Here is a 55111-nt window from a genome sequence, read left to right on the forward strand (position 1 = left end):
CGGGGCCGACAACCCCGAGCGGACAAGTCCTCACAAAGGCACGAAGCCAGTCAGTGCAAGAGTCACGCCCGCGGCTGCCAACCACAGCCCAGCACCATCAGGCTGCAGAGGGAAGCCTCACAGTCAGCGCAGCCAGGCCGCGACGGTCCGCGCGGTCCGGCGCAGCTGGTCGCGCGACACGACGGAGGGGACGTCGGCGGCGGAGTGGTACGCCGCGTAGGACGTGCTGCCCAGCCGCGCTCCCGGCAGGCCGGCCCGGACGAACGACCAGTGGTCGCTCGACCGCTGCTGGTTGTCCACGACCGTCGGCACGCCGGCGCGCTCGGCCGCCGCGAGCAGCTGCCGCTGGACCGGGTCGCCGTCCTCGGCGCTCCCCACCGGCAGCACCGACCCGACGCCGACCCGGTCGAGCGAGACCATGCCGTTGAGGCTGCCGCGCTCGGCGGTCGACAGCCCGGCGACGTACGCCCGTGAGCCGTAGTGGTGCTCGTCGTCGCTCGGCCCGCGCGGCTCCTCCGACCCGAACGCCACGAGCACGACCGGCATCCGTGCCTGCCGCCCGGCCAGCGCCTCGGCCACCGCCAGCAGGACGCCGACCCCCGAGGCGTTGTCCTCCGCGCCCGGCGCCTGGGGGACCGTGTCGAGGTGGGCCCCGACCAGCAGCCACGGCCGCCCGGGCCGGACCTCCCCGCGGGTCGCGACCACGTTGGTCGACCGCCCCGCCCGCACCGGCACGCCCCACGAGACGCCTGCCGGCGTCCGGAACGGCTGCTGCTCCACCGTCCAGCCGAGCTCCTCGAGGCGGCCCTGGACCCACCGCGCCGCACGGCGGTACGCCGGCGACGTGCCCGGCCGCGGGCCGATCCGGCCCGCGAGGTGCTCGACCGCGGCGACCGCCGTCGCTACCCGCACGTCGTCGGGGGAGACCCGCCGCACCGGCTCGGGCTCGGGCTCCGGGGTGCTGCTGGGCGTGGCCGACGCGGTCGGTGTGGTCGGCGCGGTCGGTGTGGTCGGCGTGGCCGGGGGAGCGCCGTCCGGCTCCGACCCCTCGCTGCAGGCGCCCAGCGCCAGGCACGCCACCAGCCCGACCGAGGCGATCGCGGACCGGCGCATGCCCCGATCGTGCCCTACGCGGGTGCGGGGTGGGGCCCGAGCGCGAGATCGACGAGCAGCGAGGCGTGGGCGACGGTGGAGTCGACGACGGGCAGGGGAGCGTCGTCCGGCCCGACGAGCAGGCCGATCTCGGTGCAGGCGAGCACCACCGCGTCGGCGCCGCGACCGCGCAGGTCGTCGATGACGGCGACGTACGCCGACCGCGACTCCGCCCGCACCACGCCGCGCGTCAGCTCGTCGAACACGACGCGGTCGACCATCGCCCGGTCGGGCTCGTCCGGCACGACGACCCCGATGCCGTGGGTGGCGAGGCGATCGGCGTAGAACGTCTCCTCCATCACCCACCGGGTGCCGAGCAGGCCGAGCGTCGTCCAGCCCTGGCGGGCGGCGACGGCCGCGACCGCGTCGGCGATGTGGACGGCCGGGACGGTGACGGCGTCGGCGAGTGCGGCGAAGTTCTTGTGCATGAGGTTCGTGCAGAGCCCGACGAGGTCGGCGCCGCCCGCCTCGCAGCGTCGGGCGGCGTCCGCGAGCAGGTCCCCGGAGGCGGCCCAGTCGCCGCGCTCCTGGCAGGCGCGGACCTCGGCGAAGTCCAGGGACTGCAGGGAGATCCGGGCCGAGGCGTGGCCGCCGAGCCGTGCGGCGACCTCCTCGTTGATGAGCCGGTAGTAGGTGGCGGTCGAGTGCCAGGACATGCCGCCGACGAGTCCGATGGTCTGCATGCGCACCAGCGTGGCGGCGCGACGCACCCAAGGGAATCCCCGTCCTCGTAGGGGTCGGCATAAGTTGTGCCTATGGCCCTCGATCCTCGCCGCCTGCTCCTCCTGCGCGACGTCGCGCGCGCCGGGTCGATCAGCGCCGCTGCCCGTGAGCTCGGCTGGACCCAGCCCGCGGTCAGCCAGCACCTCGCCCGCCTGGAGCGCGACGTGGGCGGGCCGCTCCTGCTGCGCGGACCGGCCGGCGTCGCCCCGACCGAGGCGGGCGAGGCGCTGCTGCGCCGGGCCGACGTGGTCGCGGCCGAGCTGCACGCGGCCGGGGAGGAGCTGGCCGCGCTGCACAGCCTGCGGGGCGGTCGGGTGCGGCTCGTGGCGTTCCCGTCGGCGGCCGCGACGCTCGTCCCCGACGCCGTCGGCGCGCTGGCCGCCGACCACCCGGGCGTCGAGGTCGGGTTGCAGGAGGGCGAGCCGCCAGAGGCGCTCGCCGCGGTCTCGGCGGGGGACGCCGACCTCGCGCTCGCCTTCGGGTACGACGGCCCGCCGGCCGGCCTCGGTGCGTTGGCCTGGCGACCGCTGCTCGAGGAGCCGGTGCACCTCGTGCTCCCGCCGGGCCGGCGCGGCCCCGGCCGTCGCGGACTGGCCGCGCTCGCCGACGCGGACTGGATCGGCGGCTGCGTGCGCTGCCGCACCCACCTGGTCGAGCGGTGTGCCGCGGCGGGCTTCGAGCCGGCGGTCCGGCACTCCAGCGACGACTACGTGGTCGTGCAGAACCTCGTCGCCCGCGGGCTCGGCGTGACGGTGCTCCCGGCGTCCGCGCTCGCGGCGTACCGTCATCCCGACGTCGCGGTCGTCGACCTCCCTGCCCTCGGTCGACGCCACGTCGGGCTCGTGCACCGACCCGGCGCCGACGCCGTGCCCGCGACCGCTGCGCTCGTCGCCCGGCTCGTGGCCCGGGCCTCCGCCGACGCCTGACGCCCTTGACGCCCTCCCCGCCCGCGGGACCGCTGCGGTCGTGTGCCCCACGACGCGGTCGGGCGCGCCCTCAGGCACACGACCCGCGCCCCGCCCGGCGACCCCGGGACCGCGACGACCGCAGGATCCAGCAGGAGTCGAAAGAAGTCGCTGGGCCCGGGAACAACTCCGCGAGACCTTCCGTTGAACCCAGCGAGCAAAGTTGAGTTGGACGGACTCAAGTTGTCTGCCAGACTCTGACCCAGACTTCCGGCGCCTCGCGTGCCGGTCCCCAGCACCACCCGAAGACATCCTCAGGCACACCCCAGACACACCCCAGACAGACAGCAGTTCACCCGAGCAAGCGGAGGTTGCATCCCATGGCACGTGCGGTCGGCATCGACCTCGGCACGACGAACAGCGTCGTGTCGGTCCTGGAGGGCGGCGAGCCCACCGTCATCGCGAACGCGGAAGGCGCCCGGACCACCCCGTCGGTCGTCGCGTTCGCCAAGTCCGGCGAGGTCCTCGTCGGTGAGGTCGCCAAGCGGCAGGCCGTCACCAACGTCGACCGCACCATCCGGTCGGTCAAGCGCCACATGGGCACCGACTGGAAGCAGAAGATCGACGACAAGGACTTCACCCCGCAGCAGATCAGCGCGTTCGTGCTGCAGAAGCTGAAGCGGGACGCGGAGGCCTACCTCGGCGAGCCGGTCACCGACGCGGTCATCACCGTGCCGGCGTACTTCTCCGACGCCCAGCGCCAGGCCACCAAGGAGGCCGGCGAGATCGCGGGCCTCAACGTCCAGCGCATCGTCAACGAGCCCACCGCGGCCGCGCTGGCCTACGGCCTCGACAAGGGCGACGACCAGCTGATCCTCGTCTTCGACCTCGGTGGCGGCACGTTCGACGTCTCGCTGCTGGAGATCGGCGAGGGCGTCGTCGAGGTCAAGGCGACCTCGGGCGACAACCACCTCGGCGGTGACGACTGGGACGCCCGCGTCGTCGAGTGGATGGTCACCAAGTTCAAGAACGCCAACGGCGTGGACCTGGCGGCCGACAAGATCGCCAAGCAGCGCCTCCAGGAGGCCGCGGAGAAGGCGAAGATCGAGCTCTCCTCCTCCTCGGAGACCACGATCCACCTGCCCTACATCACCCACGGCGAGTCCGGCCCGCTGCACTTCGAGGAGCGGCTGACCCGCAGCGAGTTCCAGAAGCTCACCGCCGACCTGCTCGAGCGCACGAAGAAGCCCTTCCAGCAGGTCCTCAAGGACGGCGGCGTCAGCGTCTCCACGATCGACCACGTGGTCCTCGTCGGCGGCTCGACCCGCATGCCGGCCGTGACCGAGGTCGTCAAGGAGCTGCTCGGCGGCAAGGAGCCCAACAAGGGCGTCAACCCCGACGAGGTCGTGGCGCTCGGCGCCGCGCTCCAGGCTGGTGTCCTCAAGGGCGAGGTCAAGGACGTCCTGCTGCTCGACGTCACCCCGCTGTCCCTCGGCATCGAGACCAAGGGCGGCGTGATGACCACGCTGATCGAGCGCAACACCACCATCCCGACCAAGCGCTCGGAGATCTTCACGACCGCCGACGACAACCAGCCGTCGGTCGAGATCAAGGTGGCCCAGGGCGAGCGCCAGATGTGGTCGCAGAACCAGCCGCTCGGCAACTTCGAGCTGACCGGGCTGCCCCCCGCTCCGCGAGGCGTGCCGAAGATCGAGGTCACCTTCGACATCGACGCCAACGGCATCGTCCACGTCACCGCGAAGGACCAGGCGTCGGGCAAGGAGCAGTCGATGACGATCTCCGGCGGCTCCGCGCTGAGCAAGGACGACATCGACCGGATGGTCCGTGAGGCCGAGCAGTACGCCGAGGAGGACGCCAAGCGTCGCGCCGCGGTCGAGGCCCGCAACCAGGCCGACCAGCTCGTCTACACGACCGAGAAGTTCCTCGCCGAGAACGGCGACAAGATCCCGGACGAGGTCAAGACCGAGGTCCAGGGCGACGTCGACGCGCTGAAGGCGATCCTGGAGAACTCCGAGGCCTCGGCCGAGGAGATCGAGGCCGGCGTCACCAAGCTCGGTGAGTCCAGCCAGAAGATGGGTGCGGCGATGTACGCCGCGGCCGAGGCCGACGCCTCCGCCGCCGGTGGCGCCGCGGGCGCGACCGGCGAGGCCGACGACGACATCGTCGACGCCGAGGTGGTCGACGAGACCGACGCCGGCGAGGGCGAGTCGAAGTGACCGACGCGCACAAGCAGCCCGAGCCCGAGGACATCAACGCCCCGCCGACGACCGACCCGATGACCGACGACCCGGTCGACCCGGTCACCGGCGACGCGGCCGGCCACGTGGACGAGGCGGGGGTCGCCGAGACCCCGACCGAGCCCGGGCCGGACCTGGCTCCCGAGGACGTCCACGACCAGCCCGCGGGGGAGACCCCCGGCGAGCCGGACCCGGCCCGGGACGAGCTGACCGTCACCCAGATGGAGCTCGCGGAGCGGACGGCCGACCTGCAGCGCCTGCAGGCCGAGTTCGTCAACTACAAGCGCCGCGTGGAGCGGGACCGCGAGCTGATCCGGGAGAACGCGACGTACGCCGCCCTCACCCCGATCATCGAGGTCCTCGACACCATCGACCGGGCCCGTGAGTCGGCGCAGCACTCCGGCGGCGAGCTCGAGGCCGGCTTCCAGGCGGTCGCCGACCAGCTCGAGCGGACCGTCGAGCGGCTGGGGCTGACCAAGTTCGGCACCCCCGGCGACGCGTTCGACCCGAGCCTGCACGAGGCGCTCAGCCACCTCGGCGAGGACGCCGAGGTCGAGGTGACCACGTGCAAGGTGGTCGCCAAGGCCGGCTACCGGATCGGCGACCGGGTGGTCCGCGCCGCCCAGGTCCTGGTCGTCGACCCGCCGCAGTAGCAGCAGCAACACCACGAGAACGGGAGGGAGGCGCGCGTGAGCACCGATGACGGCTTCCGGGCCGACTGGGCCCAGAAGGACTTCTACGCCGAGCTGGGCCTGAAGAAGGACGCGACGGCGGAGGAGATCAAGAAGGCCTACCGCAGGCTCGCGCGCGCCAACCACCCCGACTCCAACCCCGGTGACACCGCCAAGCACGAGAAGTTCAAGGCGGTGGCCGAGGCGTACGACGTCGTCGGCGACCCCGAGAAGCGCGCGAAGTACGACGAGATGCGGTCCCTCTACGGCTCCGGCGCCTTCCGCGGCGGGGGCGGCTTCGGCGGCGGTGGCTTCGGAGGCGGTGGCGCGGGCGGCTTCAACCTCGAGGACCTGCTGCGCGACCGGGCCGGCGGGGGCGGCGGGTTCGGCGACATGTTCGGCGACCTCTTCGGGGGCGGCGCCGGCGGACGCCGTACCCAGCAGGCGCGGCGCCCCGCGAAGGGCGCCGACGTCGAGACCACCGCGACGATCGGGTTCGTCGACGCGATCGAGGGCGTGACCGTCTCCCTGCGGATGTCCTCCGACGCGCCCTGCCCCGACTGCTCCGGCACCGGCGGCAAGCCCGGCACCAAGCCCAAGGTGTGCCCCGAGTGCGAGGGCGCTGGGTACGTCGTGGCATCGGCCGGCGGCGCGTTCGCCATCAACGAGACCTGCCCCCGCTGCGCCGGCCGGCAGCTGGTCTACGACGAGGCGTGCCCGACCTGCCACGGCAGCGGCCGCGGCACCTCGGCTCGCACGATCCAGGCCCGGATCCCCGCCGGCGTCAAGGACGGCCAGCGGATCCGGCTGCGCGGCAAGGGCGCGGCCGGCGAGAGCGGCGGCCCGGCCGGCGACCTCTACGTCACCGTCAAGGTCTCCCCGCACCGGATCTTCGGCCGCAAGGACGCCAACCTCACCCTCGACGTGCCGGTCTCCTTCGACGAGGCCGCGCTCGGGGCCGAGGTGAAGATTCCGACGCTGAACGGCGCCCCGGTCACCCTCCGGGTCCCGCCGGGCACCCCGAACGGCCGCACGTTCCGCGTGCGCGGCAAGGGCGCCCCGAAGCCGGACGGCACCAGGGGCGACCTGCTCGCGACCGTCGAGGTGCAGGTCCCGGCCGTGCTCGACGCGGCGGCGCGCGAGGCGGTCGAGGCCTACCGTGCGGCGATGGCGGGCAAGCCGCTGCGGGCCGGGTTGTTCGAGAGCGCCTGAGGGAGGCGGCCGTGGTTGACCGATTCTTCGCCCCGATCGACCCCGACTCCGCCGTGCAGTTCACCCCACGACGTTCTTCGCCTCCCCCGCTTCGCTCCTCCGTCGAACAACGCCGAGGGGGCCCCGATGTCTGAACGCATGTTCGCCCCGATCGACCCCGACTCCGCCGTGTATGTCATCAGCGTCGCGGCCGAGCTGACCGGCCTGCACCCGCAGACCCTGCGCACCTACGAGCGGCTCGGGCTGATCACCCCCGGCCGCACCGGCGGCGGCGGGCGGCGCTACTCCTCGCGCGACATCGAGCGGCTGCGCGAGATCGCCGCCCTGACCTCGGCCGGGATCGGTATCGAGGGGGTCCGGCGGATCATGGACCTGCAGAACCAGGTGCTCGCGCTGCAGTCGCGCAACGAGGAGCTCCACGCCGAGCTCGAGGCCACCCGCGACGCGCTGCGCCAGGCGCTGACCGCGCGGCGTACCGACGTCGTGGCCAACAAGCTGCCGGTCCTCCGCTCGCCGGACCCCACGGCCGCCGTCGTCGTCTGGCGCCGCGGTCGCTAGCCCGTCGACAGCTCTCCCGCCCGCCTCGTGCTGCTGAGCGTGCGCTGGGGCGCACAGGTGGCAGCACGAGGCGGGGGCCGGGAGGGTCTTGGAGCGGTCGGGGTCGGTCAGCAGGGGCGCAGGCTGATGGTGAAGACCGAGCCGCCGTAGGGGCCGGGGGCGTACGTCGCCCGGCCGCTCTGCGCCTCGGCGAGCGTGCGCACGACGTAGAGACCGAGGCCGGTGCCGGTCGCGACGGTGCCGTGTGCGCGGGTGAACTCGCGGAACAGCGAGCCGCGGAACTCCTCGGGCACCCCGTCGCCGGAGTCGACCACGTCGATGGAGACCAGGTCGCCGTCGGGCCGGACGTGGACGGTGTACGGCGCGGCGCCGTACTTGTGCGCGTTGCTCAGCAGGTTGGTGAGCATCTGCTCGAACCGCACCGGGTCGGCGCGCACCTGGCGGTCGTCGTCGATGCGGACCTCGACGTCGTAGCGGTCGGCGACCACCGACTCGACGACCGTGCGCGGGTCGACGGTCTGCAGGTCGATGCGCAGCGTGCCGCGCTGGATCTGCGCCGCGGTCAGGAGGTCGGCGGTGATGCTGTCGAGCATCCGTGCCTGCCGCGCGACCGAGGCCATCAGCCGGTCCCGCTGCTCGGCCTCGAGGTCGGCGCCGGACCAGCCGATGGTCTCCGCGATGCCGCAGATGACCGCGACCGGGCCACGGATCTCGTGGGCGGTGGTGGCGATCGCGCGGCGCAGCAGTCCCACGTCGTCGGAGGCGGAGTCGAGGTAGACCAGCACCGACCAGCCGGTGCGGCGCAGGGTCGCTCGGACCGCCCCGCCGGGCAGGACCACCTCGAAGGACGCGTCGTTGTCGAGGCGGTGGAAGGCGACCAGGCCGGCCAGCTGCGGCGCGGCCAGCGACAGCGGCGTGCCAGGCGCGCAGCGCTCGACGAGCAGCCGCTGGGCGACGGTGTTGGCGTAGACGACGCGGAAGAGCGGCTCGTCGGCCAGCTCGAGGACGCCGTACGGCGCCATCCCGAGCGCCTCCCACGACGACACGTGCGCGCCGACGGGCGGGTGCGCGGGCTCGCTGGTGTCGGCGGCGTGCACCGTCGGCCGTCGTGGCGGCTCCTCGTCGACGGTGAGCGTGTCCCCGCTCGGGTCGTCAGCGGTCATCTCGTCGGGCTCCTCGGAAGCGGTGCTCGGCGGTGCGGGGACCGCCGAGAGGGAGCGGGGCGCGCGCACCAGGCCTCCGGCCGCGACGTCGCGGACGTAGTCGAGGATCGAGGTGAGCGAGGCGCCCTTCTGCACGTAGCCGTCCGCGCCGGCGGCCATGGCGCGCGCGGACATCTGGGTGGCGCCGAAGCCCGAGAGCACCACGATCTTGGCCTGGGGGGCGAGGCGCCGGATGGTCGGCAGCGCCTCGAGGCCGTCCATGACGGGCATGGAGAGGTCGAGCAGGACGACGTCGGGGCGCTGCTCGCGGACGGCCTCGATGCCGGCGCGGCCGTCGCCGGCCTCGGCGACGACGTCGAAGCCGCCGCGGACGAGCGCGAGCCGGAGCAGCTCGCGCAGGTCGGCGGTGTCGTCGACGATCACCACCCGGCGCGGCTCGATCTCGGGTGCGGCGGTCATGGGGCGGGCCTCTCGGTGACAGGGGCGGTGACAGGGGCAGCGGCTGGGGCGGGTGCAGGCGCGGGTACAGGGGCGGGCGCGCTCACGTCGGCCGGCGCGCTGCGGGTCATGTCGACGTCGAAGTGCTGGCTGCCGAGCAGGTCGGTGATGATCCGGCTGGCGGAGTCGATCGAGGTGCTGAGTGCGTCGTGCGCCTTGGCGGTGTCGTCGAGGTCGAGCGCCATCTTCGCGACGACCATCCCCTGGAGGACGGTGTCGTTGAGCTCGAGCGCCTGCTGCTCGCGGCGGCGCAGGTCCTCGAAGAGCTGGGCGCCCTGCATGAGCGAGGCGTAGGTGCGGCGCAGCGACCAGTACCAGAGGCCGACGAGTGCGCCGACGACGTCGGAGATCGCGAGCGGCCAGCCCCAGGCGGTGCGCATCGCGTAGCCGGCGGCGACGTCGATGTCGAAGGTCGGCATCAGCATGTGCACCGAGTGCGCGCCGTGGTGGACCGCGCAGGACAGGAAGATCGCGGCGGTGGCCGCACCCAGGGGGTTGGACCGGAGCTGGTGGCTGCGCCACAGCGGCACGACGATCGCCACGCTGATGAACAGGTAGGCCACCATGATCACGGTGTTGCAGACCAGGCCGACGACCCAGGACTCGATCATGCGGGCACTCCGCTCGTGGACGTGAGGACGAGGAGCAGGACGGAGCCGACGAGGACGCCGCGGGCTGCGGGCCGCCAGGCCCGCCACGCGGCCGGCCGGGTCGCGGCGGAGCCGGTCGCCAGCAACGACGCGCAGGCCACGACGACCGCGACCTCCCAGCCGGCGGCGAGCACGTCCCACACCCCGAGCGGCTCGGAGCCGGCCCCGGGCAGCGGCAGCACCGGCAGCCGCGTGACCAGCCAGGCCGCCACGAGGCCGGCGTTGCCGACCAGCCCGAGCGTGACCACCGTGGTCGACGACGCCTGGAGCAGCCGGGCGGCCCAGGCCAGCTGGGCCAGCGAGCAGAGGGCGAACAGCGAGCCGAGCAGCGGCTGCCCGGACAGGTGGGCCGCGCCCACGGCCGCGTGCACCCCGGCGGCCGCCAGGCCGGCGGCCAGCGCGACGGGGACGGTGAGGGAGGCGGCGTACGACGGCCGCTCGGTCGACGTGCCCGGGTGCCCGGTGGTGCTGGGGAAGAACGGCGTGGCGGTGGGTACGCCGCTGGGCGCGCCGGCCAGCAGGTGCCACCGCACCTCGTGGACCCGCCGCTCGTGCTCGTCGCGCGGGCGCCGCGGCCCCGGGTCGACGAAGCGGGCCAGGCGCGGGGCGAACCTGTCGAGCAGCGACGGCAGCACCAGCGCCACCATCCCGGCGGTCCCGCCGAGGACGATGGTCCAGTGCACGCCGTGCGCGAGCAGGCTCGCCCCGCCGGCGGCCGTGTCGGCCGTCATCTGTTCCTCCCCCTGCCCCGGCCAGGCCGGGGTCCCCGCGACGCAATCTAGGACCGGGGTGCCGCCGCGCAGCCCCATCCGCGGCAAATGACCCGCCCGGACTAGGCAGCCCCCCGTTCGGCTGGGGTGGTTGGTCGCACCCACTCCGACCTGCGCAAAGAGATCGAAGTTGAGTGGAACAGACTCAACTCCTGGCGCGTTGTGCCCAGCGACGACCACACTGGTCCCCACTCAGGTCGCTAGACCACCGAGAAGCAGGAGATCCCACCCATGAGCCAGTTCGGTGCCGAGAAGTTCACGACCCGCAGCCGCGAGGCCATCGAGGCCGCGCAGCTCTCCGCCACCACCGCCGGCCACACGGCCACCGAGCCGATCCACCTGCTGGTCGCGCTGCTCCTCCAGGAGGGCGGCACCGCGGCGAACCTCGTCGGCAAGGCCGGCGTCGACGCGGCCGCCCTCGTGCGGACCGCGGCCACCGCGCGCGACCGGCTGCCTGCGGCCTCCGGCGCCACGGTCCAGCAGCCCGCGGCGTCCCCCGCGCTGACCCGGGTGCTGGCCGGCGCGCTCGACCTCGCCGCCTCGATGAAGGACGACTACGTCGCCTCCGAGCACCTGCTGATCTCGCTGGCCACCGTCGAGAGCAGCGCCCGCACCGTGCTGACCGAGGCGGGGCTGACCGCCGACGGGCTGCGCGAGTCGCTGACCGCCGTCCGCGGCAACCGGCGCGTGACGAGCCAGGACGCCGAGTCGACGTACGAGGCGCTCGAGAAGTACTCCGTCGACCTCACCCGGGCCGCCGAGGACGGCCGGCTCGACCCGGTCATCGGCCGCGACGCCGAGATCCGCCGTGTCGTGCAGGTGCTGTCCCGGCGCACCAAGAACAACCCCGTCCTCATCGGCGAGCCCGGCGTCGGCAAGACCGCCGTCGTCGAGGGCCTCGCCCAGCGTGTGGTCGCGGGCGACGTGCCGGACTCCCTCAAAGGCCGCCGCGTGCTGAGCCTCGACCTGGCTGCCATGGTGGCCGGCGCGAAGTACCGCGGCGAGTTCGAGGAGCGGCTCAAGGCCGTCCTCGAGGAGGTCAAGGACGCCGGCGGCCAGGTCATCACGTTCATCGACGAGCTGCACACGGTGGTCGGCGCGGGCGCCGGCGGCGACTCGGCGATGGACGCCGGCAACATGCTCAAGCCGATGCTGGCCCGCGGCGAGCTGCACATGATCGGCGCGACCACGCTCGACGAGTACCGCGAGCGGATCGAGAAGGACCCCGCCCTCGAGCGCCGCTTCCAGCAGGTCTTCGTCGGCGAGCCGAGCGTCGAGGACACCGTGCAGATCCTGCGCGGCATCCAGGAGAAGTACGAGGCGCACCACGGCGTCCGGATCACCGACGCCGCGCTCGTCGCCGCCGCCACCCTCAGCGACCGCTACATCCCCGGCCGCCAGCTGCCGGACAAGGCGATCGACCTCATCGACGAGGCCGCCAGCCGGCTGCGGATGGAGATCGAGTCCTCGCCCGAGGAGATCGACCAGCTCCGCCGCGCCGTCGAGCGGCTGAAGATGGAGGAGTTCGCGCTGGCGAAGGAGAGCGACGAGGCCTCCGCCGAGCGGCTCGAGCGGCTCCGCGCCGACCTCGCCGACCACGAGGAGGAGCTGCGCGCGCTCGAGGCCCGCTGGGAGGCCGAGAAGCAGTCGCTCGAGGGCGAGGGCGAGCTGCGCCGCCAGCTCGACCAGCTGCGGATCGAGGCCGAGCGGCTCCAGCGCGAGGGCGACCTCGGCAAGGCCAGCGAGATCCTCTACGGCCGGATCCCCGAGCTGGAGCGGCAGATCGAGTCCGCCGCTTCCGCGCAGACCTCGACCCTCGAGCCGCTCGTCGGCGAGGAGGTCGGCGCCGAGCAGGTCGCCGACGTCGTCGAGGCGTGGACCGGCATCCCGACCGGCCGGATGCTCGAGGGCGAGACCGCCAAGCTGCTGCGGATGGAGGAGGTCATCGGCGAGCGGCTGATCGGCCAGCGCGAGGCGGTGACCGCGGTGAGCGACGCCGTGCGCCGCTCCCGGGCCGGCATCGCCGACCCGAACCGGCCGACCGGCTCGTTCCTCTTCCTCGGCCCCACCGGCACGGGCAAGACCGAGCTGGCCAAGGCGCTCGCGGACTTCCTCTTCGACGACGACCGGGCGATCGTCCGCATCGACATGAGCGAGTACTCCGAGAAGCACGCGGTCTCGCGGCTGGTCGGAGCGCCTCCCGGCTACGTCGGCTACGACGAGGGCGGCCAGCTCACCGAGGCGGTCCGGCGCCGGCCGTACTCCGTCGTGCTGCTCGACGAGGTCGAGAAGGCGCACCCGGAGGTCTTCGACATCCTGCTCCAGGTGCTCGACGACGGCCGGCTCACCGACGGCCAGGGCCGCACGGTCGACTTCCGCAACACGCTGCTGATCCTCACCAGCAACCTCGGCTCGACCTACCTCGTCGACCCGACGCTGGACCCGGAGAAGAAGCGCGAGTCCGTGATGGCGGTCGTCCGCTCGTCGTTCAAGCCGGAGTTCCTCAACCGGCTCGACGAGATCGTCACCTTCGACGCACTGTCGCTCGCCGACCTGACCCGGATCGTCGACCTGCAGCTCGCGCTGCTCGAGCAGCGGCTGGCGGTGCGGCGCATCGCCGTCGAGGTCAGCCCGGCCGCCAAGTCCTGGCTGGCCGAGAAGGGCTGGGACCCGGCGTACGGCGCCCGTCCGCTGCGCCGGCTCATCCAGTCGGCCATCGGCGACCCGCTCGCGCGGATGCTCATCGGCGGCGAGGTCACCGACGGTGGCTCGGTCTCGGTCGACGTCGGCGGCGAGGGCCTGGAGCTGCGCGCGGGCTGACCTGGGAGACTGATCGGCATGAGCACGCAGCCGGTCCGTCCCCGCCAGGCGACGCTGTCGGCCTGGATGATCATGGTCGGCTCGGTGTTCGTCGTGCTCTCGGCCTTCGAGCGGGTCTCGGGGCTCACCAGCCTCGAGACCCGCGAGTCCGTCGAGGGCTTCCTCGCCGTCCCGCCCGGCGACGGGCTCGGGCTCGGCACCGCCGAGGTCCTGGACGCGCTGCGGGTGCTGACGATGACGGCCGCCGCCTGCGCGACGGCCGCCGCCGTGCTCGGCTACTACGTCCTCCAGCGCTCCCGCGGCGCGCGGCTGGCGCTGTCGGTGCTGGCGGTGCCGCTGTTCCTGACCGGCATGGCCGTCGGCGGGTTCGTCTCCGCGGTCGTGTCCGCCGCCGTGGTCGTGCTGTGGATGCAGCCGACGCGGGCCTGGTTCGACGGCACCGAGCCGCCGGCCCGGCCCGAGCGGGCACGTCCGGACCGGGACCGCTCGTCCGATTGGGGGTCGTCCGAAGCCTCGGAGCGGCGGGTGGAGGCGCCGGGCACCGCGTCGCCGCCGTCCGCGGAGGACCAGCCCGCCGGCGGGGCGTCGGAGCCGCGGGCGTGGCACGGGTTCGGCACGCCGGCGAGCGCCGACCGGCCCGAGGGCGCCCGGCACGCGGCGCAGTCCCGCTCGGGGCAGTCGCCGGCGGCGTACTCCTCGGCGAGTGGGGGCGCCCGCCCCTCGAGCCTGGTCTGGGCATGCGCGCTGACCTGGGCCGGCACCGGCCTGGCCGCCATCGGCATGGGCATGGTGGTGCTGGTGGTGCTGGTCGCGCCGGACTTCGTGCTCGACCAGCTGCGGCGCAACCCGCAGGTCGGCGACCGCGACCTGTCCGCGTCCACCCTGCGCGAGGCCGTCGTGGCCGCCGGGGTCGTCGTCGTGGTCTGGTCGGTGGTGGCCGCGGTGGTCGCCGGCTTCGCCTGGCGCGGCGCCGGCTGGGCCCGGCTGACCCTGGTCGTCTCGGCGTCGGTGGCCGCCGCCCTGTGCCTGGTGAGCGTGCTGAGCGGCAACGTCATCGTGCTCGTCCCGCTCGGCATCTGCGTCGCGACGTTGGTGCTGCTCGCCCGTCCGGACGCGCGGGCGTTCGCCGCGCGCCGCTGACCCGGGCGGCCGCCGGCCGTGGCGGGTGTCTGGAAGAGTGGTCCTCATGAGCGACTCTCCCTACGGACCTCCCCCGCCGAGCGAGAACCCCTACGGCCAGACGCCGGGGCAGCCGTCCTCCCCGTACGGCTCCGGCCCGGCCGGCGGCTCGCCCTACGGCTCCGGCCCCGCCGGCTCGCCCTACGGCGCCGGCCCCGGTGGCTACGGGCCGACCGGTGGCGGTGACCCGGACCGCCGGCCCGGCACCGTCACCGCGGCCGCCGTCATCACGCTCGTGTGCGCCGGCCTGTCCGCCCTGCTCTTCGGCCTCGCGACCGCCGCGCTGGCGGTGGCACGCGAGTCGTTCTCCGACGAGCTGCGCAGGGCGATCGAGGACGACCCGGCCTTCAACGGCACCGACATGCCGAGCGGCAACGAGCTGGCCACGATCTTCACCGTGGTCATGGCCGTGCTCTTCATCTGGTCCGTGATCGCCTGCGTGCTCGCGGTGCTGGTCATGCGCCGGTCCAACGTCGCCCGGATCTTGCTGGTCGTCAGCGCCGCCATCAGCGCCCTGCTCAGCCTGATCGGCATCCTGTCGGTCGTCTCCGCGGTGCCGTTCATCGCCTCGGTCGCCACGATCATCCTGCTCTTCGCCGGCGGCGCGGGCGACTGGTTCGCCCGCCGCGGCCAGCAGCCCGGTCAGCAGCCGGGCCAGCCGCTCCCGCCGGGCACCAGCCAGCCCTGGGGCTGACCCGCCGGCTCAGGCCCTGAGGTCGGCCTCGCGCAGCCGCGCGAGGCCGTCCTCGATGACCGACTCCTCCTTGCAGAACGCCCAGCGCACCAGGTGCCGCCCGGCCTCCAGGTCGTCGTGGAAAGCCACCGCCGGGATCGCGACCACGCCGGCCCGCTCGGGCAGGGCGAGGCAGAACTCCCGCCCGTCGCCCCAGCCGTACGCCGCCACGTCGGTGATCGCGAAGTAGGTGCCCTCCGGCACCCGCACGTCCATCCCCACCTCGGCCAGCCCCGCGCAGAGCAGGTCGCGGCGCCGGCGCAGGTCGCGGGCCAGCTCGCGGGGCCACTCCGGCTCCTCGTCGAGCGCCCGGGCGACCGCCGGCTGCAGCGGCGCGCCGGAGGTGAACGTCAGCCACTGCTTGGCACCCAGCAGGGCACCGACGAGCTCGCGCGGGCCGGTCGCCCAGCCGACCTTCCACCCGGTGAACGACCAGGACTTGCCGACGCTGGAGAGCGTCAGCGTCCGCTCGCGCATGCCCGGGAGGGTCGCGAGCGGCACGTGCTCGTGGCCGAAGGTGAGGTGCTCGTAGACCTCGTCGGTCACCACGACCAGGTCGTGCTCGATCGCGACCGCGGCGACCGCGGCGAGCTCGTCGCGGGTCAGCACGGTGCCGGTCGGGTTGTGCGGGGAGTTCAGCAGGATCAGCTTCGTGCGCGGGCCGACCGCCGCGCGGAGGCCGTCGGTGTCGAGACGGAAGTCCGGCGCGCGGAGCGTGACCGGGCGGCGTACTCCTCCGGCCATCTGGATCATCGCCAGGTAGGAGTCGTAGTAGGGCTCGAGCACGACCACCTCGTCGCCGGGGTCGACCAGGCCGAGCAGCGCGGCGGCGATGCCCTCGGTGGCGCCGGTGGTCACGACGACCTCGGTGTCCGCGTCGAGCTCGAGGCCGTAGTGCCGCTGCTGGTGGCGCGCCACCGCCTGCCGCAGCGCGGGGACGCCGGGGCCCGGGGCGTACTGGTTGCGCCCGCTGCGCAGCGCCGCGGCCGCCTCCTCGATGACCGACGCGGGCCCGTCGAGGTCGGGGAAGCCCTGCCCGAGGTTCACCGACCCGGTCCGCTGCGCGAGCGCGGACATCTCGGTGAAGATCGTCGGCGGGATGCCGGCCAGGCGGGCAGCAGTGCGGGCGGACGTCCGGGGAGTCACCACGCTCGCCAGGGTACGCAGCGTGGGGTACGCAGGCGGCCGGCCTGGGCGGCGTACGCGACAATGGCGCGCGTGACCACCACCGACGACTCGCTCGCCGCCGACATCGACGCCTGCTGCCGCCTCACGGGGACGTTCACGCTCCGGTCGGGCCAGGTGGCGCCGGAGTACTTCGACAAGTACCTCTTCGAGGCCGACCCGATCCTGCTGCAGCGGGTCGCGCGGGAGATGGTCCAGCTGCTGCCGCACGACACCGAGCTGGTCGGCGGCCTCGAGCTCGGCGGGGTGCCGCTCGCGACGTCGGTGAGCGGGATGACGGGGACGCCGGCGCTGTTCGTGCGCAAGAAGGCCAAGGAGTACGGCACCTGCAAGCTCGCCGAGGGCCCGGCCGTGTCGGGCCGGCGGGTCACCCTCGTCGAGGACGTCATCACCACCGGCGGCGCGGTGCGCGACGCGACGCTGGCGCTGCGCGAGGCCGGCGCCGTCGTGGAGGTCGTGGTCTGCGCGATCGACCGCAGCCCCGAGGGCGAGCAGCCGCTGGCCGACCTCGGGCTCGAGGTCCGCTCGGTGCTGACCAAGGCCGACCTCGACGCCGCGCGCGCGTCGGCATGACCGGGGCCGGGCAGGGCGACGGGGGCACCACCGTGGCGGTGCGCCGCTCGCCCCTGCTGCTGCCGCTGGACCTGCTCCGTGGGTTCCTGATCGGCATGGCCGAGCTGGTGCCGGGGGTCTCCGGTGGCACGGTCGCGCTCGTCACCGGCGTCTACGACCAGCTCATCGACTCGGCCTCCCACGTGCTGCGCGCCGGCACGTGCCTGGTCACCGGGCCGGACCGCCTCCGGACCGCCCGGGTCGAGCTGCGCCGCACCGACTGGCTGCTCATCGCGCCGGTCCTCGTCGGCATGGCAGCCGCCGTGCTGACGGTTGCCGGGCTGATGGAGTCCTTCGTCTCCGGCAGTCCCGAGCTGGCTCGCGGGCTCTTCCTGGGGCTGGTGTCGGTCTCGGTGCTGGTCCCGCTCCGGATGCTGCCGCCGGCCCACCGCTCGCGCACGTTCGACGTGCTGGCCGTGGTCGGCGCGGCCGTCCTCGCCTACCTCCTCGTCGGCCTCGCCGGGGGCGGCACCACGGCCGACCCCGCGCCGTACGTCGTGTTCGGGGCCGCCGCGGTGGCGATCTGCGCGCTGGTGGTCCCGGGCGTCTCGGGATCGTTCTTCCTGCTGGCCGTGGGGCTCTACGGCACGACCCTGGACGCGGTCCACGAGCGCGACCTCGGATACCTGGCGGTGTTCGCCCTCGGGGCGGCCGTCGGCCTCGGCTCGTTCGTCCGGCTCCTCAACCACCTGCTCGACCACCACCGGCGCACCACCCTGCTGGTGATGGCGGGGCTGATGATCGGGTCGCTGCGCGCCCTCTGGCCGTGGCAGTCCTCGCCGGCGGACGCCGACGGCGAGGTGCACGGGCCGGGTGCGCTGCTGGCGCCCTACGACCCGGTCGCCGGGCCGGTGCTGCTCGCGCTGGTCGGCGCGGCCGTGGTGGCCGTGCTGATCCTGGTCGAGGCGCGGCGGGAGCGTCGTACGGCCATGTAACGCGACGTCCGCCGCTCTGGCCGCACGCTGCAGCGTGCCGACAGAGCAGGGAACAGCGCGTTACATGCGGGCTGGGGCTTGGGGCTCGCTCAGGCGCCGGAGCGCGGCGGGACGGAGGCGCCGGTGATGTCGCGGTCGGGCCGGCCGTCGTGGTCGTTGTCCTCGGCGAGGGGGCTGTCGGTGCGGCGGTGGCGCCACCACTCGTAGGCGATCGGGACGGCGGTGAAGGCAAGGATGACCAGGAAGATCAGGTCGATGTTGCTCTCCAGCCACGGGACCGTGTGGCCGAGGAAGTACCCGAGGCAGGTCACGCCGACGACCCAGGAGACGCCGCCGACGGCGCTCCACACGTAGAACCGGCGCCGCGGCATGCCGGTGATGCCGGCGACGACGGTGATGTAGGTGCGGACGAAGGCCACGAACCGGCCGATGACCAGGGCCTTGTTGCCGTGGCGGTCGAAGAAGACCTCGGTCTGGTCGAAGTACTTCTGCTTCAGCACGCGCCCGTCGCGCTCGCGCAGGCTCGGGCCGATCCGCCGGCCGATCTCGTAGCCGACCACGTTGCCCAGCCACGCCGCCACGACCATCAGCACCATCGCGATGCCGAGCTCGGCCAGGCGGGTGCCGGGGAAGAGGTCGATCTGGCCGGTGGCGATGAAGATCCCCAGCGCGAACAGCAGGCTGTCGCCGGGCAGGAACGGGAAGAACAGGCCGCACTCGACGAAGACGATGAGCAGGCTGATCCAGAACAGCTCGGCCCCGAACTGGGACAGGAGCCACTGCGGGTCCAGGAAGTCCAGGCCGAGCATCATCGGCGAGGGGAGGACCAGGCCTCCCTCGAGCGCGCTCACGGCCGCAGCCTATCGGCCGGGCGCCGGACGCGTCGGCCACCTACGCTGCGGGGCGTGGAGGAGGACCGCCGGGCGCCGTACGACCCGATGCCGCACGGACCGGCCGAGGTCGGCGTTGGTCCGTGGCCGGGCGGGCCGGACGCCTGGCCGGCGGGGGATCAGTACGACGCCGCGCTGCTGGCCGAGGGCGACCGCCGCAACGTCGTCGACCGCTACCGGTACTGGAGCGTCGAGGCGATCGTGGCCGACCTCGACACCCGCCGCCACGACTTCCACGTGGCGATCGAGAACTGGCAGCACGACTTCAACATCGGCACGATCGTCCGCTCGGCCAACGCGTTCCTCGCGGCCGAGGTGCACATCGTCGGCAACCGCCGGTGGAACCGTCGCGGCGCGATGGTCACCGACCGCTACCAGCACGTCCGCCACCACCCGACCGTCGAGGACCTGGCGGCGTACCTCTCCGAGCTGCCGGGCGGGCCGGTCCCGCTGCTCGGCATCGACAACCTCCCCGGCTCGCTGCACCTGGAGACCACCGACGTGCCACGCCGCGTCTGCTTCCTCTTCGGGCAGGAGGGGCCCGGGCTGAGCGAGGCCGCCCGCGAGGCGTGCGACGGGACGTTCTCGATCGCGCAGTTCGGCTCGACCCGCTCCATCAACGCCAGCGCGGCCGCCGCGATCGCGATGCACTCGTGGGTCCGCGCGCACGCCGACCTCTCCGGCGACGCCTGGCGGGGGTAGCCCGCTGTCGGTGCCCGGGTCCACGATGGCCGGATGACCGAGATCCTGCTGTTCCACCACGCGCTGGGGCTGACCGACGGCGTGCGGGCGTTCGCCGACCGGCTGCGGGCGGGTGGACACACGGTGCACACGCCCGACCTGTTCGAGGGGCGGGTCTTCGACTCCGTCGAGGAGGGGGTCGCCCATGCCCAGGGGCTCGGCTTCGCCACCGTCCTCGAGCGCGGACGGGAGGCGGCGACCGGCCTGCCCGAGGCGCTGGTGACGGCCGGGTTCTCGCTCGGCGTGCTGCCGGCCCAGCTGGTCGCGCAGACCCGGCCGGGGGTGCGCGGGGCGGTGCTGATGGAGTCGTTCGTGCCACCGGCGGAGCTCGGCACCTGGCCGGAGGGGCTGCCGGCGCAGGTGCACGGCATGGACGCCGACCCGTTCTTCGCCGATGAGGGCGACCTCGACGCGGCTCGCGACTTCGCCGGGTCCGGGGTCGCCGAGGTCGAGCTGTTCACCTACTCCGGCGACGTGCACCTGTTCGCCGACAACGGCCTGGCGACGTACGACGAGGACGCGACCGACCTGCTGGTCGAGCGTGTCCTCGCCTTCGTCGCCCGGGTCGGCTAGGTCCTCACCGCCGGCAGGCGGCGCCGAGCCGCACGACCTGCCCGCGGTCCACGAACACCTTCGAGCGCTGCACGACCTTCCCGCGCCGCTCGCAGGTCAGCGTGTACGCCTCGCGCCGGCCCGCGGTGGTGCGGGTGACGCCGTCGACCCGGTAGGTCCGCGGCTGCACGACCGGCCGGGTGGAGGGGTTCACCACCCAGCGGAACCGCCCGCTGCGCGGCACGGTGATGGTCGAGTCGACGACGTCGTCGTACGCCGACTCCCACGTGGGCGAGCGGAACTCCTTGCGCAGCCGCAGCACGGTCCCGGCCGGGGCCTTCCCACGCAGCACGCCGTGGTGCGCGGTGTCGATGGTGTGCTGGAGGGCGACCAGGTAGGCGCCGCGGTTGCCGCGGCCGGCGTACGTGCCGGCGCCGCGGTACTGGTCGACGACGTCGGGGAACGGCGGGTGGAACTCGTCCGGGCCGATCTCGAAGGTGTAGCCGAAGCCGCCGGTGGCGTTGTAGGACCAGTCCTCGGTCGTGCCGGTGGTGTCGTACAGCTCCCAGCCGTGGATGTTGTCGTAGCCGTTGTGCGCCGCCATCGCGGCGCCGAGCCGCTTGAGCGCCTTCTCGTCCGGGGCGTCGCCGACCGGCTTGCCATCGGGGCCGAGCGTCTCCGGGTCGACCCCGTTCGGCCGCAGGATGAGGTTGCCGAAGGTGTGGTTGGAGATGAGCATCGTGACCTGCCGCTCGCGCACCAGGTCGCGGATGTTCTGCGTCTCGGGCTCGGAGAACGCCGCGGCGCCGCGATAGGTCGGGTCGAGCACGCCCGCCTCGACGTTCGCGAGGTCCGGGGTGGTCGCGGCCGCGCCCGGCCCGCCCCAGAAGCCGCCGTAGTTGCGGTTGAGGTCGACGCCGATGCCGAAGCCGCCGCTGCTGGTCAGCGAGGCGCGGCAGGTGCCGTCCGGGGTGTCCATGCCGTCGAGGACGCGGCAGTTCTTGCGCTTGTAGGCGTGGCCGGGGGTGGCGAGCACCGACAGCGACCCGCCGAGCGGGTCGACGTCGTTGAGCGCCCGCAGGTCGACGTACTCCCCGTCGGTGCGGGAGAGGTGGAACCCGTCGACGTTGACGACCGGCACGACCACCACCCGCGCCTGCCGGAGCATCCGGGTGATCCGCCGGTCCTTGCCGTACGACGTCGCGAGGTCGACCGCGAACTCCATCGCGTTCTCGCCCGACGGCCACTCGCGGGCGTGGTGCAGCCCGAGCAGCACGAACGTGGGGCGGCCGCTCGCGGGCCGACGGACGTCCTCGCCGATCTCGACGCCGTAGATCGTGCGGCCGTCCAGGCTCGGTCGGCCGAGCGCGAAGCGCTTGACGATCCTGCGGTGCTTGCGGGCCAGCGCGGCCATGTCGGCCTCGTAGTCGGCCAGGGTCCGGTAGGTGTCGCGGCCCGAGGGCAGCGGCGAGCGCGCGACCCGGGCGGCGTACGCCTCGTTGATCTCGGCGACCTCGACCCCGCGGCGCACGAGGTCGGGGATCCGGACGTCGAAGGTGAAGCCGCCGGCGACCAGGGCGAGCAGGTCGGCCGGGGTGTGCAGCACGACCTCGACGTAGTCGTGGCCGGCGTGCTCGGTGAGGTCCAGGCCGAGCGCGGCCAGCCGGTCCTTGTGGGCGTCGGTGGGGGTGTCCACCGTGACCAGGCGCGGCGAGAACAGGGACGCGGCGCTGGTCGCGGTGCCGGTGGCCGCGGGCGTCGGGCTGAGGGCGCCGAGCGCCAGGGCGAGGGCCGCGGTGGTCGCGGCGGCGAGGGCGGGGAGTCGCATGTCGGGCTCCTGGGTGCAGGTGGGTTGCCTGCAGAACGCTCCTCCACCCGCCGAGGTCACGCTCCAGCGCGTCGAGCGCTCGCCTCAGCGACCCTGGAGCACGTCGCCGACGACGCGGCGGTGGACCAGCTCCGCGACGGTCTCGCGGGCGGGCAGGTCGGCGAGGAGGTACGCCGCCCCGACGAGCCCGTCGGGGTCGAGCCGCACCTCCTGCTCGAGCCGGCAGCCGTTCGCGCCGTCGGGCGTGACGGTCGTGGTCAGCGTGACCCGGCCCGGCGAGCGCACGTCCGCGACCAGCACCAGCCGCCGGGTGCCGTCCGGCTGCCCGGGCCCGTCGGTGACCTCCCAGACCCGCCAGAAGCCGACCGTGTCCCCGCGCACCAGCAGCGGCCGGCCCGGCACCGACCACCGTCGGCCGCCACCGCCGACCAGCCGGTCGATGAACCCGCGCACGACGAGCGGGCCGGCGTCGACGTACCACCGCGACCCCTCCAGGCCGCACGCCACCACCGCCCACGCGTGGTCGGCGGGGAGGGGAAGGGTGCTGGCGCGCCGGGTCGTCCGGAGCGAGGTGCGTCGGAGCATGGCCCGCCGGTAGCCACTAAGGTGCCAGCAGAATCCCGGCCCGCGCCCGAGACCGGCGCCGGGCCTGCTCAGCCCCGTCCTGCACCGTCCCCTGGAGGAGCCCGCAGTGCCCATCGCGACCCCCGAGAAGTACGCCGAGATGCTCGACGCGGCCAAGGAGAACGCCTACGCGTTCCCGGCCATCAACGTGTCGTCCTCGCAGACGCTCAACGCCGCCCTCAAGGGCTTCGCCGACGCCGGTTCGGACGGCATCATCCAGGTCTCGACCGGTGGCGCGGAGTACCTCTCCGGACCGTCGGTGAAGAACATGGTGAGCGGCTCGGTCGCGTTCGCGCAGTACGCCGCGGAGGTCGCCAAGAACTACCCGGTCAACATCGCGCTGCACACCGACCACTGCCCCGAGGACAAGCTCGACGGCTTCGTCCGCCCGCTGCTGGAGATCTCCCGCGAGCGGGTCCAGCGCGGCGAGGCGCCGCTGTTCCAGTCGCACATGTGGGACGGCTCCGCGGTGCCGCTGGAGGAGAACCTCACGATCGCCTCCGACCTGCTCGAGCGCTGCATCGCCGCGAAGATCATCCTCGAGATCGAGGTCGGCGTCGTCGGCGGCGAGGAGGACGGCGTCGCCCACGAGATCAACGACAAGCTCTACTCCACCCCGGCCGACGCGATCGCGACCGCCAAGGCCCTCGGGTACGGCGACCGCGGCTACTACATGACCGCGCTGACCTTCGGCAACGTGCACGGCGTCTACAAGCCGGGCAACGTCAAGCTCCGTCCCGAGGTGCTCAAGGAGGCCCAGGAGGCGGTCGTCTCCGAGTTCGGCCTCGAGGCCGGCGCCAAGCCGTTCCACCTCGTCTTCCACGGCGGCTCCGGCTCCACCGCCGAGGAGATCGCCGCCGCCGTCGACTACGGCGTGGTCAAGATGAACGTCGACACCGACACCCAGTACGCCTTCACCCGCCCCGTCGCCGCCCACATGTTCAACAACTACGACGGCGTCCTCAAGGTCGACGGCGAGGTCGGCAACAAGAAGGCCTACGACCCCCGCGCCTGGGGCAAGGCCGCGGAGGCCGGCATGGCCGCCCGCGTCGTCGAGGCCTGCGAGCACCTGCGCTCCGCCGGCAAGACCCTCGGCTGAGGCGTCTTCTCGGCTCCTGCAGCTGGTACGTCGCGGCGCCGGTCCCCGGTCGGGGGGCCGGCGTCGTGTCGTTTCATCAAGGTATGCAGGGAAACCGACGGCGGACCGGGTGTCGGCTCGCCTGCATACCTTGATGTCGCGTCACTCCCCACGGTGGATCCACACGGGGGAGTGACGGTTCGACTGCATACCTAGATGAACCGACCGGCTGGCTCATCGCTCGAGCGACCGGACCGAGCAGGCAAGGCTCGGGCTCAGTCCGCAGCAGCCGCGGGCACGGGCGCGACCGAGCCGCCGCCGAAGCCGGCGTGGCGGGGCCGCTCGAAGAACAGCACGGCGACCAGGCCCAGCACGAGCACGGCCGGCGGGAGGAGCAGCGAGGCACCCATCGCGTCGCTGAACGACTGCGCGGCGCCCGCGGGGAGGCCGCTGCCGGCGGCGGACGCGCCGGCCTCGCCACCGCCGTACGCCGGCAGGCCCTCGGCCGCGAGCCGGGCGTCCATGAGGACCGCGATCGCGGCCGACCCCAGCACGGCGCCGACCTGACGGGTGGCGTTGTAGACGCCCGAGCCGGCACCGGCCTGGTGCAGCGGCAGGTTGCGGGTGGCGGTCGCGGAGTTGGGCGACCACACGAAGGCGTTGCCGACGCCGAGCAGGAGCATCGGCGGCACCAGCCAGAGGATGGAGCCGTCGGGCTGGAGCGCCAGCGCGAGCCAGACGAGCGAGGCGATGATCCCGGTGAACCCGAAGCCGGTCAGCAGGCGCGGGTGCACCCGGTCCGTCAGGCCGCCGACCGGGCGGGCCAGCACGATGGTCATCACGGCCATCGGCACGAGCAGCAGCGCGGCCCGGGTGGGGCTGAGCCCGCGCACGACCTGCGCCCACAGCATGATCGGAATCGCCATCGCGGTGATCGCGAAGCCCATCGCAGTGATCGAGACGTTGGCCAGCGAGAAGTTGCGGTCGCGGAAGAGGCTGAGCGGCACCAGCGGCTCGGCGCGGTTGCGCGCTTGCCAGCCGACGAAGAGCGCCAGCACGACGACGCCGCTGACGATCATCGACCACACGAGCGCGCTCCACGCCAGCTGGTGGCCCTCCTGCACGCCGAAGACCAGCAGGAACATGCCCGCGCCGCTGAGCACCACCCCGAGCCAGTCGAAGCGGTGGTTGTTCGTCGTCAGCACCGGCACCAGCCGCAGGGCGAGCACGAAGCCGACGACGCCGACGGGCACGTTGATGAAGAAGATCCACTCCCAGCCCAGCGCGTCGACCAGCACGCCGCCGAGGATCGGCCCGACCAGCGTGGCGACGCCGGCGGTCGCGCCCCACAGGGCCATCGCCTTGCCGCGGCGCTCGGCCGGGAAGATGCGGGTGATGATCGCCATCGTCTGCGGCGTGATCATCGCGGCGCCGAGCCCCTGCACCACGCGGGCGGCGACCAGGCCCTCGATCGACCCGGTCAGGCCGCACCACAGCGAGGCGAGGGTGAAGACCGTCAGGCCTGCGAGGTACATGCGCCGCGGCCCGAACCGGTCGCCGAGCCGGCCCGTGATCAGCACCGGCACGGCGTACGCCAGGAGGTAGGCGCTGGTCACCCAGACCACGGCGTTCACGTCGGCCTGGAGGTCCTCGATGAGCGCGGGCGTCGCCACCGACACGATCGTGGAGTCCACGAGGATCATGAAGAAACCCAGGCAGAGGGCGAAGAGGGCCGGCCAGGGGTCCTTGTCGGACGCCGCGGGCGCAGTCGTGGGGGCGGCGGTCGAGGTCACGAGGGGAGTGAACACCCCACCGTGGACAATGCTTCCATGACCACCCCGATCGGACGCGACCTGATGGCGGGCCCCCCGCCGACCCACCTCCCGGCGGACCCGGCGACCGACGCGCTGGCGGGCGGCGAGGCGCCGACGGAGGTCGTGCGCCGCAGCCCGGCGTCGCCCGTCGCCTGGGCCGCGCTCGCCCAGGAGGCCGTGGCGGCCGACGCCGACGCGGTGACGGTCTACGCCTACGCGCGCGTCGGCTACCACCGCAGCCTGGACATGCTCCGCCGCAACGGGTGGAAGGGCCACGGCCCCGTCCCGTGGGAGCACGAGCCGAACCGCGGGTTCCTCACCTGCCTCGCGCTGCTCGCGAAGGCCGCCCGCGCGATCGGCGAGACCGACGAGTGGGAGCGCTGCCGCGACTTCCTGCGCGACTCCTCGCCGACCGCCTACGCCGAGCTGCTCGGCGACGCCTGACCCGAGGCGCGCGCCAACCTGACCAACGCGGCGGCCGGGCCCTCCGGCCGCCGCGCGGGCAGCCAGACCGCCCGCAACGAGCGGGACAGGTCGAGGTCGGCGACGGGTACGGCGACGAGCTGGCCGGTCACGAGCTCCGCGGCCACCGCCAGCTCGCTCAGCACCGCCGGCGCCCCGCCCTCGCCCGCGGCCGCCTTGACCGCCGCGGTGCTCGCCAGCTCCAGCCGCTGCTCGCCCAGCGCGTGACCGGCCAGGTCGAGCGCGCGGACGAGCGTCTCCCGGGTGCCCGAGCCGGCCTCGCGCAGCACCAGGTCGGAGGCGACCAGCTCGGCCGCCGTGACCGGCGTACGCCGCCGACCCCACGGGTGCGCCGGGCCGACGACGACGAGCAGCCGGTCGCGGGCGACCGTGGTGGACGCGACGGTCCGCGGGACGGTGGGTGACTCCACGAACCCCAGCGGCACGCGGCCCGACGTCACCCGGTCGAGCACGTGATGGGAGTTGCCCACGTCGAGGCTGACGTGCAGGTCGGGGTGCTCCCGGCGGAACCGGGCCAGCCACCGTGGCGCGAGGTGCTCAGCGACCGTGAGGCTGCTGGCCACGGTCAGGTGGGCCTTGCGCTGGGCGGCCAGCGACCGCGCGCCCAGCACCACCCGCTCGACCCCCGCCAGCGCGTCCCGCGCCCAGGCGACGACGACCTCGCCCTCGGTGGTCAGGCGCGAACCCGCCGTCGTGCGCACGAGCAGCACCAGGTCGAGCTGCCGCTCCAGCTTCGCCAGCAGTCGGCTGGCGTTGGGCTGCGCCATCCCGACCTGGCGCGCGGCCGCTCCGACCGATCCGGTCTCGGCGACCCGGACCAGCAGGTCGAGGCCGGCGAGGTCCGGCTGTCCGCTCATGCACCCAACGTATGAGCGAGTGCCTGCTCATATCAACACGGCATGGGTCACGGCCGGATCGACGGCTACCGCGAGGACGGCTCCGCGACGAGGGTGGAGGCATGCTCGCGACCTCCCCCACGCCGACCCAGGCACCGACCCGGGCACCGGCACGGCTGCCCGGGCTGGTGCTGGCCGGCGGGGCGGGCGCGCTGGCGCTGGCCGTGCACGCCGCGGTGCCGATCCTCGGCGCGACGCTGGTGGCCGTGGCGCTCGGCCTCGTCGCAGCCGCGTCGGGCCGCCTCCCGGACGTCGTCCGGCCGGGCCTCGGCGCGGCGTCGCGCGGCGTGCTCCGGGTCGGCGTCGCGCTGCTCGGCCTGCAGCTGGTCCTCGACGACGTGCTCGCGCTCGGCTGGCCGGTGGTCGCGGTCGTCGTCGGCGTCGTCGCCTTCGGCATCACGGCGACGCTCGCGGTCGGCCGGGTCCTCGGCGTACCTCCCGACCAGGCGCTCCTCGTCGCCTGCGGCTTCTCCATCTGCGGTGCCGCCGCGGTCGCCGCACTCGACGGCGTCCGGCGCAGCCGCGCCGAGGACGTCGCCCGCGTGGTCGCCCTGGTCGTCGTCTGCGGCAGCGTCGCGATGCTGGCCGTACCGCTCCTCGGCACCGTCCTCGGCCTGCCGCCCGCCTCCACGGCCGCGTGGGCGGGGGCGTCGGTCCACGAGGTCGGTCAGGTCGTCGTCGCGGGCGGACTGCTCGGCGGCGCGGCGCTCGAGGTCGCCGTCGCGGTCAAGCTCGGTCGCGTGCTGCTCCTCGCCCCGGTGCTCGCCGTCGTCGCCGTGCGCGCGCGGAGCACCACCCCCGGCGTACGCCGCCCGCCGCTCGTGCCGGCGTTCGTCGTCGTCTTCGTGGCGCTCGTCGCGCTGCGGGCGCTCGTGCCCGTGCCTGACGGGCTGCTCGCCTCGGCCGGGGCGGTCCAGGCCGCGGCGCTGGCCACCGCGATGTTCGCCCTCGGCTGCTCGCTCGACCCGGGCGCGCTCCGGCGCACGGCGCGGCCGCTGGTGCTGCTCGCGCTCGCCGCCACCGGGATGGTCGGCCTGCTCGGTCTGCCCGCGGCGTACCTCGTCGCCGGCTGAGCGGAAGGGCGGGCTACGGCGCGGTCAGCAGGTGGCGGATCCGCTCGGAGCCCAGGGCGAGGAACAGGGTGGGGAGACGGGGGCCGCGCTCGGCGTCAACGAGGAGCTCGTAGAGCAGCCGGAAGAACGCCTTCTGGTCGGCCTTGACCTCGTCGGTGGGGGCGTCGTCGAGGGCGAGCCCGCGGGCCAGCTTGGGGACGCCGTAGACGAGCGCGGTGGTGCCGTCGACGTCGAGCTCGGCGGGCAGGCGGTCGAGCAGGGTGGTGAGCCATCGCTGCTCGTCCTCGGTGAGCCGGCCCAGCCGGTCGGCGTCGGGCTGCTCGCGGACGGTGGTGCGCTCCTCGGCGGGGACGAACTCCGCGGTCCAGGTCATCGCCCGGTCCAGTCGCGGCTGGAGGTCGGCGACGGAGTCGTGGGCGTGGCCACCACGGGCGACGATCCCGCTGATCAGCTCGGCGCTGCCGGCGGTCACGTCGGCGACCGAGGAGAGCAGGCGGAACGGCACCACGACCCGCGGGGTCGGCAGCGTGCCGGCCGCGGCGGTCGCCGAGGCGCGCTCGAAGGCCAGCACCTGGGCGTCGCGCTTCGCGGGGTCGGCGGCCTTGCGGCCGAGCGAGTCCCACTCGTCGTACAACCGCACGACCTCGGCGCCGAAGTCGATGTTGAACGCCTGCTTGGGCTGGCGGCGGGCGTAGAGCCAGCGCAGGATCGGCGCCTCGAGCACCTGCAGCGCGTCGGCCGCGGTGGGCACGCCGCCGGCGGAGGACGACATCTTCTGCATGCCGGCGAACCCGACGAAGGCGTAGGCGACGTAGGAGGGCGCGCGGAAGTCGAAGACGCGCTTCACCAGCTCCTTGCCCACGGTGTAGGAGGAGCCGGGCGTGGAGTGGTCGAGGCCGCCGGGCTCGAAGTCGACCTGCTCGACCGACCAGCGCATCGGCCAGTCGACCTTCCAGACCAGCTTGCCCTCGTGCTGGGTCGCCACGTTGGTCACGCCGCTGAACCCGCAGGAGGAGCAGGTGTAGGACAGGTCGGTCGTGTCGTCGTCGTACGCCGTGACGTCGACGGTGTCGCGGCCGCACTCGCGGCAGTACGGCTTGTAGGGGAAGCGCGCCAGCGAGCCGGCGCCGGCGGCCCCGACCTCGGGCTCGTCCTCGTCGGCGACGGAGTCGGCCAGGGCCTCGGCCTCCTGCTCGTTCTCCGCGACGGGCGCAGCCTTCTTCGTGCGGTGCTTGGCCAGCACCTCCTCGATGGTGTCGCGGTGCCGGATGGCGTGCAGGACCTGCTCGGTGTAGGCGCCGGCGCGGTAGCGCTCGGTCTGCGACACCTCCTCCATCTCCACGCCCATCTCGGCCAGCGCCGCCCGCAGGGGCGCCTTGAAGTGCTCGGCCCACGACTCGTGGCACGCCCACGGGTCCGGCACGGCCGACAGCGGGCGGCCGATGTGCTCCGACCACTCGGCCGGCACGCCGGCGGGGACCTTGCGGAACCGGTCGAAGTCGTCCCAGCTGTGCAGGTGCCGCACGGGGATGCCGCGCCGGCGGATCTCCTCGGCGACGAGGTGGGGGGTGAGGAACTCGCGCAGGTTGCCCAGGTGGATCGGGCCCGACGGGCTCGCGCCGGAGGCGCAGGTGATCATCCGGTCGCCACCCTCGCCGAGGTCGGCGTGCCGGATCGCGTCGTCGGCCGCGCGGGTGACCCAGTCGACGGGGTCCCCGGAACCCTTCTCGGACCGGTTGCCTCGCGCCACTGCTCGCTCCTCGCACGTCGGGTGTGCCACCTGATGTGGACGAGGAGCAACGCTACCGCCGGGGGAGGAAGGCGCCGGAACCGTCCCCTGCGGCGGTCCCGACGCCCTCCGGCACGCCGACCGGCCTCCACGTCCCCCGACGCGGGCCGGGCGGCCGCCGCCTCCCCCGAGTCCGGCGGCCGATCCAGTTGTCGGCGTACGCCTCCAGCATGCCTGGCCGTTCCAGGACACCCCGGCGCGTGGCTGCCGGTGGCCGGAAGATGCCACTACCGTGGACGGATGCCCGCTCCCCGTCCGCCCGCCACCCTGCGCGAGGCGCTCGGCCTCGGTGACGACGACGACCAGCTCTACGAGCGGGTCCGCGCCCAGGCGGGGCGTCAGGTCGTGTCCGTCGCGGCTGCCTTGAGGCGTACGCCGGAGGAGCTGCTGCGCGAGCTCGCGCCGCTCGTCGAGCACGGCATCGTGCGGATCGAGGACGACCGCGTCTTCGTCGACAGCCCGGCCGAGGCGGTCGTCCGGGTGCTCAGCGAGACGGCCGCGACCGCGGCCCGGGCGCACGCCCGGCTCTCCGACCTCGCGGCGGCCGTGCCGCTGCTGGCCGGCCGCGCCGTGCGGTCGATGGCCGACGACGGGCACGTCCGCCCCATCGACGGCGAGATCAGCACGGGGGGCCGGACCCACGCGGTGGACCTCACCCGGGCGCTGATCGAGCAGAGCCTCGGCGAGGTCCGGTCGCTGCGACCCGACCAGTACCTCGAGACGGCCCGCGAGGACGCCATGACCGACCTGCTCGGCGAGGTCGTCGGCCAGGGGCGGCGGGCGCGGGCGATCTACCCCGTCCGGGCGCTGACGGAGTCGCGGGACGCCCTGGCCCGGCGCGCGGCCGCCGGCGAGGAGGTGCGCGTCCTGCCGAACGTGCCGACCCGGCTGTGCGTGATCGGCACGAGCTACGCCCTGCTGCCCGAGCCGCTGGGCTTCGTGGACGAGCCGCTGACCCTGCTGCGCCAACGCGGCCTGGTCGAGGCCCTGGGCCTGTGGTTCGACGCCCTGTGGGAGCGCGCGCTCCCGGTGCCGGAGCTCGAGCGCGGCGAGGGCCGGCCCGACCTGCGGCGCTTCCTGCTCCAGCAGCTGGCCGAGGGAGCGCAGGACGAGCAGATCGCCCGCCGGCTCGGGGTCAGCCTGCGGACCGTCCGCCGCCGCGTGGCCGACCTGCTCGGCGAGCTCGGCGCCGACACCCGGTTCCAGGCCGGTGCCGAGGCCGTGCGGCGCGGGTGGTTGTAGCCGGCCCTCGGGGTTCACCGCAGGGCAGGTCAGGGCAGGTCAGGGGCAGGTCAGGGCAGGACCAGGGAGTAGGCGCCGGGCTCCAGCCGCCACGTCCGGCGGCGCTCGGGGCCGTAGATCTCCCCGTCGGCGGAGCAGTAGAACTGCTCGCCGTCGATGGTCACCTGCTTCGCGCGGAGGTAGAGGACGTCGTCACGCTCGTGGTGGGTCGCGCGGAGCAGCGAGCCGAGGTAGCCGATCCGCTGCAACGGTCCCACCGAGCGGGCGACCATCACGTCCATCAGCCCGTCGCGGGTGTCGGCGTCCGGGGTCAGCTCGGTCCCGCCGCCCACGGTCGCGCCGTTGCCGACCGCGACCATGAGCACCGGCTCGTCGTAGTCGATGACGACCTCGCCGTCGACCTCGACCCGGAGCCGCACGTACGGCGGCCGGACCGCGGCGAGCAGCGCGCCGATCGGGTAGCCGAGCCGGCCGAGGTTGACCCCGCCGACGCCGATCCCGTGGAGCCGGTCCTTCCAGCGGTCGGCGCGGCGGCTGGCCTGGGCGCCGGCCCCGGCGTGGACGCTGTTGACGACGATCTCGCCGACCTCGTCGAGGATCAGGTCCATCCGCCGCGGTCGGCCGTGGAGGACGACCTTCGCGGCCTCCTCGATGTCGAGCGGGATGTCGTTGCCGCGGGCGAAGTCGTTGCCGGTGCCCAGCGGCAGCAGGCCGAGGACGGCGTCGGCGAGCTCGCGGCGCCGGTGCAGCGCGGCCACGACCGCGTGCATGCTGCCGTCGCCGCCCGCCACGACGATGCGGCGGGAGGCGGCCCGGTGGAGCACGCCGTCCAGCTCGCCGGGGTCGGACGTGGCGCAGACCTCCACCGACGTGCGGGCGCGCAGGATCGCCAGGGCGCTCTCGAGCTGCTGCTCGTCGGCGGTGCCGGCGTCGCTGTTGGTGATCACGAGGAGGGGGTCCATCGCGGCGACCATAGCGGGCGGCGCCCACGCCGTTCTTGCTAACGTGTCGACGCAAGAGCCCCGGACAGCGCTTGCTGCCGGGGCCTTTCCTTCGTGCCGTGAGGAGTCACGCATGCCCGCGATCGTCGTGCTCGGAGCCCAGTGGGGTGACGAGGGCAAGGGCAAGGCCACCGACCAGCTGGCGACCACCGACCCGATCGACTACGTCGTCCGCACCAGCGGCGGCCACAACGCCGGCCACACCATCGTCATCAACGGCGAGAAGTACGCCACGCACCTGCTGCCCAGCGGCATCCTCACCCCCGGCGCCACCTCGGTGATCGCCAACGGCGTCGTGGTCTCGCCCGAGGCGCTGTTCCGCGAGCTCGACGGCCTGCTGGAGCGCGGCGTGGAGATCGGCGGCCTCGTCGTCAGCGCCAACGCGCACGTCATCGCGTCGTACCACTCGACGATCGACAAGGTCACCGAGCGCTTCCTCGGCAAGAACCAGATCGGCACGACCGGCCGCGGCATCGGGCCGGCGTACTCCGACAAGGTCAACCGCTACGGCGTGCGCATCGCCGACCTGTTCGACGAGAAGATCCTGCGGCAGAAGGTCGAGGCGGCCCTCGACGTCCGCAACCACCTGCTGACCAAGATCTACAACCGCCGCGCCATCGAGGTCGACGCGGTCGTCGAGGAGCTCACGGCGTACGTCGACCGGTTGCGGCCGATGGTCGCCGACACCTCGCTGCTGCTGAACCAGGCGCTCGATCGCGGCGAGACCGTGCTCTTCGAGGGCGCCCAGGCGACCATGCTCGACGTCGACCACGGCACCTATCCGTTCGTGACCTCGTCGAACCCCGTCGCCGGCGGCGTCTGCGTCGGCGCCGGCGTCGGCCCGACCCGCATCGACCGGGTGATCGGCGTCATCAAGGCCTACACGACCCGCGTCGGCTCGGGACCGTTCCCGACCGAGCTCTTCGACGAGGACGGCCGGCAGCTGCAGCAGCTCGGCGGCGAGATCGGCGTCTCGACCGGCCGGACCCGCCGCTGCGGCTGGTACGACTCCGTCGTCGCCCGCTACGCCTCCCGCGTCAACGGGCTCACCGACCTGTTCCTCACCAAGCTCGACATCCTCGGCGCCTGGGAGCGGATCCCGGTCTGCGTCGCCTACGAGGTCGACGGCGTCCGCCAGGACGAGATGCCGATGACGCAGACCGAGTTCCACCACGCGAAGCCGGTCTACGAGTACTTCGACGGCTGGGGCACCGACATCTCCGGCTGCCGCACCTTCGAGGACTTGCCGGTCAACGCCCAGCGCTACGTCCAGGCGCTCGAGGAGCTCTCCGGCACCCGGATCTGGGGCGTCGGCGTCGGGCCGGGCCGCGAGCAGACGGTGGTCGTCCACCCGTGACCGGCCCCGCGAGCGTCCTGGTCGTCGGCACCGGCGGTCGCGAGCACGCGCTCGCGCTGGCGCTCTCTCGGGACCCCGGCGTGATCGAGGTCCACGCGGCCCCCGGCAACCCCGGCATCGCGGGCGTCGCCAGCCTGCACGACGTCGACCCCGGTGACCCGGCGGCGGTCGCCGCGCTGGCCGCGCGGTTGGGTGTCGACCTGGTCGTCGTGGGGCCCGAGGCGCCGCTGGTCGCCGGCGTCGCGGACGCGGTCGTCGAGGCCGGCATCGCCTGCTTCGGTCCGTCGCGCACGGCGGCCCGGTTGGAGGGCTCTAAGGCGTTCGCCAAGGAGGTCATGGCCGCCGCGGGGGTCCCGACGGCCAGATCGTGGGTGTGCAGCACCCCAGCCGAGGTCGCTGGAGCATTGGACGAGTCCGGGGCTCCGTACGTCGTCAAGGACGACGCGCTCGCCGCCGGCAAGGGCGTCGTCGTCACCACCGACCGCGCTGAGGCGCTCGCCCACGCGGCCACCTGCGACCGTGTGGTCGTCGAGGAGTTCCTCGACGGGCCCGAGGTCTCGCTCTTCGCGGTCTGCGACGGCACCACCGCCCGGCCGCTGCAGCCGGCGCAGGACTTCAAGCGCATCCACGACGGCGGCCGCGGGCCCAACACCGGCGGGATGGGCTCCTACTCGCCGCTGCCCTGGGCGCCGCCGGACCTCGCGGACGTCGTCATCGCCGCCGTCGTCCAGCCCACGCTCGACGAGATGGCCCGCCGTGGCGCGCCGTTCCGGGGGTGCCTGTACGTCGGTCTCGCGCTGACCGCCGCCGGCCCGCGGGTCATCGAGTTCAACGTCCGCTTCGGCGACCCCGACGTGCAGCCGGTGCTCGCGCTCCTCGAGTCCCCGCTCGGCGAGCTCCTCCTCGCCGCCGCCGAGGGCCGCCTCGGCGAGGTCGACCCGCCCCGCTTCCGCGAGGGCGCGGCCGTGAGCGTCGTGCTCGCCTCCGCCGGCTACCCCGAGTCGTCCTCGAAGGGCGACGTCATCTCCGGGGTCGACGCGGCCGCCGCGCACGATGGCGTCGACGTCATCCACGCGGGGACGGCTGTGTCCGACAGCGCCCTCGTCACCGCCGGTGGCCGCGTGCTGTCGGTCCGCGCGACCGGCTCTGACGTCGCCGCCGCCCGAGCCGCGGCGTACGCCGCCGCCGACGAGATCTCCTTCCCCGGCATGCAGCGTCGCTCCGACATCGCTGCCGAGCCGCTCGGCGTCGTCGAGGGTGCCGCCGTCCTCGACGGCTGAGGGGCGCGCCGGGGTCCCGTGGCGGGGCCAGCGGCAGCCGTGAGTCTGCCGACCGCCCGGGCCGTGGGAGAATCCGCCGCGTGACCGTCCCGAACGTCCTGGCCACGCGGTACGCCGCTCCCGATCTCGCCGGCACCTGGTCGCCGGAGCACAAGGTGGTCCTCGAGCGGCAGCTGTGGGTGGCGGTCCTCAAGGCGCAGCGCGACCTCGGGATCGAGGTGCCGGACGGCGTCGTCGAGGCCTACGAGGCCGTGGTGGCCCGGGGTGAGGACGGCGTCGACCTCGCCTCGATCGCCGCCCGCGAGCGGGTGACGCGGCACGACGTGAAGGCGCGCATCGAGGAGTTCTGCGCGCTGGCGGGCCACGAGCACATCCACAAGGGGATGACCTCGCGCGACCTGACCGAGAACGTCGAGCAGCTCCAGGTCCGGCAGTCCCTCCAGATCGTCCGCGACCGCGCGGTCGCCACCCTGGCCCGGCTCGGCCGGCTGGCCGCGGAGCACGAGCTGACGGTGATGGCCGGCCGCAGCCACAACGTGGCGGCGCAGGCGACGACCCTCGGCAAGCGGTTCGCGACCGTCGCCGACGAGATGCTGGTGGCGCTGGAGCGGGTCGAGGACCTGCTGGGCCGCTACCCGCTGCGCGGCATCAAGGGCCCGATGGGCACCGCCCAGGACATGCTCGACCTGCTGGACGGGGACGAGGCCCGGCTCGCCGAGCTCGAGCAGCGCGTCGCCGCCCACCTCGGCTTCGACCGGGTGCTGACCAGCGTCGGCCAGGTCTACCCCCGCTCGCTGGACTTCGACGTGCTCTCCGCGCTCGTCCAGCTCGTCGCCGGCCCCTCCAACCTCGCGACCACGGTCCGGCTGATGGCCGGCAACGAGCTCGTCACCGAGGGGTTCAAGGAGGGGCAGGTCGGCTCCTCGGCGATGCCGCACAAGATGAACAGCCGCTCCTGCGAGCGCGTCAACGGCCTCGCCGTCGTCACCCGCGGCTACCTGTCGATGATCGGGGAGCTCGCCGGCGACCAGTGGAACGAGGGCGACGTCTCCGACTCCGTCGTGCGCCGGGTCGCGCTGCCGGACGCGTTCTTCGCCGTCGACGGGCTGTTCCAGACCTTCCTCACCGTGCTCGACGAGTTCGGCGCGTTCCCGGCTGTCGTCCAGCGCGAGCTCGACCGGTACCTCCCGTTCCTCGCGACCACCAAGGTGCTCATGGCCGCGGTGCGCAACGGCGTGGGCCGCGAGGCCGCGCACGAGGCGATCAAGGAGGCCGCGGTCGGCACCGCGCTCGACATGCGCCGTGGCCAGGCCGAGAACGACGTCTTCGCCCGCCTCGCCGCCGACCCACGCCTCGGCCTCTCCGCCGACCAGCTCGCCTCGCTCGTCGCCGAGCCGATCACCTTCACCGGCGCTGCGGTGGCCCAGGTCCAAGAGGTCGTGCGCCGCGTGGCGGCCGTGACCGAGCGGCACCCCGTGGCCGCGGCGTACGCCCCCGGCGCGATCCTCTAGACCAGCCCTCCAGACCACTACGAGCGGCCTGCAACGACCCCGGCCGTGCCGGACATGAGCGAGGCATGAGCCCGGGCAGTGGTGCGCACGAGGACGCCTTCCGGCGGCTGTACGCCGCGCACTTCGACGCCGTTCTCGGCTTCGCGCTGCGCCGGGTCGACCGCCCCGAGGACGCCGCCGATGTCGCCGCCGACACGTTCCTGGTCGCGTGGCGACGGCTCGCGCACGTGCCGGCCGAGCCGGAGGCGCGGCCGTGGCTGTACGGCGTGGCCCGCCGCGTCCTGGCCAACCACCGGCGGGGCGATGGGCGCCGCAGCGCCCTGGGCGACCGGCTGCGCCGCGAGCTGGCGACCGTGGCGCCCGACCCCAGCACGGACGTCGTCCAGCGCGCGGACGTCACCGCGGCCATGGGCCGGTTGAGCGGCCGCGACCAGGAGGTCCTCGAGCTGCACCTGTGGGAGGGGCTCGAGCCACGGGAGATCGCGGAGGTGCTCGGCCTCACCACGGTCGTCGTGCGACCGCGGCTGTCGCGGGCGCGGGCCCGCCTGCGGGCGCTGCTACCCGAGGGGCCCGAGCCGGACGGTTCGGAGCCGCCGCGCAACGGTCCGGCCCCGGCCGGACATCTCCCCAGCACACCCCAGCTCACCCGGGAGGAGCGGTAGATGGACCCGAAGATCAGCGACGACGCGGTCGGCCGGCTGCCGATCGCGTCCGGGCGGGCCGAGCTCTTGGAGGAGATCATGAGCACTCCCGTCACCGACCGCACGACCGCGCCCGACACCGCGGCCGCGCCGCGCCGCCGCACCGTCTGGCTGGTGCCGCTCGCCGCGGCCGCCGCCGTCGCGGTGGTCGCCACCGGGCCGCTGTGGTGGCCCTCCGGAGGCGAGCCGGCCTCCGCGCCCGGCGGACCGGCGGCGCAGTCCGGGGCCGAGGCCGCGGCCGACGCCCCGACGTACCGCGCCGTCCTGGACACGCCCGGCTGGCGCGTCACCCACGTCTACGAGGAGTCGGGCGGCAACGGCGGCGAGATCTCCTACCGGCGCGGGCAGACCTCCCTCGAGGTCCACTGGAGGCCGGGTTCGCTCTACGACGACTACGTCGAGGACCGCCGCGACATCGTCGACCCGCCCGCGGACGGCGAGCCGGTGGAGGTCCTCGGCCTCACCGCCCAGCTCTGGCCCTACAGCGCCGACGACCACACCGTCATCCGGCCGGTGGAGGACGGGTTCCTGCTCGAGGTCCGCGGCAGTGGGATGCCGCGCAGCGCGTTCGAGGACCTGCTCGGCGAGCTGCGGCTCGTCGACGAGGCCGGGTTCGAGCAGGCGCTCCCCGACGAATTCGTGACGGCGAGCGAGCGCGACGCGGTGGTCGAGGAGATGCTCGACGGCATTGCCGCGGCCAGTGGCCAGGAGCGCACGCAGGGCGAGGAGCAGCCGCCGATCACCTCCGACCAGGCCGACCGCTACCACCTCGGAGCGGAGGTCGCCGGGCAGGTCGCCTGCGCGTGGATCGAGGAGTTCCGCGCAGCCAACCAGGCCGGTGACCAGCAGCGCGCGCAGGAGGCCACGGACGTGCTGGCCAGCTCCCGGCAGTGGCCCGTGCTGCTGGACATGGATGCCCGCGGCGACTATCCCGAGGCTGTCTGGGACTACGCCGACCAGGTCGCCCGGGGCGAGGTCCCCGAGGGGTTCCGGGGCGGCCTCGGCTGCTGACCGACCCGCGGGACGCACGAGGGCCCGGACACCGAGTGGTGTCCGGGCCCTCGTCGTCGGCGCTGGAGCCGGCGATCAGCTCTCGATCGCGGCCGGCTGCGCCTCGGGGGAGGCGGAGCCGATCTCGATCTTGCGCGGCTTGGCCTTCTCGGCGACGGGGACGACCAGCCGCAGGACGCCGGCGTCGTACGACGCCTCGATGCGGTCGAGGTCGAGGTTGTCGCCGAGCACGAGCTGGCGGCTGAACGAGCCGCGGGTGCGCTCGGTGGCCAGCATCTGCCAGTCGCCGTTGTTGGGCATCCGCTCGGCGCGGACGGTCAGCACGTTCCGCTCGACGTCGAGGTCGATGCTCTCGCGGGCGACGCCCGGGAGGTCGAACTCGATGACGAACCGGTCGCCCTCCCGCCATGCGTCCATCGGCATGACGGCCGGGCGGTTGGTCGTCCCCAGCAGCTGCTGGGTCAGGCGGTCGAAGTCGCGGAACGGGTCGGTGGTGCGCAGCAACATGGGGTGTCCTCCTCGATCGTTCTCGTGGTGACGGCGCTGCGTCTGCGTGAGCCGCGTGGCCGTCGTACCTGTATCAACGGTTACAGGTTTGTTGTATTCCATCTTTCCGTCAGAATCAAGCCCGTGAGTCCGGACCGCGAGCACGAGCGAGGCGTCTTCGCCATCTCCGTGGCGGCGGAGATGGTCTCGATGCAGATCCAGAACCTCCGCGTCTACGAGCGGCGCGGGCTCGTCGACCCCGACCGCACCGCCGGCGGCACGCGCCTCTACAGCCGCGCCGACATCGAGCGGCTGCACCGCATCCGCGACCTGCTCGCCGACGGGCTCAACCTCGCGGGGATCGGGCGGGTCCTCGCGCTGGAGGAGGAGGTACGCCGTCTCCGCGCGGCCAACGCCCGGCTGCGGGCGCGCGGGGGTCCGACGGGGCGACCGGCGCCGGAACAACGGCGCCCCGGCCACGGTTGACCCGACCATGACCACCGGACTGTGGGTGCTGATCGGCGCCGTCGTGCTCGCGCTCGCCGTGGGCGGGTGGCGGACGGTGGCCGACGGCCGGTTCGCGAGGAGGGGACGGGTGCGTGAGGACACGACGGGCGGCGCCGCGCAGTCCTCGGTGTGGACCGAGGTCGCGGCGGCGTTGCCCGACGTCGCACCGGGCGAGCGGGCCACGCTCCTGCAGTTCTCGACCGCCTTCTGCGCGCCCTGCCGCGTGACCCGCCGGACCCTGGGCGAGGTGGCCGACCTGGTGCCGGGCGTGGCCCACGTCGAGGTCGACGCCGAGCACCACCTCGAGCTGGTCCGCCGGCTCGGCGTGCTGCGCACCCCGACCACGCTGGTGCTCGACGCCGAGGGCCGCGAGGTCGCCCGGGCGGCGGGGGCCCCGCGCAAGGAGCAGGTGCTCGGCGCGCTCGGCGAGGCCGTCTAGGAGCGCTCGGCCGGCTCGTCGGGCTCGATCGGCCGGCCCCAGGTGATCGCGGCGACCACGCCGGGCGGGGCCGAGGCCCGCAGGCCGGCGTCCGGGCGGGCTCCCAGGGCGTCGTTGACGCTGGAGAAGGCGAGCCGCGCGGCGACGTACACCGTGGCGGCGACGACCTCGGCGTCGCTGAGCCCGACGGCGCGGAGCCGGTCGACGTCCTGCGCGGTCGTGCCGCTCGGGTCGCGGGCGACCGCGCGGGCCCAGGCGGCGAGCGCCTGCTCGCGGTCGTCGAGCCCCTCGTCGCTGCCGGCCAGCACGGCGACCGCCGTCGCCTCGCCGACCTCGGCGGCCAGCCGGCCGCCCCAGGCCAGCGAGCAGTAGGCGTCGCCCATCGTGCTGGCGAGCGCGGTCACGAGCACTCCGCGGTCGCGCACCGAGAGGCCGGCGGCGTCGGCGGCGGAGGTGACGAGGGCGACGTACGCCCGGTGGACGTCGGGTTGGTGTGCCCAGACGCGGGTGAGGTTCATGACGAAGCCGTGCTCGGAGCGGTCGGCGTCGAGCATGGCGGCGACCGACGGGTGCGGGTCGGGGTCGCGGAGGAACGTCTCGGAGGCCATGACCCATGAGACCTCATTCGTGCCGCTGCGACCAGACCGCCGCCGCGAGGGCTGCGCACAGCACGACCAGCGACGCGACCAGCGCGGCCCGCAGTGCGCCGCCGCCGGTGAACGGACCCATCGCCACGCCGTACGTCGTCATCAGCAGCGCCGCGCCGAGCGAGGAGCCGATCCGCTGCCCGGTCTGGAGGGCGGCGCCGGCGGCGCCCCCCATCCGGGGCGGGACCTCCGCGAGGGTGAGCGTGAAGTTCGGCGAGATGACGCCGCCGCCGCCGACGCCGGCGAGGAACAGGCACGGCACGAGCGCCATCCAGATGTCGCCGCCGTCGTGCATCGGCGCGAGCCACGCCGTCAGCGCGGTGCCCGTCATCATCGTCACCAGCGCGACGACGGTCAGCGAGCGGCCGAACCGCGACACCAGGCGGCCCGAGATCGGCGCGGTGATCGCGGCGCCGACCGCGAACGGGGTCACGAGCAGTCCCGCCTGCAGCGGGGTCAGGTCGAGCTCGACCTGCAGGTGGACCGACAGCACGAGGAAGACGCCGGTGAACCCGGTGAAGTAGAGCGTGCCGATCGCCATGCCGGTGCTGTAGCCGGGCAGGCTGCGCAGCAGCGACACGTCGAGCAGCGGCGGCCGGCCCTGGCGCCGGAGCCGGGCCTCCCACCGGACGAAGCCCCAGCCGAGGACCGGGGCGCCGACGAGCAGCACCAGGGGGCGCAGCGCGCCGCTCTCCAGGCTCACGAGCGGGAAGAGCACGCACAGCACGGCGCCGCCGAGCAGCAGCGCGCCGGGCACGTCGATCCACGTGCCCGTGTCGTCGTCGCGTCGGTCGGGGCCCGGGACGATCACCGCGATCGCGACCAGGGCGGCCAGCCCGATGGGGACGTTGACGAGGAACAGCCAGCGCCACCCCTCCTCCTCGCCGGCGAGCGCGATGATCGCGCCGCCCAGCACCGGCCCGAGGGCCGAGGAGAGGGACACCGTGAAGCCGAAGGCGCCGAAGGCGCGGCCGCGCTCGGGGCCGCGGAAGAGCTGCTGGATGAGGCCGGAGTTCTGCGGCGTGAGCAGGCCCGCGGTCGCGCCCTGCGCCAGGCGGGCGGCGATGACGGTCTCGACGTTCGGCGCGAACCCGACCGCGGCGCTGGAGACGATGAACCCGGTCAGCCCGATCAGCATCAGCCGCCGTCGCCCGTAGGCGTCACCGAGGCGCCCGCCCGCGACGAGGGTCAGGCCGAACGCCAGCGCGTAGCCCGACACCACCCACTGGACCGTCCCGGTGGAGGTGTCCAGTCCCTCCTGCATCGAAGGGATCGCGACGTTGACGATCGTGACGTCGAGCAGCGACATGAACCCGACGACGAGGGTGACGCCGAGGATCTTCCAGCGCCGCGGGTCGGGGGTGTGCGTCGCCTCCGACCGGTCGGCCGACTCCTCCGACACCTCGCGGGTGTGGATCCCCTCCTCGCTCACCGGGTCCCGTTGCCCCGTCCGGGTCCGGCTCAGTCACGCGTCGGACACACGTCCGCGCAGCGGTCGCAGCCGGCGGTCGGCGGTTTGGTGCAACGCCGCGCCGCCGTCGACCATGCGCCCATGAGCCAGCCCGTCACCGTCTCGATCACCCGCACGCTCGACCCCGGCCACGACGCGGAGATGCTCAGCTGGTTGCAGGCCGGCACGACCCTGGCCCAGCAGTTCCCCGGCTTCCTCGGCGCGGGCTGGGTCCGGCCGGAGGCTGGGTCGGACACCTGGCACATGCTCTACCGGTTCGCCGACGACACCTCGCTCCAGGCGTGGGAGCACTCGCCCCAGCGGCAGTGGTGGCGCTCCGCGGCCGCCGGGCTCGGCGTGGTCGAGTCGCGGGTCGAGCGGCGCACAGGGATCGAGGGCTGGTTCGACGACCCCGCGGCCCGCGACGTCGAGGACCTCCGCGCGGTCGCGGCCGCCCCGCCGCGGTGGAAGCAGGCGTCGGTGATCTTCCTCGTCTTCTACCCGCTCAGCGTCCTGGTCAACTGGCTCGCCACCCCGGTCCTCGGCGACGTCTGGCTGCCGCTGCGCGTGCTCGTCGTCGTGCTGGTCATGACGCCGGTCATGACGTACGCCGCCCTCCCGTGGATGACCCGCCGCATGGAGTGGTGGCTCCACGGCCGCCCCGCCCCCTGGCGCACCGCTCGTTGACCGGCGCGCCGAGGCCGGGCAGGTCAGGCGCGGGCGGTGCCGCCCCAGTTGGCGAGCTTGGTGGCGACGGTGTGGAGGTCGGCGCGCCAGACGTCCTCGGGGCCGGGCGGGAGGATGTCGTCCCACTCCACGGCGTACGACCCGAGCACGTCGGCGAGCCCGGCGGTGCGGGCGTGGAACCACAGGTGGAAGTGGGAGCCGCCGTCGCCCCAGCGGTTGACGTGGACGCGGCCGATGTTGTCGAGGCTGCCGACGATGCGCACGAGCCGGCTGGTGATCCGGCCGAGCTCGGAGGCGTGCTCGTCGTCGAGGTCGCCCGCGTCGAGGTGCTCGCGGGTGTGCAGCAGGAGCACGAGCGGCAGGCCGGACGGCGCACCGGGGTGGGTGAGCACCCACCTCTCGTCCTCCCAGACGACGCGCTCGGGGTCGAAGCCGGCGCACGACGAGCACGGGCGGGACGGGTCCTCGCCCTCGCGGAGCGGCTCGGGCGCGGGCCGGCGCAGCGGGCGCGGGGCGACGCGGCCGTCGCGGACCTCCCAGGGGAAGACGTCCCACTCGCCCGAGGGCGGCATGGGGAGGCGCCCGTCGGGGGCGTGCTGCAGGACGCGGGCGTGGACCTCGGCTGCGGACTCGGCCATGGCCCCACTGTGCCACCGCACTAGCCTGACCGCGTGGCCGACCTCGGAGCGATCCCCGCAGCCCCGCCGATCGAGGGGGCGACGCACCTGCACTCGGGCAAGGTGCGCGACCTCTACGAGCTGACCGAGGGCCCGTACGCCGGCGCGCTGCTCATGGTCGCGAGCGACCGGATCTCGGCGTACGACTTCATCCTCGACGCCACGATCCCCGACAAGGGCGAGATCCTCACCCGGATGTCGCTGTGGTGGTTCGGCCAGCTCGAGGACATCGTCCCCCACCACGTGCTCTCCACCGACGTGCCGGCGGCGGTCCGCGGCCGGGCGGTGGTCTGCGAGAAGCTGTCGATGTTCCCGGTCGAGTGCGTGGCTCGCGGCTACCTCACCGGCTCGGGCCTCAGCGACTACCGCGCGACCGGCGAGGTGTGCGGCAACCCGCTCCCCGAGGGGCTGGTGGACGGGTCGAGGCTGCCGGAGCCGATCTTCACGCCGGCGACGAAGGCGGACTTCGGCGAGCACGACGAGAACGTCGACCTCGACGCCGTCGCGGCCGTCGTCGGCCCCGGCGGTGCCGCCCGGCTGCGCGACCTGACCCTCGAGGTCTACGCCCGCGCCGAGTCGGTCGCGCGCGAGCAGGGGATCATCCTGGCCGACACCAAGCTGGAGTTCGGCGACCGCGCAGACGGCACGACGGTCCTCGGCGACGAGGTGCTGACGCCGGACTCGTCGCGGTTCTGGCCGCTCGCGGAGTGGCAGCCCGGCCGCACCCAGCCGTCGTACGACAAGCAGGTCGTCCGCAACTGGCTGACCTCGCCGGAGTCCGGCTGGGACCGGTCGTCGGGGGAGGCGCCGCCGCCGCTGCCGGCCGAGGTGGTCGAGCGGACGCGGGCGCGGTACGTCGAGGCGTACGAGCGGCTCACCGGCGAGCGCTGGTGAGCAGGTCGTGAGCAGGTCGGTCCACTTCCCGGTGCCGCCGGAGGTGGTCTGCGACTACCTCGCCGACCCGGCCAACCGGGCGGAGTGGCAGTCGAGCCTGGCCCGCGTCGAGGACGTCGTGGGGGAGGTGGGCGTCGGCCAGACCTGGACCGACGTCACCGTGCCCGGCCTGCGCCCGCGGATGCGCACGACCGCGCTGGTGCGTCCGCAGCGGTGGGCCGAGACCGGCACCTGGGGCGCCTTCGAGGCCGACCTGGCGCTCGAGCTGGCGCCCGCGCCGGGCGGCGGCTGCGTGGTCACGGTGCGGATGGAGCTCCGCGGGCGCGGCCCCGCCGGCCTGCTCGCCCGCGCCCTCGGCGTGGTGTCCCCGGCGGCGGTCCGGTCCGACCTGCGCCGGGCGGCCCGGATCCTCGGGGAGCGGCACCCCACCGGCTCGTGACGGCTGGGTAGGTTGGCCTCCCCGACCGTCGTGATGGAGGCCACCTGTGTCGTCGTACAACCTCTCGTCCCTGCTCGAGAACAGCGCCCGGCAGTACCCCGACCGCGACGCGGTCGTCCTCGGTGACACCCGGTTGAGCTACGCCGCGGTCGACTCGTTCGCGAACATGGTCGCCAACCTGCTCGTCTCCCGCGGGATCAAGCCCGGCGACAAGGTGGCGCTGAGCTGCCCGAACCTGCCGTACTTCTCCGTCGTCTACTACGGCATCCTCAAGGCCGGCGCGACCGTCGTCCCGCTGAACGTCCTGCTCAAGGGCCGCGAGATCGCCTACCACCTCGGCGACAGCGACGCGAAGGCCTACTTCTGCTTCCAGGGGACCCCCGAGCTGCCGATGGCGACCGAGGGGTACGCCGGTTTCAACGAGGCCGAGGGCTGCGAGCACTTCTTCGTCATCACCGCCGATCTCGGCGCGGACAGCCCGATCGAGGGCACCGAGACGATGGCGCAGGCGATGGGCGGCCAGCCCGGTGAGTTCACGTCGGTGGAGACCGACGAGGACGACACCGCCGTCATCCTCTACACCTCCGGCACCACCGGCCAGCCCAAGGGCGCCGAGCTGCGGCACCGCAACATGCGCGACAACGCGCTGCTGGGCGAGTCGCTCTTCGGCGCCGACGCGAGCAACCCCGACACCTACCTGTGCGTGCTGCCGCTGTTCCACTCCTTCGGCCAGACCGTGATCCAGAACGGCGCGTTCGCCTACGGCGGCACGGTCGTGATGCTGCCGCGGTTCGAGGCCGGGCCGGCGCTGCAGCTGATGCTGAAGGAGAAGGTCACCTTCTTCGCCGGCGTCCCGACGATGTACTGGGGCCTGCTCGGCGCGCTCGAGGAGGGCGTCGACGTCGCCTCGATCGCGGCGAACCTCCGCGTGGCGGCCGCCGGCGGGTCGGCGCTGCCGGTCGAGGTGCACAAGGACTTCGAGAAGCGGTTCGGCGTCACGATCCTCGAGGGCTACGGCCTCTCGGAGACGTCCCCCGTTGCGTCGTTCTCCCCGCTCGGCCAGCCGCCGCGGGTCGGCTCGATCGGCCTGCCGGTGCCCGGCGTGGAGATGAAGCTGCTCAAGCCCGAGTCGTGGGACGAGATCGACGAGCCCGGCCCGGACGCGGTCGGCGAGATCGCGATCAAGGGCCACGTGGTGATGAAGGGCTACTACGACCGCCCCGACGCGACCGCCGAGGCGATCCAGGACGGGTGGTTCCGCTCCGGCGACCTGGCCCGCAAGGACGAGGACGGCTGGTACTACATCGTCGACCGGTCCAAGGACATGATCATCCGCGGCGGCTTCAACGTGTACCCGCGCGAGATCGAGGAGGTCCTGATGACCCACGAGGCGGTCTCGCTCGCGGCGGTCATCGGGGTGCCCCACGAGAGCCACGGCGAGGAGATCAAGGCGTTCGTCATCCTGAACGACGGCGCCTCGACCACCCCCGAGCAGCTGGTCGAGTGGTCCAAGGAGCAGCTCGCGGCGTACAAGTACCCGCGCATCGTCGAGGTCGTCGACACCGTCCCGATGACCGCGACCGGCAAGATCCTCAAGCGCGAGCTCTCGTGACCCGATTGCTCCGCGCCGCCGGGAGCCGGGGCCAGGAGGTCCGGCGGTGAGGGCGCTGCTGATGATCGTGGCCGGCTTCCTGATCATCTCCGGGGGCCTGTGGTGGCTCGACGGGGGATCGGGGGTCCTCGGTCCGATCATCGCCGGGCTCGGCGTCGCGCTGGTGATCGTCGTCGTGCAGAACACCCGGGCCTAGCTCACCGGCTCCGTTCTCCGGGGCTAGCTCCCAGGGCCACCGCCCAGGCCCGCGTCGCGCGCCAGCGCCACCATCTCGGCGCGCGACCGGGCGTGGAGCTTGCCGAGCACGTCGCTGACCCGGTTGCGCACGGTCTTGTCCGACAGGAACAACCGCCGCGCGATCGAGGCGTTGTCCAGCCCCTGCGCGATCAGCTCGAGCACCTCGTGCTCGCGCGGGGTGAGCTGCGGGAACGCCGAGACCGTCGGCCGCGCCCCGGAGAAGTACGCCAGCACCCGGCCGGCGACGCCCGACCCGAAGACCGCCTCGCCCCGCGCCGCACCGACGATCGCGCGCTCGATGTCGTCGACCTCGGCCTCCTTCAGCAGGTAGCCCCGCGCCCCCGCCCGCAGCGCCGCGAACACCGAGTCGTCGTCGGAGTCCATCGTGAGCACGACGACCGCGACCTCCGGGTGCTCGACCCGGATCCGCGCGGTCGCCTCGAGCCCGCCGACGCCCGGCATCCGCAGGTCCATCAGCACGACGTCGGGCACGTGCTCCGCGGCCAGCGCGACCGCTCCCTCGCCGTCGCCCGCCTGGGCGACCACCTCGACCCCGGGCAGGTCGTCGAGCGCGGTGACCATGCCGGCGCGGAAGACCGGGTGGTCGTCGACGACGAGGACCCGGACCGTCCCCTCGTCGCGGGTGCCGGTGCTGCTCGTGCTGCTCACAGGACCTCCAGGGGCAGGGTGGCGCGGACGGTCGTGCCGCCGCCGGGTGTGGGAAGCAGCTCCAGCCGGCCGCCGACCTCGGCGGCCCGCTCGCGCATGCTGACGGTGCCGACGCCCGCCCGCGTCCGGGCCGGCAGCCCGACGCCGTCGTCGACGACCTCGACCACCAGGTTCCCGTCGGCGACGTGCGCCCGCAGCCGGACCTCCGCGGCGACCGCGTGGCGCAGCGCGTTGCTGAGCGCCTCGGAGGCGATCGCGTACGCCGCCACCTCGACCGCGGCGTGCGGCGCACCGAGGTCGCCGACCTCGGCGGTGCAGCGCGGGACGTCCTCGTGGCCGACGACGAGGTCGCGCAGCGCACCGGCCAGCCCGCGCTGGTCGAGCACGGGCGGGCGCAGCCCGTGGACGAGCGCCCGCAGCTCGGTGACCGTGCCGCGGAGGCCGTCGCGCAGCCGGCTCACCCGCTCGGCCAGCGCCGGCTGGTCCTCGCGGGCGAGCCGCTTGGCCAGCGACTCCAGCTGCAGTGCGGTCCCCGCGAGGTTGGGGGCCACGCCGTCGTGGAGGTCCGCGCGCAGCCGGCGCCGTTCCTCCTCGCGCGCGGCGACGATCCGGCCCCGCGACCGGGCCACGTCCGCGACCAGCCCGGCGGCGTACGCCAGGGTGCCGGCGCGGGCGGCGACCTCCTCGACCGCGGCCTCCTGCTCGGCGGACCAGCGCTCGCCGGGGCTGCGGAGCCCGACGTGCAGCTCGCCGACCCGGGCGCCGAGCGCGGTGCAGGCGACGACCCGGCTGCCGTGGACCGGCGTGCCCGAGGCGACCGAGACCTCGTCGTTGGTGAACGCCACCGAGGGCAGCCGCAGCGCGTCCCGCAGCCCGTCGACCAGCCGCTGCAGGGCGTCGACCGGCTCCGACGCGGCGGCGACGTGGCGGCCGACGCGGGAGACCACGGCGTACGGGTTGTGCCGGTGGCCGAAGAGCCGCCGGTCGACCACCTCCTGCACCCGGTCGCGGCCGGCGGCGGCCCCCAGCGCCGACAGCGCGACGAGCACGACGCTCCACGCGGAGTCCGGGGCGACGGCCTGCACGCCGTAGACGACGAGCAGGTAGACCGCGACCACGGCGCCGGTGAGCAGGCCGAAGACGAGCGTGCGGTTGAGGGTCAGCTCCACGTCGAAGAGGCGGTGCCGCAGCATGGCGACGCCGATCGCGAGCGGGAGGGCGGAGAGCCCGACGACGCCGTTCCACGAGTCGAGCGACCCCGCCGGCAGCAGCACGGCCGCCACCAGGAGGAGGCCGCCGAGGAGCAGCCACTGCAGCTGGGTGCGCTCCACGTCGCGCGCGCGACGCATCCGCACGGCGAGGGAGACGACCGCCAGCGGGATGCCGACGAGGAACAGCATCGACGCACCGGTCTGGGTGACGTACCGCAGCCACACCGCCTGCTCGATGCCCAGCGGGTTCATCAGCCCCGGGACGATGTCGGCGTCGACCGCGGAGAACATCCGCGCCACCGTCGTCACGGTCGCGACCGCCGCGACGCCCAGCACCACCGGCCGCCAGCGCGGGCTCGGCGGGCGGCCGTCGGGAAAGACGTGCGGAAGCAGCGGCAGCGTGAAGAAGTACGGCGCGAAGCCCCAGATCGCCACCCACGCGGCGAACCCGCCCAGCACCCCGGCCCCCGCGACGTGCCCGGCGTACACCGACAGCACCTGGTAGGGACCTATCAGCGCCGGCACCAGCAGCAGCCAGCCGACCGGGTTGCGCGGGCGGGCGTGGACCACGAGGGCGCCGACGACCGGCCAGACCGTGCCGAGCGTGAGGTCACCGGCAGCCCCGGCCTGCGTGCCGGCGTCCCAGTGCGCCTGGAGGGGCCGGACCAGCGCGCAGCAGGCCACCCCCACCAACGCCGCGGCGGCGGCGAGGACGCGCAGCACGCGGTCGGGGACGCTCACGGCGCTCATGCTGCCCGAACCGGCGTCCCCGGATCAGGAGGTCGGTGTCCCTCGTGCCCGGGACGTCGGGCGGGCCACCGTCGTCCCCGTCGCCGGTCGACCGTGACCGGCCCGCACCGTCCCGGAGGACACCATGACCACCACCGCCCCGCTCGCCGGCTCCACCGACCGCGTCGCCGGTCCCGGCCGCGCCCGCTGGCCGCTGGCCGCGACCGCCGCCGGCGCCCTCGGCTTCGTCGCCACGCTCGTCCTCGACGGCCGCAACGACGTGCCGGCCGAGGTCCGGTTCACCGACGGATTCTTCGACGGCCTCGACCCGGTGGTCTACCGGCTCTCGCTGGTGCTGGGGTACGCCGCCGTCGTCATGCTCCTGCTGCTCGCCGCCCAGTGGCGACGGCGGGTCGAGCCACGCGTGCCCGCCTCGACGGCCGCCCCGCTGGTGACCTTCGGGCTGGTCTCGGCCGCGGCCGGGCTCACCTACGGCTACGGCTGGAAGGGGGCGCTCGGGCTCTACCTGCCCGACGGCGCCGAGGGCGGCGCGTTCGACGACGCCGGCCTGACGACGTACTTCATGCTCAACGACTTCGGCTCCTGGATCGGCTGGCTCGGCGTCGTCGTCGCGGCCGCCGGCATCGCCTGGATGGGCCTGCGCGAGCGGACCGTCTCGCGCTGGATCGGCGTCGTCAGCGTGCTGCCCGTCCTGCAGACCACCGCGATGGTGCTCGGCCTCGGCGTCCCCGGCGTCCCGGCGCTGCTCGCCCCGCTCTACCTGGTCGTGCTCGGCCTCGGGCTGACCTTCGGGCGGAGCGTCGTCACCCGCTGAGCCGGCCACATATCGGGGGAATCCTGCACATATCGGGGGAGATCTGCCCCGATATGTGCAGGGGTCACCGGTTAACCGGTGACCCCTGCAGCCCCGGGACCCCTCACGCGAACGGGTCCGGCCGGCCGCCGGGCAGCTCGGCGAGCAGCTCGCGGGCCCGGGCGGCGACCTTGTGCTCGACGAGCACCTCGTAGCGGGTGGCGACGATCTGGGTCACCGAGGAGAAGTCGCGACGACCGCGGGTGGCGGCGTAGCCGGCCAGCGCCCAGATCACGCCGAACAGCGCACCGAACAGCACCGTCGAGAGCAGGATCGCCAGCAGGCCCTCGGTGGTGAACAGGCTGAACAGCAGCCCGACGAACAGGCCGAGCCACGCGCCGGACAGCACGCCGCCGAGCGCGACCTTGCCGGTGGTGAGCCGGCCGGTGATCCGCTCGATCCGCTTGAGGTCGGTGCCGACGATCATGCACTGCTCGACGGGGAACTCGCGGTCGGACAGGAAGTCGACGGCCTTCTGAGCGGCCGCGTAGTCGTCGTACACGGCCAGCGATTGCGGGAACTCCAGGCCCAGGGGGGAGCGGCCGGCGCCGGGACCGCCCGGCGTACCAGTGGGAATGCTCATGTCCGGACCGGTGCCCGCCGCGCCTAGACTGGACACATGCCTCGAGTCGTCGTCGACGTCATGCCCAAGCCCGAGATCCTCGACCCGCAGGGCAAGGCGGTCCTCGGGGCCCTGCCCCGGCTCGGGTTCAGCGGGGTGACCGACGTCCGCCAGGGCAAGCGGTTCGAGCTCGAGGTCGAGGGCGAGGTCACCGACGCGGTGCTCGCCGACGTGAACCGGATGGCCGAGACGCTGCTGTCCAACCCCGTCATCGAGAGCTACACCGTCCGGGTGGAGCAGGACGCATGAAGGTCGGCGTCGTCACCTTCCCCGGCTCGCTCGACGACGTCGACGCGCAGCGCGCGGTCCGGCTCGGCGGCCACGAGGCCGTCGCGCTCTGGCACGGCGACCACGACCTGAGGGGCGTGGACGCCGTCGTGCTGCCGGGCGGGTTCTCCTACGGCGACTACCTGCGCTGCGGCGCCATCTCGCGCTTCTCACCGGTCATGACCGAGGTCGTCGAGGCCGCCGGCCGCGGCATGCCCGTGCTCGGCATCTGCAACGGCTTCCAGATCCTCTGCGAGTCCCACCTGCTGCCGGGTGCGCTCATCCGCAACCAGCGCCAGAAGTTCCTCTGCCTCGACCAGCGACTGCGCATCGAGCGCACCGACACCCCCTGGACGGCGGCCTACGCCGAGGGGCAGGAGGTCGTCATCGCGCTGAAGAACGGCGAGGGGGCGTTCGTCGCCGACGACGAGACCCTCGACCGGCTCGAGGGGGAGGGGCAGGTCGTCGCCCGCTACCTCGGCGAGAACCCCAACGGCTCGCTGCGCGACATCGCCGGCATCTCCAACGAGCGCGGCAACGTCGTCGGCCTCATGCCCCACCCCGAGCACTCCGTCGAGGAGCTCTGCGGCACCGGCACCGACGGGCTCGGCTTCTTCGCCCTGGCCACCCTGGCCGCCGAGGTGTTCGCGTGATCGCCTCCCCGCACCGGCTCTTCCGCACCGTCGCCACCGCCGAGGCCATCACCTGGGCCGGGCTGTTGGCGGGGATGTTCCTCAAGTACGTCACCGACACCACCGAGGCCGGCGTCACGATCTTCGGCCCGATCCACGGCGCGGTCTTTCTCGCCTACTGCGTGACCACCGTCGTCGTCGCCGTCGACCAGCGCTGGTCCGCCGGCCGCCTCGTCGCCGGCCTGGCCTCGTCGGTGCCGCCGTTCCTCACCCTGTGGTTCGAGCGGTACGCCGCCAAGCAGGGCCTGCTCGCCGACTCCTGGCGCCTGCGCGCGGACGCCGCGGGCCGCTCCGGCCTCGAGCGGCCGGTCGGCTGGCTGGTCCGCAACCCCGCCCGCGGGCTCGCCGCCGCCGTCGTCGCCGTGCTCGCCCTCTTCGGCATCGCGCTCCTCGCCGGCCCGCCCGTCGGCTGACGCGCTTGCATCTGGCCGGCCCGGGCGAAGATTCGTCGGGGCCCCGTCGAAACTGACGGTCCCCCGATGAAATTTCATCGGGGGACCGAGAGGTTCAGCGGGGCCCCGATGAACCTGGCGACCCGGCCGGCTCGAGGACCGGAGCGGCCCCGACCTCAGCGGATCCCGTTGCGGAGCGCCGCCCAGGACTCGGGGTTGACGACGCCGGAGACGGGCAGGTCGACCTTCTTCTGCCAGGCGCGGACAGCCGCGTCGGTGCGGGCGTCGAAGACGCCGGTGACGACGACCTTCGCCTTCGGGCTTGCGGCGTTGAGGGCGCGCTGGACGCGACGCACCTCGCCACCGGCGGAGCCGCGCTTGAGGACCGGCGAGGAACCGGCGGCGTGCAGGGTCATCCAGTTCGCCTTGCTCCACCGGTCGCGCACCGGCGCGCCGGTGGCGGACTGCCACGCGCGGATGCTCGAGAGCAGGCGGGCGTTGAGCTTGCCGTTGACCGCGCCGGCGTACCGCCCCTTGTCCTTCAGCAGGCACTGCAGCGCCTTGACCTGGCGGGGGTCGGAGGGCTTCTGGTTGCCGGTGGCGGGGCGCAGCGCGGCGTAGACCGGCCAGTTCACGCGGACGCCGCCGCACATCGCGACCTCGCGGGGCGCGATCGAGCCGCGGCCGACGTCGAGGAAGTTGCTGTCGATGTTGATCTTCACGCCGCCCCACGTCTCGTCGTGGCCGCCGCGGTACTGCTTGACGCGGCCGCCGGGGCGCCAGCCGTCGTCACGGATGTAGGAGGTGGAGGTGTTGGCGACGCCGTCCCAGCGCGCGATCCAGATCGTGTCGGGCAGCGTGTAGGTGCCGGGCCGGCTGACCCGCGCGTCGTCGAGCGCCTTGATGCCCGAGCCGGCGCTGGAGTAGACGCCGGAGACCCACCCGAGCTCGTGCAGCTTCTCGGTCCACGCGCCGACGAACGCCAGCGCGGACTCGCGGCAGTGGGTGTTGCTGTTGTCGTAGCCCTCGAGGTCGTAGAAGAGCGTGCTGCCCTGCGCGATGCCGAGCGCGGTGGCCGCGGCGACCGCCTTCTCGGCCTCGGCGAGGCCCTGCTGCCGGGCCTGGAAGTACCGGCCGTTGCCGCCGGGCTTGGGGTTGATCTTCACGTCGTCGTCGTAGCGGGGGAACCGCGGCTGGCACGACGCCTGCGGGCCGAGGGTGATCGGCAGGAGCCGCCAGCCCTTCCTCAGCTGCTTGGTCACCCAGGTCGGCGTGAGGTTCGGCTGGTTGCGGCACGCGCGGGAGTCGCCGGAGATGTAGATGCCGACGGCGAGGAACGGCGAGTGCTTGAGCCAGCGGTTCATCTTCCACTGCTCGGGAGTCAGGCACTGGTCGAAGCCGTAGCCGGTGAAGTCGCCCGGCGTGACCGGGTTGGTGCTCTTCTTCGCCACCGGTGACGTCGTTGCGGCGGAGGTCGCCGTGGCGGAGGTCGAGGTGGGCTGGTCGGCGCCCGCGGCCTGCGGGCCGAGCAGGAGCGCTCCGGCGAGCAGGGCGGACAGGACGGCAGGGGTACGGCGGCGCATCGGTCGTCACTCCAGGGCTGGGGGAAGGCGATTCACCATAACCACACCAGTCACACCGGTCACAGACGTTCGCGAGAACTACAGACCTGTAGTTCTCGCTCGGTTCTCGTCGGGCGGGGACGTGGTCGGGAGCACCGCCCGGCGCCGGTAGATTGGCCGCCGTGCTGGACACCGTGGCCGCTGCCGCCGAGGACCCCGCCCGCGACCAGCCCTGGGCCGACCTCGGCCTCAAGGCGGACGAGTACGAACGCATCCGCGAGATCCTCGGGCGCCGCCCGACGAGCTCGGAGCTGGCGATGTACTCGGTCATGTGGAGCGAGCACTGCTCCTACAAGTCATCCAAGGTGCACCTCAAGCAGTTCTCCGAGCTGCCGCAGGAGACCCCGCTCGGCAAGACGCTCGCCGGCATCGGGGAGAACGCCGGCGTGATCGACATCGGCCAGGGCTACGCGGTGACGTTCAAGGTCGAGAGCCACAACCACCCGTCGTACGTCGAGCCGTACCAGGGCGCCGCGACCGGCGTCGGCGGCATCGTCCGCGACATCCTCGCGATGGGTGCCCGCCCGGTCGCGGTCATGGACCCGCTGCGCTTCGGCCCGCTCGACGCCGACGACACGCACCGCGTGCTGCCGGGGATCGTGGCCGGCGTCGGTGGCTACGGCAACTGCCTCGGCCTGCCCAACATCGGCGGCGAGGCGGTCTTCGACGAGACCTACCTCGGCAACCCGCTGGTCAACGCGCTCTGCGTCGGCGTGCTGCGCCACGAGGACCTGCACCTCGCCAAGGCGAGCGGCGTCGGCAACAAGGTCGTGCTGTACGGCGCGCGCACCGGCGGCGACGGGATCGGCGGCGTCTCGGTGCTGGCGTCGGAGACGTTCGACGCGGCCGAGGACGGCACCAGCGGGCCGGCCAAGCGCCCGGCCGTGCAGGTGGGCGACCCCTTCATGGAGAAGCTGCTCATCGAGTGCACGCTCGAGATCTTCGCCGCAGGCATCGTCGCCGGCATCCAGGACCTCGGCGGCGCGGGCCTGTCCTGCGCCACCTCCGAGCTCGCGTCGGCCGGCGACGGCGGCATGCACGTCGAGCTCGACAAGGTGCCGCTGCGCGACTCCACGCTCTCGCCCGAGGAGATCCTCATGAGCGAGTCGCAGGAGCGGATGATGGCCGTCGTCGAGCCCGGCGACGTCGAGGCTTTCCTCGCGATCTGCGCGAAGTGGGACGTCGAGGCCGCGGTCATCGGCGAGGTCACCGACACCGGTCGCCTCCACGTCGACTGGCACGGCCAGCGGGTCGTCGACGTCCCGCCGCGCTCGGTCGCCCACGAGGGCCCGACCTACTCCCGTCCGCTCGCCCGGCCGTCGTGGCAGGACGCCCTCCAGGCCGACCGCGCCGAGGACCTCCCGCGTCCCTCGACCCCCGAGGAGCTGCGGAAGACGCTGCTGCGGATGGTCGCCAGCCCGAACCTCTGCGACAAGTCGTGGATCACCGACCAGTACGACCGCTACGTCCGCGGCAACACCGTCCTCGCCCAGCCCTCCGACAGCGGCATGGTCCGCGTCGACGAGGAGACCAACCTCGGCGTCGCGGTCTCCACCGACTGCAACGGCCGGTTCGCCAAGCTCGACCCGTACGCCGGCGCGCAGCTCGCCCTCGCGGAGTCCTACCGCAACGTGGCGACCGGCGGCGCGGTCCCGCTCGCGATCTCCGACTGCCTCAACTTCGGCTCGCCCGAGGACCCGGCGGTCATGTGGCAGTTCGCCGAGGCCTGCCGCGGCCTCAAGGACGGGTGCGCCGAGCTCGGCATCCCGGTGACCGGCGGCAACGTCAGCCTCTACAACCAGACCGGCGAGACCGCGATCCTGCCGACTCCCGTCGTCGCCGTGCTCGGGGTCGTCGAGGACGTCACCCGGCGCACCCCGTCCGCGTGGTCGCAGGCGGGCGAGACCGTCTTCCTGCTCGGCGAGACCCGCGAGGAGCTCTCCGGCTCCGAGTGGGCGAACGTCGTGCACGGCCACCTCGGCGGCACCCCGCCGCGGGTCGACCTCGCGGCCGAGAAGGCGCTCGCCCAGCTGCTCCACGAGGGCGTCGGCCTGCTCACCAGC

General features: G+C 73.8%; 54 protein-coding genes (1 of these 54 cut by a window edge). 33 read left to right on the forward strand and 21 right to left on the reverse strand.

Features of this window, described 5'->3' with window-relative positions:
• Positions 1-123 precede the first annotated feature (123 nt).
• Positions 124-1113 carry a M28 family metallopeptidase gene (locus H7344_RS15840; protein ID WP_186346979.1) on the reverse strand — a complete coding sequence of 330 codons (990 nt, stop codon included), beginning with the start codon at positions 1111-1113 and terminating at the stop codon, positions 124-126.
• Positions 1114-1127: 14 nt separating this feature from the next.
• The gene (locus tag H7344_RS15845; protein WP_186346980.1) at positions 1128-1835 is read right to left on the reverse strand and encodes an aspartate/glutamate racemase family protein; all 708 of its coding nucleotides are present in this window, start codon (positions 1833-1835) and stop codon (positions 1128-1130) included.
• A 72-nt stretch (positions 1836-1907) separates the two neighbouring features.
• Between H7344_RS15845 and H7344_RS15850 the strand changes: the two genes are divergently transcribed.
• The 5 genes from H7344_RS15850 to H7344_RS15870 all read left to right on the forward strand — a co-directional run bounded on the left by H7344_RS15850 (position 1908) and on the right by H7344_RS15870 (position 7479).
• Positions 1908-2801 (forward strand): LysR family transcriptional regulator, encoded by an 894-nt coding sequence (locus H7344_RS15850; protein ID WP_186346981.1) that lies wholly within the window; start codon positions 1908-1910, stop codon positions 2799-2801.
• 359 nt (positions 2802-3160) lie between these two features.
• A complete protein-coding gene (gene dnaK / locus H7344_RS15855) occupies positions 3161-5017 on the forward strand; it encodes a molecular chaperone DnaK (protein WP_186346982.1) in 1857 nt (618 codons plus the stop codon).
• The gene (locus H7344_RS15860; protein ID WP_229707220.1) at positions 5014-5691 is read left to right on the forward strand and encodes a nucleotide exchange factor GrpE; all 678 of its coding nucleotides are present in this window, start codon (positions 5014-5016) and stop codon (positions 5689-5691) included. Before dnaK ends, H7344_RS15860 begins: the two co-directional genes overlap by 4 nt.
• Positions 5692-5727: 36 nt before the next feature.
• Complete coding sequence (dnaJ, locus tag H7344_RS15865; protein WP_186346983.1) at positions 5728-6921, forward strand: molecular chaperone DnaJ; 1194 nt, start codon at positions 5728-5730, stop codon at positions 6919-6921.
• A 126-nt stretch (positions 6922-7047) separates the two neighbouring features.
• Positions 7048-7479: a heat shock protein transcriptional repressor HspR gene (locus H7344_RS15870; RefSeq protein ID WP_186346984.1), complete on the forward strand. Its 432-nt coding sequence runs from the start codon at positions 7048-7050 to the stop codon at positions 7477-7479.
• Between the two features lie 107 nt (positions 7480-7586).
• On the opposite strand, the gene H7344_RS15875 is transcribed toward H7344_RS15870, so the two are convergent.
• Genes H7344_RS15875 through H7344_RS15885 form a run of 3 tightly spaced genes read right to left on the reverse strand, consistent with a single transcriptional unit; the run spans position 7587 to position 10521 of the window.
• Positions 7587-9101: an ATP-binding response regulator gene (locus H7344_RS15875; protein WP_186346985.1), complete on the reverse strand. Its 1515-nt coding sequence runs from the start codon at positions 9099-9101 to the stop codon at positions 7587-7589.
• On the reverse strand, positions 9098-9751 hold the full coding sequence (locus H7344_RS15880; protein ID WP_186346986.1) for a hypothetical protein: 654 nt from the start codon (positions 9749-9751) through the stop codon (positions 9098-9100). Before H7344_RS15880 ends, H7344_RS15875 begins: the two co-directional genes overlap by 4 nt.
• Positions 9748-10521: a hypothetical protein gene (locus tag H7344_RS15885; protein ID WP_186346987.1), complete on the reverse strand. Its 774-nt coding sequence runs from the start codon at positions 10519-10521 to the stop codon at positions 9748-9750. Before H7344_RS15885 ends, H7344_RS15880 begins: the two co-directional genes overlap by 4 nt.
• A 270-nt stretch (positions 10522-10791) precedes the next feature.
• On the opposite strand from H7344_RS15885, the gene clpB reads away from it, so the two are divergent.
• From clpB to H7344_RS15900, 3 genes are read left to right on the forward strand one after another with little or no spacing between them, the layout of a single operon-like run.
• A complete protein-coding gene (gene clpB / locus H7344_RS15890; RefSeq protein WP_186346988.1) occupies positions 10792-13380 on the forward strand; it encodes an ATP-dependent chaperone ClpB in 2589 nt (862 codons plus the stop codon).
• Positions 13381-13398: 18 nt separating this feature from the next.
• Entirely contained in the window at positions 13399-14520 is a 1122-nt protein-coding gene (locus H7344_RS15895) for a hypothetical protein (protein ID WP_186346989.1), read from the forward strand.
• Between the two features lie 46 nt (positions 14521-14566).
• Positions 14567-15253, forward strand: coding sequence for a hypothetical protein (locus H7344_RS15900; RefSeq protein WP_186346990.1), 687 nt, complete (start codon positions 14567-14569; stop codon positions 15251-15253).
• A 9-nt stretch (positions 15254-15262) separates the two neighbouring features.
• Here H7344_RS15900 and H7344_RS15905 read toward each other — a convergent pair whose 3' ends face one another.
• The gene (locus tag H7344_RS15905; RefSeq protein WP_268238561.1) at positions 15263-16441 is read right to left on the reverse strand and encodes a pyridoxal phosphate-dependent aminotransferase; all 1179 of its coding nucleotides are present in this window, start codon (positions 16439-16441) and stop codon (positions 15263-15265) included.
• A 60-nt stretch (positions 16442-16501) separates the two neighbouring features.
• Here H7344_RS15905 and pyrE point away from each other — a divergent pair, with 60 nt between their 5' ends.
• Positions 16502-17050: an orotate phosphoribosyltransferase gene (gene pyrE / locus H7344_RS15910; protein WP_186346991.1), complete on the forward strand. Its 549-nt coding sequence runs from the start codon at positions 16502-16504 to the stop codon at positions 17048-17050.
• The gene (locus H7344_RS15915; protein WP_186346992.1) at positions 17047-18024 is read left to right on the forward strand and encodes a DUF368 domain-containing protein; all 978 of its coding nucleotides are present in this window, start codon (positions 17047-17049) and stop codon (positions 18022-18024) included. The genes pyrE and H7344_RS15915 overlap by 4 nt, the downstream gene beginning before the upstream one ends.
• A gap of 89 nt (positions 18025-18113) precedes the next feature.
• Here H7344_RS15915 and H7344_RS15920 read toward each other — a convergent pair whose 3' ends face one another.
• Positions 18114-18875 (reverse strand): DedA family protein, encoded by a 762-nt coding sequence (locus H7344_RS15920; RefSeq protein WP_229707221.1) that lies wholly within the window; start codon positions 18873-18875, stop codon positions 18114-18116.
• A gap of 87 nt (positions 18876-18962) precedes the next feature.
• Between H7344_RS15920 and H7344_RS15925 the strand changes: the two genes are divergently transcribed.
• Entirely contained in the window at positions 18963-19616 is a 654-nt protein-coding gene (locus tag H7344_RS15925; protein WP_186347052.1) for a TrmH family RNA methyltransferase, read from the forward strand.
• Positions 19617-19649: 33 nt separating this feature from the next.
• The gene (locus H7344_RS15930; protein ID WP_186346993.1) at positions 19650-20228 is read left to right on the forward strand and encodes a dienelactone hydrolase family protein; all 579 of its coding nucleotides are present in this window, start codon (positions 19650-19652) and stop codon (positions 20226-20228) included.
• 4 nt (positions 20229-20232) lie between these two features.
• Here H7344_RS15930 and H7344_RS15935 read toward each other — a convergent pair whose 3' ends face one another.
• Together H7344_RS15935 and H7344_RS15940 are read right to left on the reverse strand one after the other, a co-directional pair.
• Complete coding sequence (locus H7344_RS15935) at positions 20233-22035, reverse strand: M14 family zinc carboxypeptidase (protein WP_186346994.1); 1803 nt, start codon at positions 22033-22035, stop codon at positions 20233-20235.
• Between the two features lie 84 nt (positions 22036-22119).
• A complete protein-coding gene (locus H7344_RS15940; RefSeq protein ID WP_186346995.1) occupies positions 22120-22620 on the reverse strand; it encodes a DUF2867 domain-containing protein in 501 nt (166 codons plus the stop codon).
• A gap of 106 nt (positions 22621-22726) precedes the next feature.
• On the opposite strand from H7344_RS15940, the gene fbaA reads away from it, so the two are divergent.
• Positions 22727-23758, forward strand: a complete 1032-nt coding sequence (gene fbaA / locus H7344_RS15945; protein ID WP_186346996.1) for a class II fructose-bisphosphate aldolase — start codon at positions 22727-22729, stop codon at positions 23756-23758.
• 254 nt (positions 23759-24012) lie between these two features.
• Here fbaA and H7344_RS15950 read toward each other — a convergent pair whose 3' ends face one another.
• A complete protein-coding gene (locus tag H7344_RS15950; protein ID WP_268238562.1) occupies positions 24013-25530 on the reverse strand; it encodes a DHA2 family efflux MFS transporter permease subunit in 1518 nt (505 codons plus the stop codon).
• Positions 25531-25566: 36 nt separating this feature from the next.
• Between H7344_RS15950 and H7344_RS15955 the strand changes: the two genes are divergently transcribed.
• The gene (locus tag H7344_RS15955; RefSeq protein WP_186346997.1) at positions 25567-25995 is read left to right on the forward strand and encodes a DUF3151 domain-containing protein; all 429 of its coding nucleotides are present in this window, start codon (positions 25567-25569) and stop codon (positions 25993-25995) included.
• Here H7344_RS15955 and H7344_RS15960 read toward each other — a convergent pair.
• Positions 25968-26891 (reverse strand): LysR family transcriptional regulator, encoded by a 924-nt coding sequence (locus H7344_RS15960; protein ID WP_186346998.1) that lies wholly within the window; start codon positions 26889-26891, stop codon positions 25968-25970. The two genes, H7344_RS15955 and H7344_RS15960, sit on opposite strands and share 28 nt — an antisense overlap.
• A gap of 101 nt (positions 26892-26992) precedes the next feature.
• On the opposite strand from H7344_RS15960, the gene H7344_RS15965 reads away from it, so the two are divergent.
• Entirely contained in the window at positions 26993-28003 is a 1011-nt protein-coding gene (locus H7344_RS15965; protein ID WP_186346999.1) for a YeiH family protein, read from the forward strand.
• Positions 28004-28016: 13 nt separating this feature from the next.
• Here H7344_RS15965 and lysS read toward each other — a convergent pair whose 3' ends face one another.
• Positions 28017-29753, reverse strand: coding sequence for a lysine--tRNA ligase (gene lysS / locus H7344_RS15970; RefSeq protein ID WP_186347000.1), 1737 nt, complete (start codon positions 29751-29753; stop codon positions 28017-28019).
• Between the two features lie 279 nt (positions 29754-30032).
• Here lysS and H7344_RS15975 point away from each other — a divergent pair, with 279 nt between their 5' ends.
• Positions 30033-31034 carry a helix-turn-helix transcriptional regulator gene (locus H7344_RS15975; protein WP_186347001.1) on the forward strand — a complete coding sequence of 334 codons (1002 nt, stop codon included), beginning with the start codon at positions 30033-30035 and terminating at the stop codon, positions 31032-31034.
• Positions 31035-31084: 50 nt separating this feature from the next.
• On the opposite strand, the gene H7344_RS15980 is transcribed toward H7344_RS15975, so the two are convergent.
• A complete protein-coding gene (locus H7344_RS15980) occupies positions 31085-31996 on the reverse strand; it encodes a diacylglycerol/lipid kinase family protein (protein ID WP_222130758.1) in 912 nt (303 codons plus the stop codon).
• A 112-nt stretch (positions 31997-32108) separates the two neighbouring features.
• On the opposite strand from H7344_RS15980, the gene H7344_RS15985 reads away from it, so the two are divergent.
• From H7344_RS15985 to H7344_RS16005, 5 genes are all read left to right on the forward strand, one after another.
• The gene (locus H7344_RS15985; RefSeq protein WP_186347002.1) at positions 32109-33392 is read left to right on the forward strand and encodes an adenylosuccinate synthase; all 1284 of its coding nucleotides are present in this window, start codon (positions 32109-32111) and stop codon (positions 33390-33392) included.
• Positions 33389-34672: a phosphoribosylamine--glycine ligase gene (purD, locus tag H7344_RS15990; RefSeq protein ID WP_186347003.1), complete on the forward strand. Its 1284-nt coding sequence runs from the start codon at positions 33389-33391 to the stop codon at positions 34670-34672. The genes H7344_RS15985 and purD overlap by 4 nt, the downstream gene beginning before the upstream one ends.
• Before the next feature lie 80 nt (positions 34673-34752).
• Positions 34753-36183: an adenylosuccinate lyase gene (purB, locus tag H7344_RS15995; protein WP_186347004.1), complete on the forward strand. Its 1431-nt coding sequence runs from the start codon at positions 34753-34755 to the stop codon at positions 36181-36183.
• A gap of 65 nt (positions 36184-36248) precedes the next feature.
• Positions 36249-36845: an RNA polymerase sigma factor gene (locus H7344_RS16000; RefSeq protein ID WP_186347005.1), complete on the forward strand. Its 597-nt coding sequence runs from the start codon at positions 36249-36251 to the stop codon at positions 36843-36845.
• A complete protein-coding gene (locus H7344_RS16005; RefSeq protein ID WP_186347006.1) occupies positions 36846-37895 on the forward strand; it encodes a hypothetical protein in 1050 nt (349 codons plus the stop codon).
• Between the two features lie 75 nt (positions 37896-37970).
• On the opposite strand, the gene H7344_RS16010 is transcribed toward H7344_RS16005, so the two are convergent.
• A complete protein-coding gene (locus H7344_RS16010) occupies positions 37971-38402 on the reverse strand; it encodes an Hsp20/alpha crystallin family protein (RefSeq protein WP_186347007.1) in 432 nt (143 codons plus the stop codon).
• 123 nt (positions 38403-38525) lie between these two features.
• Between H7344_RS16010 and H7344_RS16015 the strand changes: the two genes are divergently transcribed.
• Both H7344_RS16015 and H7344_RS16020 read left to right on the forward strand, forming a co-directional pair.
• Positions 38526-38867, forward strand: a complete 342-nt coding sequence (locus H7344_RS16015) for a MerR family transcriptional regulator (protein ID WP_186347008.1) — start codon at positions 38526-38528, stop codon at positions 38865-38867.
• A 7-nt stretch (positions 38868-38874) separates the two neighbouring features.
• Entirely contained in the window at positions 38875-39327 is a 453-nt protein-coding gene (locus H7344_RS16020; RefSeq protein WP_186347009.1) for a thioredoxin family protein, read from the forward strand.
• Here H7344_RS16020 and H7344_RS16025 read toward each other — a convergent pair.
• On the reverse strand, positions 39324-39935 hold the full coding sequence (locus H7344_RS16025) for a carboxymuconolactone decarboxylase family protein (protein ID WP_222130759.1): 612 nt from the start codon (positions 39933-39935) through the stop codon (positions 39324-39326). The two genes, H7344_RS16020 and H7344_RS16025, sit on opposite strands and share 4 nt — an antisense overlap.
• 13 nt (positions 39936-39948) lie before the next feature.
• A complete protein-coding gene (locus tag H7344_RS16030; RefSeq protein WP_229707222.1) occupies positions 39949-41406 on the reverse strand; it encodes an MFS transporter in 1458 nt (485 codons plus the stop codon).
• Between the two features lie 120 nt (positions 41407-41526).
• Here H7344_RS16030 and H7344_RS16035 point away from each other — a divergent pair, with 120 nt between their 5' ends.
• Entirely contained in the window at positions 41527-42111 is a 585-nt protein-coding gene (locus H7344_RS16035) for an antibiotic biosynthesis monooxygenase (protein ID WP_186347010.1), read from the forward strand.
• 23 nt (positions 42112-42134) lie between these two features.
• Here H7344_RS16035 and H7344_RS16040 read toward each other — a convergent pair whose 3' ends face one another.
• Positions 42135-42749: a hypothetical protein gene (locus H7344_RS16040; RefSeq protein WP_186347011.1), complete on the reverse strand. Its 615-nt coding sequence runs from the start codon at positions 42747-42749 to the stop codon at positions 42135-42137.
• A 33-nt stretch (positions 42750-42782) separates the two neighbouring features.
• Here H7344_RS16040 and H7344_RS16045 point away from each other — a divergent pair, with 33 nt between their 5' ends.
• From H7344_RS16045 to H7344_RS16060, 4 genes are read left to right on the forward strand one after another with little or no spacing between them, the layout of a single operon-like run.
• Positions 42783-43682 carry a phosphoribosylaminoimidazolesuccinocarboxamide synthase gene (locus H7344_RS16045; RefSeq protein ID WP_186347012.1) on the forward strand — a complete coding sequence of 300 codons (900 nt, stop codon included), beginning with the start codon at positions 42783-42785 and terminating at the stop codon, positions 43680-43682.
• Positions 43683-43689: 7 nt separating this feature from the next.
• A complete protein-coding gene (locus H7344_RS16050) occupies positions 43690-44121 on the forward strand; it encodes an SRPBCC family protein (protein WP_186347013.1) in 432 nt (143 codons plus the stop codon).
• Positions 44122-44167: 46 nt separating this feature from the next.
• A complete protein-coding gene (locus tag H7344_RS16055) occupies positions 44168-45733 on the forward strand; it encodes a long-chain-fatty-acid--CoA ligase (protein WP_186347014.1) in 1566 nt (521 codons plus the stop codon).
• Positions 45734-45779: 46 nt separating this feature from the next.
• Entirely contained in the window at positions 45780-45929 is a 150-nt protein-coding gene (locus H7344_RS16060) for a hypothetical protein (protein ID WP_186347015.1), read from the forward strand.
• Positions 45930-45952: 23 nt separating this feature from the next.
• Here the strand turns inward: H7344_RS16060 and H7344_RS16065 are convergent, their stop codons facing one another.
• The gene (locus H7344_RS16065; RefSeq protein WP_229707223.1) at positions 45953-46639 is read right to left on the reverse strand and encodes a response regulator; all 687 of its coding nucleotides are present in this window, start codon (positions 46637-46639) and stop codon (positions 45953-45955) included.
• A complete protein-coding gene (locus H7344_RS21265; protein WP_186347016.1) occupies positions 46636-48591 on the reverse strand; it encodes a sensor histidine kinase in 1956 nt (651 codons plus the stop codon). The genes H7344_RS16065 and H7344_RS21265 overlap by 4 nt, the downstream gene beginning before the upstream one ends.
• A gap of 133 nt (positions 48592-48724) precedes the next feature.
• Between H7344_RS21265 and H7344_RS16075 the strand changes: the two genes are divergently transcribed.
• Positions 48725-49414 carry a hypothetical protein gene (locus H7344_RS16075; protein ID WP_186347017.1) on the forward strand — a complete coding sequence of 230 codons (690 nt, stop codon included), beginning with the start codon at positions 48725-48727 and terminating at the stop codon, positions 49412-49414.
• A gap of 103 nt (positions 49415-49517) precedes the next feature.
• Here the strand turns inward: H7344_RS16075 and H7344_RS16080 are convergent, their stop codons facing one another.
• Complete coding sequence (locus H7344_RS16080) at positions 49518-50036, reverse strand: general stress protein (protein WP_186347018.1); 519 nt, start codon at positions 50034-50036, stop codon at positions 49518-49520.
• A gap of 36 nt (positions 50037-50072) precedes the next feature.
• On the opposite strand from H7344_RS16080, the gene purS reads away from it, so the two are divergent.
• From purS to H7344_RS16095, 3 genes are read left to right on the forward strand one after another with little or no spacing between them, the layout of a single operon-like run.
• On the forward strand, positions 50073-50324 hold the full coding sequence (purS, locus tag H7344_RS16085; RefSeq protein ID WP_186347019.1) for a phosphoribosylformylglycinamidine synthase subunit PurS: 252 nt from the start codon (positions 50073-50075) through the stop codon (positions 50322-50324).
• Positions 50321-50995, forward strand: a complete 675-nt coding sequence (gene purQ, locus H7344_RS16090) for a phosphoribosylformylglycinamidine synthase subunit PurQ (RefSeq protein WP_186347020.1) — start codon at positions 50321-50323, stop codon at positions 50993-50995. The genes purS and purQ overlap by 4 nt, the downstream gene beginning before the upstream one ends.
• On the forward strand, positions 50992-51447 hold the full coding sequence (locus tag H7344_RS16095; protein ID WP_186347021.1) for a DUF3817 domain-containing protein: 456 nt from the start codon (positions 50992-50994) through the stop codon (positions 51445-51447). Before purQ ends, H7344_RS16095 begins: the two co-directional genes overlap by 4 nt.
• 155 nt (positions 51448-51602) lie before the next feature.
• Here the strand turns inward: H7344_RS16095 and H7344_RS16100 are convergent, their stop codons facing one another.
• Complete coding sequence (locus H7344_RS16100; RefSeq protein ID WP_186347022.1) at positions 51603-53009, reverse strand: glycoside hydrolase domain-containing protein; 1407 nt, start codon at positions 53007-53009, stop codon at positions 51603-51605.
• Between the two features lie 161 nt (positions 53010-53170).
• On the opposite strand from H7344_RS16100, the gene purL reads away from it, so the two are divergent.
• Positions 53171-55111, forward strand: the 5' portion of a protein-coding gene (gene purL, locus H7344_RS16105; RefSeq protein ID WP_186347023.1) for a phosphoribosylformylglycinamidine synthase subunit PurL. It continues 315 nt past the right edge of the window; the window shows 1941 of its 2256 coding nt (coding positions 1-1941); its start codon is at positions 53171-53173; its stop codon lies off the right edge, out of view.

The organism is Nocardioides deserti (assembly GCF_014266025.1).
In the GTDB taxonomy this organism is placed as follows: Bacteria; Actinomycetota; Actinomycetes; order Propionibacteriales; family Nocardioidaceae; genus Nocardioides; species Nocardioides deserti.

What these genes read in the sequence shown, in the direction of transcription:
- H7344_RS15840 (WP_186346979.1), bottom strand. Translation starts at nt 1,113, where the DNA reads ATGCGCCGGTCCGCGATCGCCTCGGTCGGGCTGGTGGCGTGCCTGGCG.
- H7344_RS15845 (WP_186346980.1), bottom strand. Translation starts at nt 1,835, where the DNA reads ATGCAGACCATCGGACTCGTCGGCGGCATGTCCTGGCACTCGACCGCC.
- H7344_RS15850 (WP_186346981.1), top strand. Translation starts at nt 1,908, where the DNA reads ATGGCCCTCGATCCTCGCCGCCTGCTCCTCCTGCGCGACGTCGCGCGC.
- dnaK (WP_186346982.1), top strand. Translation starts at nt 3,161, where the DNA reads ATGGCACGTGCGGTCGGCATCGACCTCGGCACGACGAACAGCGTCGTG.
- H7344_RS15870 (WP_186346984.1), top strand. Translation starts at nt 7,048, where the DNA reads ATGTCTGAACGCATGTTCGCCCCGATCGACCCCGACTCCGCCGTGTAT.
- H7344_RS15875 (WP_186346985.1), bottom strand. Translation starts at nt 9,101, where the DNA reads ATGACCGCCGCACCCGAGATCGAGCCGCGCCGGGTGGTGATCGTCGAC.
- H7344_RS15880 (WP_186346986.1), bottom strand. Translation starts at nt 9,751, where the DNA reads ATGATCGAGTCCTGGGTCGTCGGCCTGGTCTGCAACACCGTGATCATG.
- H7344_RS15885 (WP_186346987.1), bottom strand. Translation starts at nt 10,521, where the DNA reads ATGACGGCCGACACGGCCGCCGGCGGGGCGAGCCTGCTCGCGCACGGC.
- clpB (WP_186346988.1), top strand. Translation starts at nt 10,792, where the DNA reads ATGAGCCAGTTCGGTGCCGAGAAGTTCACGACCCGCAGCCGCGAGGCC.
- H7344_RS15895 (WP_186346989.1), top strand. Translation starts at nt 13,399, where the DNA reads ATGAGCACGCAGCCGGTCCGTCCCCGCCAGGCGACGCTGTCGGCCTGG.
- H7344_RS15900 (WP_186346990.1), top strand. Translation starts at nt 14,567, where the DNA reads ATGAGCGACTCTCCCTACGGACCTCCCCCGCCGAGCGAGAACCCCTAC.
- pyrE (WP_186346991.1), top strand. Translation starts at nt 16,502, where the DNA reads ATGGCGCGCGTGACCACCACCGACGACTCGCTCGCCGCCGACATCGAC.
- H7344_RS15915 (WP_186346992.1), top strand. Translation starts at nt 17,047, where the DNA reads ATGACCGGGGCCGGGCAGGGCGACGGGGGCACCACCGTGGCGGTGCGC.
- H7344_RS15925 (WP_186347052.1), top strand. Translation starts at nt 18,963, where the DNA reads ATGCCGCACGGACCGGCCGAGGTCGGCGTTGGTCCGTGGCCGGGCGGG.
- H7344_RS15930 (WP_186346993.1), top strand. Translation starts at nt 19,650, where the DNA reads ATGACCGAGATCCTGCTGTTCCACCACGCGCTGGGGCTGACCGACGGC.
- H7344_RS15935 (WP_186346994.1), bottom strand. Translation starts at nt 22,035, where the DNA reads ATGCGACTCCCCGCCCTCGCCGCCGCGACCACCGCGGCCCTCGCCCTG.
- H7344_RS15940 (WP_186346995.1), bottom strand. Translation starts at nt 22,620, where the DNA reads ATGCTCCGACGCACCTCGCTCCGGACGACCCGGCGCGCCAGCACCCTT.
- H7344_RS15955 (WP_186346997.1), top strand. Translation starts at nt 25,567, where the DNA reads ATGACCACCCCGATCGGACGCGACCTGATGGCGGGCCCCCCGCCGACC.
- H7344_RS15960 (WP_186346998.1), bottom strand. Translation starts at nt 26,891, where the DNA reads ATGAGCGGACAGCCGGACCTCGCCGGCCTCGACCTGCTGGTCCGGGTC.
- H7344_RS15965 (WP_186346999.1), top strand. Translation starts at nt 26,993, where the DNA reads ATGCTCGCGACCTCCCCCACGCCGACCCAGGCACCGACCCGGGCACCG.
- H7344_RS15975 (WP_186347001.1), top strand. Translation starts at nt 30,033, where the DNA reads ATGCCCGCTCCCCGTCCGCCCGCCACCCTGCGCGAGGCGCTCGGCCTC.
- H7344_RS15980 (WP_222130758.1), bottom strand. Translation starts at nt 31,996, where the DNA reads ATGGACCCCCTCCTCGTGATCACCAACAGCGACGCCGGCACCGCCGAC.
- H7344_RS15985 (WP_186347002.1), top strand. Translation starts at nt 32,109, where the DNA reads ATGCCCGCGATCGTCGTGCTCGGAGCCCAGTGGGGTGACGAGGGCAAG.
- H7344_RS16000 (WP_186347005.1), top strand. Translation starts at nt 36,249, where the DNA reads ATGAGCCCGGGCAGTGGTGCGCACGAGGACGCCTTCCGGCGGCTGTAC.
- H7344_RS16005 (WP_186347006.1), top strand. Translation starts at nt 36,846, where the DNA reads ATGGACCCGAAGATCAGCGACGACGCGGTCGGCCGGCTGCCGATCGCG.
- H7344_RS16010 (WP_186347007.1), bottom strand. Translation starts at nt 38,402, where the DNA reads ATGTTGCTGCGCACCACCGACCCGTTCCGCGACTTCGACCGCCTGACC.
- H7344_RS16020 (WP_186347009.1), top strand. Translation starts at nt 38,875, where the DNA reads ATGACCACCGGACTGTGGGTGCTGATCGGCGCCGTCGTGCTCGCGCTC.
- H7344_RS16025 (WP_222130759.1), bottom strand. Translation starts at nt 39,935, where the DNA reads ATGGCCTCCGAGACGTTCCTCCGCGACCCCGACCCGCACCCGTCGGTC.
- H7344_RS16035 (WP_186347010.1), top strand. Translation starts at nt 41,527, where the DNA reads ATGAGCCAGCCCGTCACCGTCTCGATCACCCGCACGCTCGACCCCGGC.
- H7344_RS16040 (WP_186347011.1), bottom strand. Translation starts at nt 42,749, where the DNA reads ATGGCCGAGTCCGCAGCCGAGGTCCACGCCCGCGTCCTGCAGCACGCC.
- H7344_RS16075 (WP_186347017.1), top strand. Translation starts at nt 48,725, where the DNA reads ATGACCACCACCGCCCCGCTCGCCGGCTCCACCGACCGCGTCGCCGGT.
- H7344_RS16080 (WP_186347018.1), bottom strand. Translation starts at nt 50,036, where the DNA reads ATGAGCATTCCCACTGGTACGCCGGGCGGTCCCGGCGCCGGCCGCTCC.
- purS (WP_186347019.1), top strand. Translation starts at nt 50,073, where the DNA reads ATGCCTCGAGTCGTCGTCGACGTCATGCCCAAGCCCGAGATCCTCGAC.
- purQ (WP_186347020.1), top strand. Translation starts at nt 50,321, where the DNA reads ATGAAGGTCGGCGTCGTCACCTTCCCCGGCTCGCTCGACGACGTCGAC.
- H7344_RS16100 (WP_186347022.1), bottom strand. Translation starts at nt 53,009, where the DNA reads ATGCGCCGCCGTACCCCTGCCGTCCTGTCCGCCCTGCTCGCCGGAGCG.